We start from the raw sequence: 57,671 nt of genomic DNA on the forward strand, positions 1-57,671 counted from the left end.
ATGAAGGCGCAAAACTGCCTTGCTCAAGATGCTGCATCTGCGACTGTACAGAACGCTCATGCTGAATACGTTGGTAAATCTCTTCGCGGTGTACAGCGATATCTTTAGGTGCATTAACACCAATACGAACTTGATTACCTTTGACGCCTAGTACAGTTACACTGACCTCGTCGCCAATCATTAGCGTTTCGCCCACGCGGCGTGTCAAAATTAACATGCGTCACACTCCTTATGTCGCATCAACAAATTATTACTCATTAGATTGATTCTCAATTGCAGGACATCACCGCAGCACTAAATACGCACTATATTATTCATAACTACAATGCTGAACGTTGTGCCAATGGCGGCGATGATAGGTAGATTCATTTAGCCCAAATGAAAGCCCCATTATAGGTGCCATAACAGATACTGTCACGGATTTTCACAAAACTATTAGGGAAATACTCATCTGAGCAATAATAAGAAATAAAAATAGGATCTAAAAAGACCCTATTTTATCTATGTATTATTGTCGGTAACTAATAGCTTCTTAGTGAAAAACTATATAAGTCAAATCTGTATTTTATGAGATTTGACAAATATGGTAGCTCGGCTACTAAAAATAGCGCCATAGAATCAGTATTCGCTTTCTTAACGGATACTATAGGCCAGCGATTTTACTTTCGCCGTCTTCACGATCAAGGCCAAAGGCAGTATGTAGTGATTTGACGGCTTTTTCCAAATGCTGATCTTGAATCAGTACAGACACTTTGATTTCGCTGGTAGATATCATTTGGATATTGATATTGTTTTCAGCCAAAGTCTGGAACATTAGGCTAGCTACCCCTGCGTGTGAACGCATACCAACACCAACTAAAGAGACCTTAACGACTTCGCTATTACCCAAGACCTCTTTGGCACCAATCTCGTCTTTGACTTCATCATTGAGCACCTTCATGGTTTTGTCTAAGTCAGAACGATTGACGGTAAAGGTAAAGTCTGTTGTGCCATTGACCGATAAATTTTGTACGATCATATCGATTTCAATATTGGCGCGGCCAATAGGGCTTAAGATAGCAGAGGCAATACCAGGATGATCAGGTACACCGCGCACTACAATTTTTGCTTCGTCTCGGTTAAATGCGATACCTGAGATGATTGCCTGTTCCATATTGTCTCCTTCGTCTATCGTAATTAGTGTGCCAACATTGTCTTGAAACTCTTGGTCAAAGCTACCGTCGGTATTTTCATCAAAGCTAGAGAGTACACGCAGAGGCACACCATATTTACCAGCGAACTCGACTGAGCGAATCTGAAGAATCTTAGAGCCAAGACTTGCCATTTCGAGCATTTCTTCAAAGGTAATCTTTTCAAGCTTTTTGGCCTTTGAGGTAACACGAGGGTCAGTGGTGTAGACGCCATCGACATCTGTATAAATTTGACACTCATCAGCACCTAAAGCCGCCGCAATAGCAACACCTGTCGTGTCAGAGCCACCGCGACCTAATGTGGTTGCATTGCCTTCTTCATCAATACCTTGAAAGCCCGCCACGATAACGATATTACCTGCGTCCAGCTGTTCACGAATATTTTCATCATCGATGCTTTCGATACGCGCTTTATTATGGGCGTTATCAGTTTTGATGGCGACCTGACGACCAGTAAATGAGCGAGCACCAATACCAAGCTCTTTGATTGCCATGGCAAGTAGTGAGATAGACACTTGCTCACCAGTTGAGACCATTTGGTCATACTCACGAGGGTCAGGCTGATTGCTAATTTGGCGTGCCAGATCGATTAAACGGTTGGTTTCGCCACTCATGGCAGATACCACAACGACCACTTTATGACCATTGTCATGCCAGCGTTTGACTCGTTTGGCGACGTTTTTAATGCGGTCGATACTGCCCATCGAGGTGCCGCCGTATTTTTGTACTATTAACGCCATAAAAACCTACCTATTATTCATTAATGGCCTTTTTATCATCAATGAAAGTCAATATGACCGTCAATCGATGCGTGCATAGATAAAGCCGTATTATAAGAGTTGCGCCCTATGCTTTTTATTTATTCAATAATGTGTGCTTTAGACTCAATGCGTGAACAATGTGTTCAAACGTTGACCTTTATATCATATCTGCGCCATCACGTTAAGTGCCCGTGTGACTTAGATATATGGCGATTGGTTATAATGGTTATAACCAATCACATATCCTGCAAATAATGCAGCAGCCTTATATTCTATTGACATTTAGCCAAGCTGGGTTTCAATCCAAGTAGGTAGGGCATTAATCACCGCAGTACTATTGCCAGACTTCGGTGCACCGCCTTGGGCATAATCAGGTTTACCGCCGCCTTTACCACCAAGCTCACCTGCTAAATGGCGGATGATATCACCTGCTTTTACCTTAGCAGTGACAGATTTTGCGACGCTCGCTGCGAGAGCTAATTGGTCATCTTTATCGCCAATTAATACAATCACACTATCAGGCAGTTTTGATTTGATGTCATCCATCAGCGTACGGATAGATTTGCCATCGATACCGCTTAAGGTGCTGATAAGCACGGGCGTGCCCGCAATCGTTCGTACTTCATCAAGTAGATTGACTGCTTGGGCACTGGCAATTTTTTGTTGCAGACGCTCTAGTTGTTTTTCAAGCTCGCGTTGCTTATCTGCCATTGTACGGACACGTTGGGCAACTTCAGGGCGTTTGACCTTTAGCTGGCTTGCCAACTCACTCAGTTGTTGCTCGCTTTGCTGAATGTTTTTGACCGCATTCATACCCGTGACGGCTTCAATACGGCGAATACCAGCAGCAATACCTGACTCACTGGTGATTTTTAGCATACCGATATCGCCAGTGCGCTCGACATGTAGGCCACCACATAGCTCGATAGAGAAAGGCTTGCGTTGACCATCGACTGTGCTGTCAGTACCCATGGTTAATACACGCACATCACTGCCGTACTTTTCGCCAAATAATGCCATCGCGCCTTGATTCATCGCTTCATCGATAGACATGTGCTCAATGCGGGCAGGGGTGTTGGCTTGGATTTGCTCATTGACCAAGCGTTCGACACGCGTGATTTCAGCAGCACTGACAGGCTTGTCATAAGCAAAGTCAAAACGTAACACATCACTTGAGACCAATGAGCCTTTTTGCGTGACGGCATCACCCAATACTTCTCTTAGCGCTGCATGTAATAGGTGAGTGGCAGAGTGGTTTTTAGCACTGGCTGCACGGATGCTTGAAAGCACGTGGGCATCCGCCGTTTGCTTGGGCTTGATATCACCCATGGTAACCACACCATAATGAATGATGGCTTGACCAGATTTTTTGGTATCTTGTACTTCAAAGACACCTGATTCGGTGCGGATTTCACCAAGCTCACCCACTTGACCACCACCTTCCGCGTAAAATGGCGTACGATCAAGTACCACCACGCCTTCCATACCTTCCGTTAAGCTATCTGCTGGATTGCCGTCTTGATAAAGGGCATCAATCGTCACGCCGTCTTCTTCGAGCTGCTCATAACCGATAAAGGTCGTTGGCGTCTCTACTTGAATGACGCTGCTGTAATCGACATCGAACTTGCCCGCATCACGAGCACGTTCGCGCTGTGCTTGCATATGCTCATCAAACTCCGCTTCATCAATGACAATACCGCGCTCACGCGTGATATCCGCGGTTAAGTCAATAGGGAAGCCATAGGTGTCGTAGAGTTTAAAGGCCGCTTCGCCAGATAGCGTATCGCCATCTTTTAGACCTTCAAGTTCGCTTGCAAGCAAACGTAGACCTTGCGCCAATGTCTTTGCAAACTGCGCTTCTTCTTTTTGAATCGCGTTTTCGATGATGCTTTGTTTTTCTACTAGCTCTGGATAAGCACTGCCCATTTCAGCCACGAGTGGCGCAACCATTTTATAGAAAAACTCACTATCAGCGCCAAGCTTGTTGCCATGACGTACCGCACGGCGAATGATACGGCGCAATACATAGCCACGACCTTCGTTGCTCGGTGTGACGCCATCAGCAATCAAAAAGGCCACAGCACGGATATGGTCAGCGATGACTTTTAGTGAAGACTGTTGCTCATTTTTAATATTTAATATTTCAGCCGCAGCATCCATCAAATGCGTAAACAGATCAATCTCATAGTTACCATGGACGCCTTGCATGATGGCACTAATACGCTCAAGCCCCATGCCGGTATCGACACTTGGCGCAGGTAGCGGCAATAGCGTGCCGTCTTTTTGGCGATTGAACTGCATAAAGACGCAGTTCCAAATCTCGATATAGCGATCGCCATCTTCTTCTGGCGTACCGGGCAAGCCGCCTTTAATCTCAGCGCCATGGTCATAAAACACTTCGGTGCAAGGGCCGCAAGGACCGGTGTCACCCATGGTCCAAAAGTTATCTGAGGCGTATGGTGCCCCTTTGTTATCACCGATACGAATGATGCGCTCACTTGGCAGACCGATGGTTTTGTGCCAAATATCAAAGGCTTCGTCATCAGTCTCATAAATGGTGACATACAGACGATCTTTATCAATCGCGAGCCACTGATCTGAGGTCAAAAACTCCCAGATATACTCGATACCTGCTTGCTTAAAGTAATCGCCAAACGAGAAGTTACCAAGCATCTCAAAAAACGTATGATGACGAGCGGTATAGCCAACATTGTCCAAGTCGTTATGCTTGCCGCCAGCGCGGACACACTTCTGCGAGGTCACAGCACGTGTATAGTCGCGCGGCTCCATGCCCAAAAAGGTTTCTTTAAACTGATTCATGCCGGCATTGGTGAATAACAATGTCGGATCATTATGCGGAATCAAGCTAGACGATGAAACTTGGGTGTGCTGCTTGCTTATAAAAAAATCGATAAAGGCTTGGCGAATATCGGCTGAGCGAAATGGCTGGCTCACAGCGGCTCCTTACTGACGGATAGAATTGAGTAAATGACATAAAATAATTTTGCAAGCGATTTTAGCACAAACGCCTAAGCTCTTGGTACAAGAGTTACAACTGCTAGGTGATTGTGCCTCCGTAGTTTGCAGATTCATATAAGAAAGTTAGGGCGAGTTGGTCAAAATCGCGGCATCGGTCTCATCAAGCTTGTCTTTTATCAATGGATCAGACTCAATGACCTGCACTGGCAAATAGCGCAATTGCAATTTGATAGGCAAGTATTTGGGGAAGTTTTTTGCCATGTCCTGAGTAATCTTGGTTTCGATTTGGCGTACATCATAAGCGCTAGGCGTGGTTTCACCGCGAATAATCGCACGTACGACTTGTCGATTATCTGTGACGTCAAATTGAGTATTGGTCAATACATTGCCTTTATCCGTAAAATACGCAGTAATGGTTTCTTTGACAGTATTTTCAAACGCTTGCTGTTTGGCGTTAGTCTGCAAATTGATGGTCAAATACGTGCCCAATCCACCCAGTAGTAATAAAGTGACAGCATTGCGTTGCAAAAACGTGAAATAGGTATTTGATTGATAGTCGTCATCGACCAGACGACGAAACCCCAAGATCCATAGCACAAGTGCATTGGTAAATTGGATGGCAATGATGTTTGTGGCGGCTAATAGAAGTGCACCCAAGCCCATTTGAGGCTCTCCATGAGCAAATAAAATCCCACTAGCAGCAAGAGGCGGTACCAAGGCGGTAGCGACAGCAACTCCAACCACAGCAACTGAGAGGTGAGGTGAGACCATGGCATAGGCGCCAGCAGTCCCGCCTGCTAGAGCAATCATCAAGTCCATAGAAGTGGGCTGGGTACGCGATAGGATTTCTGCTGTCAGGGATTGATCTTTGTGCAACCATCCTACGATAAAACCGACTAATATCACTAACGTCACACCACTGAGCACAGTCAGAATTGATTTGCGTAGCAATGGCATACGGTGATCAATGATTGCTAGTGCAACCCCTGTAATCGGACCTAGCATCATGGCAACCAACATTGCGCCAATGACTACCGCTGCCGAATTGGTCACGAGTCCATAACTTGCGATGATGGCAGACAGTATGTTCATAATGAAATACATTCTGCTGGGTAGCGCATTTGCCTCAATCGTGACTCTGACTTCTGGATAATCTACTTTTTTATTGCTAAATTGTTCTGCTACAAATTGCTTATAAGACTCAAGCTTTTCTTCCTTTTCTTCTTTGACTTCTTCCTCTTGATCTTCTTCGGTGTTGATTTCGTCTTGCGGATTTGTATTGTCTGCTGACGATTGATGGGTTGTCGACTCATCGTTTTCTTGTTCTGGTAAATCCACCTCTTGAGGCGTTTCTAGCTTGTGTTCTTTTTGTATGGGTCGCTCTTCTGAATGTACTGCTTGCGACTCATTTTTAGCCGTAGATTCTTCTGGGTCAGAGGTTTCGAGCGAGGCCACGACCACATCAGGCGCAAGTGATTCTATTTTGACTTTTGCCTCAGGGGGCTGAGCACAAGCGGTATCCGCAACTGTTTCATCTAAATCATCGCTTTCTGTCTCTTCGATCATAGAAGAGTCAGTATCGTCTTGTGTCAAAGAATCAGCCTGAGCTGTCGTATTCTTAATGTCCGTTAACTCTGTCGACTCTTGAGAGGCTGTCAACTTGTCGGAAGAGGTGTCTTTGGATTCGGTCATAGAAAATAACTTGATTAAAAGATGAAAGAGAGTCGTTATTGTAATGATAAATACATCAAGGCATAGAGGTTTTTTGTGGATGATCATCTATAGGTTAATAGAGAGAAGTCAAAAATCATTGAGTATAAAAATAAAAACCTTAATATTAACATGGTATTTATGAATAATCATTTGTTTTGATTGACCTGAGAAGTGACAATAAAGCCTTAATTATTTTGTGGGTATGGTGTATAACGGTATTATATCCACAATAAAAATGAGGAATAGCGTATGAACTGGTCATTGTTCTGTGTTGTTTATTTGATCGCCGTAACGGTTACGATGGGCATTTTTATAGTTGCTGCTCTAATTACAGGGTTTAATGGTATTGCGCATATCCTGATAGTAGCAATATTGGGGGTGCTGGTTGCTATCCCTGAGGCATTGTTTTTTTCCAAAAAAGTAGGAAATATTACGGGAGATAATGTTTAGACCATAATGATTTGATTATAAGATGTTGCGATAACTGTGTATTTGGCTATAAAAAAAGACCTTAACATTAAGGTCTTTTTTTATCTATTCATAACAATTGATTTGATGCTGGTAGCTATTTCAGCTCAACAGTCGCACCATTTTCAATATTGGCATAAACCTCTAGTACGTCCCAGTTGGTCAAACGAATACAACCATGTGATGCTTGGCGACTGATGCCTTCAGGCTTTGGTGAACCATGTAGGCCATAAGAAGGTTTAGATAAACCCATCCATACAACACCGACAGGATTGTTTGGTCCTGGTGGTAACATATGAACTTTTTTCTGAGCACCTTCACCAACGGTGGCTTTATACCAAGGCATTTTTACTTTATTGATAATTTTAAAGGTACCATGCGGTGAAGGAGTGTCATCACTACCAATGGTGGTTGGGTAGGTGGCAACCAGTTTATTGTCATTGTAGGCATAAAGAGTTTTGTCAGCCTTGTTGGCAACCACGCGATTGATGCGCTGATTAAGCGGACCACGGGTATTCAGCACAGTGATGGTCTCACCCGCTTTGTAAGTTTTGTTTTTATTCAACTTGTCTAGATAGCGCACATCCATATGGAAGCGTTCACCAAACATCTCTTTGATATCTTGGTAATAAAGACCTTTCATCTTTGATTTTGCTTCTGCGCCAGCAGGTGTGGATGCAAAATTGGTTTTGATGTCATCTTCAGTAATGGTATATGTAACCAATACAGGCTTATTGGCAGGAATGTTTTTAATCAAAGCATCCCATGTTTTTTGATCCATTTTACCAGTTGTTGGTAATCCTTTCATGGCCTGAAAGTTGATAAGAGCCTTTTTGCTGTTCATACCCCAGCCACCATCGATAGGACCTGGAGATGCATGGTTCCAATCGAGCAATGCCTGCATTTTGATTGTCATCGCTGAGTTGACCTTCATGTTAGGCGACCAGACAGCGTTGTTTACTTGTTGAGCGTAGTTTGACAAGTTTAGTGTGGTATATCTCTTACCATCTTTGTCTTCAATATTTTTGATGGTCGGATCATCACTGAAATCTTGGCGTTTTTCATTTTCAGGTAGCTCAAAGGCGAGTGGGTCAGATGAGTCAATAGATGAGACATCGCTAGGCGCGGCAACGGCTTGGCCTTCGCTGATATCATCAGTGCTATCTGACTGCTCATCTTTGAGTGTCAACTCCGCTGCACTCATATTATCTGCTGCGACTGCTTGCGAGGCTTCAGACTTTTTCTTTGAGTCAATCAACTGCGTCATACGATCAGCGGATTCAGACTGCACACGAGTATCTAACGAGTTACTACGGTTTTCTTGGACATTAAGGCTAACTTTTTGAGCGATACTAGGTAGTGAGTCAGCCGTACGTACTGGCAATGTGCGAGTATTCTCAGTAGGGGCGGCAAGCGCGCTAACACTGGCACCAACGATAGCGATAGATATAGCAGTAATAATGGGCTTTATTTTCATAATGTTGAGTCACTTGTAGTTGCTACTAATGCGGCTATTATGCGCATAATTTGATTGCTTCGCAAACTTTTGACACATCTTTTTTCACTTAAAGCTTGCTAAACGTTAACTGTTGACGTATTCACTACATTTGGGTAATAAGCTAGCGAAGATGTGTATTCGTTACTGTACAATTCTGACGACTTTCTCAAAGTATAAACATTGCTCGTATCAAGGTAAGGATCAGATGTAGATGCAAACATTGGCGCTACTCCTTGTTTATGTCTATAATGTGAGGTTAGATTTTTATTTAATAGATTGGCTTTTCGTAAAAAGCAATTTAACCCATTCGCGTGCGTTTAGTGACCATGCAATCAGTAAGGTGCCATATGTCAGAAGACCAAACAATGAGTGCAGAAGAGTTTCAGAATCAATATCTTAATGATGAGTCTCAGAACTTTGACAGTGAGGTAGAGTATGATTTGGAGACAGGACTTCTTGCTGAGCAGGGTGAATTTGCCAATTTGCACGCCGAGCTAGAAGAAGCACGCGAGCAGCTGGTCAGTATCCGTGATTTTATTCGTTTTTCGGTGACTCAATTACGTAATTATGATGTGGTCGTTGCACAAGGTACTACGGATGAGTTTGCAGAAGCATCAGCCATTGTCTTACATTCTTTGTCTTTGGACTGGTCAGCAAATGAGCAAATTCTCGATTGTCGTCTAACCACATCAGAAAAACAGGTGGTACTAGACTTATTAGAAGAGCGTATCGCTGAGCGTAAACCACTGAGTTATTTGATTAACCTGTCCTACTTCTGTGATTTGCCTTTTTATGTTGATGAACGTGTCTTAATCCCGCGCTCACCCATCGCAGAATTGATTCGTCAACAATTTCATCCTTACTTTGAAGTAAATGAGCTGGCCAAACCGCTTAAAATCGGTATGAATGAGCAGAAGGCGAGTTTTTATGATCACGGTCTAGACGTGAAACAGTTGTCACAACCTGAGCGTATTTTAGACTTGTGTACTGGGTCAGGTTGTATTGCTATTGCGCTTGCAACGCGTTTTGTTGATGCATTAGTCGATGCTGTAGATATTGATAAAGGCGCATTAGAAGTAGCCATGGTCAACGTCGATCATCATGATCTTGGTCATCAAGTCAATGTAATCGAATCTGATTTATTTGCTAAAATTCCAACTGAAAATCAATACGAGCTGATCGTTACCAACCCACCTTATGTTGATGCGGCTATCATGGCAGATCTGCCGCCTGAATTTTTATATGAGCCTGAGCATGCATTAGCTGCGGGTCAAGATGGTCTGGATTTGGTACATCGTATCTTATTTGAAGCGCCAGATTATCTCAGTCCAGAAGGCTTGCTGATTTGTGAAGTGGGCGATAGTGAATGGGCATTGAAACAAGCTTATCCTGAAATTCAGTTTGATTGGCTCAAGTTTGCTCATGGTGGACATGGGGTTTTTGCGATTACTTATGATGAGTTAGTGGCAAATCGTCAGCTGTTTGCAGCTTACGTTCAATTGTTAGATAGTATGCAGTAAGCAACATTATAAAAGATTGGTCAATGAAGCATCAGTCGCATTTACGGGTTTAAGGATAGATATGGCAGGCAATAGTATTGGACAGGTTTTTACTGTGACCACTTGTGGTGAGTCACATGGCGCAGGTCTTATGGCAATCGTCGATGGCGTACCACCAGGTCTAGCACTGTCTGAAGATGATTTACAAGTGGATTTGGATCGCCGCAAACCCGGAACTTCTAAATACTCGACCCAGCGCCGTGAGTCTGATGAAGTCGAGATTATCTCAGGTGTCTTTGAAGGTAAGACAACAGGCACATCCATCGGATTGCTGATTCGTAATACCAATCAAAAGTCAAAAGACTATAGTGAGATCAAAGACACGTTCCGTCCCGGTCATGCCGATTATACGTATAGTATGAAATATGGTTTTCGTGATTACCGTGGCGGTGGTCGCTCGTCAGCACGCGAGACAGCAATGCGAGTAGCGGCTGGTGCTATTGCTAAGAAATATCTGCACGATCGCCTAGGCGTGCAAATTCATGGTCATGTGACTCAGATTGGTAATGAGCACAGTCAAGTGCTAGAGCCGAGCCAGATAGACTGGGAGTTTGTGAACAGCAATCCGTTTTTTTGTGCGGATGCGGATGCCGTATCCCGTTTTGAAATATTAATAGATAGCTTACGCCGTGAAGGCACCAGTTGTGGTGCTCGGCTTGAAGTCATCGCCAGTGGCGTTCCTGTTGGACTTGGTGAGCCTGTGTTCGATCGTTTGGATGCAGACATCGCCCATGCCATGATGAGCATCAATGCGGTCAAAGGGATCGAGATTGGCGATGGTATGGCAGTAGCAGGACAGTTTGGGCATCGCTCCCGTGACGAGATGACGCCAGATGGATTCACAGCCAATCATGCAGGTGGCATCTTGGGTGGTATTTCATCGGGTCAAGATATTCGTGTGAGTATCGCCCTCAAGCCTACGTCTAGTATTACAACGGCGGGCAAAAGCATTAATACGCAAGGCGAGGCAGTTGATATGTTGACCAAAGGTCGTCATGATCCTTGTGTTGGTGTACGTGCAACGCCTATCGCTGAGGCCATGTTAGCGATTGTACTGCTCGATCATTATCTACGTCACCGCGGTCAAAATATGGATGTGAAGCCGCCAGTGCAGGCGATTATTTAGACAGTTAAAGATATTTATTAGCCCTTGGTCGTTTCTGATAATAGTTTATTAGAAACGACCAAGGGCTTTTCTATGGCTTTAAAAAAGTTCAGAAATGATTTGGAGGAATGCTAATCAGTTTAATAGTAAAGGCCTTAAGCCGCCAACTGATAATCTTCAATCGTCACGCATTGCTGATGTCGAAACACCAATAGTAGCTGCTGGCTAGGAATGGCAAGCCAATGCCCAAAAGCGATGCTATCAAAGCCTGCTTGTGACAAAGCCAGCAGACAGTAATCACGACTATGTCCTAAGCAGTTTTCTATTATTTGCGGTTGCGGAGTCAAATGTTGCATCAATTTTTACCTCTCATGGTGATAACGAATGTGATTGACGCTATTGTAAAATAAAGAGATAGAAAATCTGTGCAGCAATGATGGAAAGTTAATGGACTGTCATTCATCTATAAGGTTATAGAGATACTAAAGCTGCCTACTGAAATCAGGTATATGGATTTACTGAATATCGTCATTCCTTAGCCAAGGGTAGAGTGATACGGACCACCACGCCAGAAAGCTGACTCATGGCCGTATTATCTTGATCGCTATTTGCCATCATATTGTTAATGGTAACTTGACCACCATGATGTTCGATGACTTGCTTGACTAAGGTTAAACCCAGACCTGTCCCTTTTTTAATGGTGTTATGAGACACATTAGGCGTTTCTTGATGGAGATGTTGAGATGAGTCATTGTTCGTTAGGTTGCTGGCAGAGTAGTTGGTAGAGTGATGCGTAGTCTGACTTTGATGCGATAGGCTAAAGTAACGATCAAATGCTTTATTGACCGCATACTCAGGTAGCAATTTGCCATCATTAAATATATCGATTGTCACCATAGTTGCGGTGTGACGCATATCAATGATGACTGTATTTTGGGCAAAATGAATCGCATTGTCCAATATATTCTGTAGCACTTGTACGAGCCAAAACTGGTCAGCAAGAACGCTGATGTTTGCGGTTAGATTGGACTGTGGGTTGTCTGTTTCGGTAAAACATACGTTATCAATGTAGATTTTGATGGGTGGCAAGTGCTGCTGTTGCAGTTTGGCGGCGTTGTCTTTTGCCAGACTTTGTAATAATGGCAATAAAGGCGTTAATTTACGATTGAGTTTAAAAGTCGGTTGTTCAATTTTAGCAAGTAATAGTAAGCGATCAATTAGATGCTGCATTTTTATACTTTGCTCGCCAATGGTGTGAATAAGCATTTGCCGATCGTCCTCATCAAGCCCGCTGTCCTCTAAAAGCTCACTGCTGGCTCGAATGGCCGTGAGAGGGCTTTTGAGTTCATGGGTAAGAGTATGAACATAATCGGTGACGTAGTCTCGATTTTCTAATTGGTGCTTCATCGACTCAATTGTATCTGTTAGGCTATTGAGCTCACGGCCTAGGTAGAAGTAAGGTTTTTTGGTGTCTTCAGCGAGCGCACTGGTATATTGAGTCACCAAAGTGATGCTTTGCTTGAGCCACCATGCCACCAATCCTGCTAAGATAAGGGCTGCAATGCTCATCAGTAATGCAGTAATAAACATGCGATTGCGAGTGTTATCCAAATAAGGCAGCACGCTAGCGATGGGCTTACCAACACTCACCACACCAATCAGCTCACCTCTAGCATTTTTTATGGGTTGTGCCACGTACATGATCGTACCGTCACGCTGATTATAATTTTGGGTAGTACTTCTTGCTCCATATTGACCATTTAAAGTCAGATACACATCATTCCAGCGGCTATAGTCTTGTCCTTCGTCATTGTCAGGCTCAGGTAGTGAGTCGTAAATGACAACGCCTGTCTTATCTGTTACGTATACCCGAAAGCTGCTATAACCTTCGTGCTTATATTCTGGTGTTATGTCACTATTCATTGTTGGTAAACCAATGAATGCTGTATCTAAATTGGCTTGATAACTAGCCTCATACAGTTGCCCTGAAGATAGCGGTAGCTGCAGATTTGCCGCCAGAAACTTACTGGTATCGAGCAAGGTATCTTCGATGACTTGCTGTGCCGTTGGTTTGACATAGCCAAATAACTGAGTAAAAGCCACCACCCCGCAAATCACCAAAACCAAAGCCACTGCCAACCAAATTCTAAAAAAAATACTCAGATTCAGTGAGCGTTTTGGCTCATCAGTTTGTTGTGCCGTACCAATAGGGTGCAGTTTTGCATACCAATTACTTTGGCTGTTGTGGCTAGTGTCGCCGGCTTTATGAGTCATGATTTGATCAAAGTAATTTGAAGTTGTGAGATGATAGTACTAAGCTTGACATAATCCATACCCCAATCCGCGATGTGTATGAATCACATCGGTGCTTGCATCAACGGTTGCTAGCTGTTTTCGAATGGACTTGATATGACTGTCTATCGTCCGCGCTAGGCGATGATCTGGATAATCACTGACGGCACTTAAAAGTTGCTCGCGACTAAAGACTTGATTGGGTGCTTGCAATAAAGTTAATAAAATTTTGCGCTCTGTATTACTCAGCTCAAGCTTTTGTTCTTGCCATGTCAAAGAGTAATTGAGCGGTTGGTAATGCCAAACGCCAGATTGACAGTTGAAGGTTAAGGCTTGCCCCGACATAGGATTAGTAGCGTTATTAGTGGTCGTATTTTCTGTCGCTGTCTGAGTAGCGGATTGCTGTGATAGTAGTTGCTCGCGTCGCCAAATAGCTTTCAGACGAGCAACCAGTTCTCGCGGACTAAAGGGTTTGGCACAATAATCATCACCGCCCATCTCTAACCCTAAGATACGATCGACTTCCTCACTACGAGCTGTCAAAAACACGATAGGGATATCACTTAACGCATCAATATCAGTGCTATGGCGTATTTGTTGGCATAAGCTTAAACCGTCACCATCTGGCAAACCAACATCTAAAATAATCGCTGATAGATTCCTTGCCTCATCACTACGTAGCATCGGCAGCACGCTACTGGCATTGTCCAGCCATGTCATCTTCCAACCTTCACGTTTGCAAGTGACTTTTAGCGACATTGCGATAGCTGGATCATCTTCTACTAATAAAATGTGGGTCATAAGCGCTGTATCGTTATATAAGAGAAAATGGGTTGAGATAAATGATTTCTTAATACTCATTGAGATAAGGGTGTTGAAAAATGATAGTAGGACGTCATACAGTAGCGAGAGTATCAATCATATACTGATTGAATAATCGTAGCATAAAAGCCGTTTGAGGTTTTACTCCAAGTCCTCAAAAGGTGTGAAAAGTTAATGGAAATTAGACTGCGCCTCATTGGTTTTTTGGCTAAAGATTGTGAAATAATTAGCACCATTACGAGTAAAACTATAATATACGGTAACGGTTTAATTTATTAAAAATACAAATGTGGGTATGTCCCACTTTTAAAGGAATTTAGAAAAAATGAGTCATTATTTAGATACTGTGATTGTTGAGCATAATCCCTCACAAAAAAAGATAGACAGAGCTGTCATTTGGCTTCATGGCTTGGGTGCCAGCGGTCATGACTTTGAGCCAGTCGTACCGCAATTAGGTTTGTCTGATGACATGGCTGTACGTTTTATTTTTCCGCATGCGCCTAAGCGTCCCGTAACTGTTAATGGTGGTATGATAATGCCAGCATGGTACGATATTTTGGAGATGAGCCTTGAGCGTAAAGTGGATGTCGCTCAGATCGAAGAGTCTTCTCAACAAATACAAGATTTGATTAGCCGTGAGATTGAACAAGGTGTCGCGCCTGAGCATATCGTCATTGCAGGATTTTCGCAGGGCGGGGCAGTGGCTTATCATGTAGCCTTAGGTTATCCGGATCGTTTGGCTGGCTTGATGACTTTATCCACTTATCTGGCGACCAATGATAATATCAATTATAGTACTGCTAATAAAGACATGCCGATTCTCATTGAGCATGGCAGTCATGATCCAGTCGTTCCTGTGATTCTAGGCGAGCAGGCAAACCAGCTGCTAACTGACAAAGGCTATAATGTTGAATACAATACTTATCCGATGGCGCATCAGGTCTGTATGCCGCAAATTCAAAATATAGGTAAATGGCTAAATAAAATCTTGGCTTAAACAATTGAGCTGTAACGTAATGTAATGACGCTTTCTTATCGGTTGAAATCCGGCCTATAAGTCATATATAATACTCGACCTTATTGGGGATGTTCTGGCTTCGACGCTGGTGATGAAACTCAATGATGCATGTCGAGAGTGTATGTCCTCTCGTTAATCAAACATATATTGTTATAGTCGCAAACGACGAAACTTACGCTCTAGCAGCTTAAACCCTGCTTACTTAGTTGCTGATCACCTACAGTTGGTTAACTAAGTTGAAGCGTCCGCATGTAGGCTCGCCACAAGGGATTGTCTCAATCGCTTGGGTTCAAAAGTAGAGAATCGTCCAATCCATCCTGACTGTCGGATCGGTGCGGACTAAAACTAAAGACAGAAACTAAACATGTAGATTCATGAGCGTAATGCCGGCGGACGCGGGTTCAACTCCCGCCATCTCCACCAAACACTAATTCAGGCTTACTCGTAGCGATACGGTAAGCCTTTATTTTTGGGATTTTTTTAAGATTTAAGAGTGTATAGTAGTATAGCGTCTTATATAGAATGTTGGTATTATTGTTGGTATTAGAGTTTATACATATGCTCAATACCAACAAAGGATAGTCCTATGCCCTTAACTCATACCGTTATCAATAAGCTACAGCCCAGTAGCACCTCTATTGATACGAAGCGACCTGACAAGCATAGCGATGGTAACGGGCTGCAACTATGGGTTCGTTACACGGGCGTTAAGTCATGGATCAGCGCCTACCGATGGCAAGGCAAACAGCAAACCCTCACTATTGGCACTTATCCAGTAATGAGCCTTCAAAATGCACGCCAGCGCAACATTGAGATTAAACGCTTAATAGCTAATGGTGTGAACCCCAAAGACCACAAGAAAGAGCAACAAGCCAGCCAAGACGGTTTAAATGTTTTCGATAACATAGCCCAGTCATGGTATAGCGAGCGCAAGACCTACCTAGCAGAAAGCACCTTTTCGCGTAACTACTCCGCTTATATGCGTGATATTAAGCCCTCTATTGGTCGAAAGAACATAAACGACATTACCGCGCCTGATGTATTGGCTATCGGCAAGGCAGTAGAAAGCCGTGGAGCTAATGAAATGGCAAGGCGTATCATTAGAGAAGTAGGGCAGATATTCAAACATGCCATACGCAATGGACTAGCTACGCATAACCCAGCCACAGACCTATCCGAAGCCATCAAGCCACACAGAACGACTAACCATCACCGCATTACGAGCCAGCAACTACCAAAACTATTAACAGACATCAATGCTTATCAAGGTGATGTACTAGTGAAGCTAGGTTTATGGTTCTTATGCTATACGTTTGTGCGTACCAATGAATTACGCTTTATGGAGTGGTCAGAGATTGACTATAAGGACGGCTTATGGCGCATACCAGCCGATAAGATGAAAGCCAAGCGTCTGCACCTTGTGCCACTAGCACCGCAAGCAATGGCGATACTAGAGCAGATCAAAGAACTAGGGTTTTCGGATAAGTACGTTTTTTTTAATACCTCAACCCGTAAGCCTTACAGCCAAAGCGCATTTATTAATGCCCTATGGAATATGGGCTATAAAGGCAAAATGACGGGGCACGGTTTCCGTGGGCTTGCTAGTACCACATTGCATGAAAAAGAGTTTATGCACGAAGCGATAGAGCTACAGCTGGCACATGATAGAGAAAATAAGATAAGTGCAGCATACAACGGAGCGCAGCACTTGCCATACAGAATAAACATGATGAATGAATGGGCAAACTTCATTGATGATGCTTACGCTGGCAAGTTGGATAACGTGATCCGTGCAGACTTCAAACAACACAAACAAAAGCTAGGCTAAGGCTTAGCACCAACTATGCAAGGCTAGGACTAATTACCCGAAAGACAGCTATTCACACCCTTAGGTTGTCACTGCCTTGCACCTATTTTTACTTAAGGGTGTAGTAGGGGTGTGAAATGATATTAGATTATTTAGATATAAGCCAAACGCTTGAATATCTTGAGAAAGAAACTGGGCATAAATACAATTTCGATAACTTGAAAGAGTTAAATTTTTCTGGAAAGTTAGACGTTTTTTTTTATAAAACTTGCACTATTTACAATAGAGACCGTTCTGTTTACACTCCACCACCCGTAGAGGTATGCGGAAATTTGGTCAGTCCATTTCCATATTACTTAGCTAATGGCGTCAAAGTAATAAAAGGGTTATTCTTTCTAAAAGATGTTTTAACTGACAATAATGACAATGAGTTTTTACACTTTAAGACCAAAGTAACCGTTGAGGCAGTTTATAAACAAACTAACATGTCGTTTGATGATGATCGTAATTATGACTATGAACGTGGTGATACAGGCTATCTTTCAAGTGCTGAGTTTTTTGATATAGGGTATCTTCCCGATGGTAGTATGAATAGCTCTTTTTTACAAAATAAAGCAATATCTTCTATTAGTTATGACGAATTAAGGTTTAAAAAAGTACAACTGGATGAGCTCATAAATAGCCCAAAAGTTTGCACTATAACAGACGAAGGATTCAAAAATCTCAAAGATGAAAATAAAGAACAAAAACAAAGGATAGAAGAATTAGAGAAAGAAATAGCACAAATAAGGATGTCAACAGATGATCTTAAAGATGTGCCGTATCAATCATTTAAGGCTCTAGATAAGGTCATGTATGCAATGGCCAAACTTACTAAGTTGGATAATTCAAAGCCTTATAGTCAGAACAAACCTTCATTAAATGCCGAAATCACCACAATATTGCAGAACGATGGTCTAGCACTTGAGTATCAAACTGTAGGCAAATGGCTATCAAGGATTAATGATGTGCAAAGTCCAATAAACGAGACTATGGGATCGCATAAAAGTTAAGCCCAGTAATATCTGTATAGAGCTTAGAGTAAACTCTCCATTCTGACCCGCCATTGTGCGGGTTTTTTCTTGTCTAAAAACTTATTCTTGCATAAGAAAAATAAAGGTTATCTACAGTAGATAGGTTGCTGTCTACTATAGAACCTTATGAGGTCTCTATTCTTTAATCTATAAGCTAGCTAAAGCGGCTAAGTCGCTTGCTTAAACGCCAAACACCTAAGAGATGGTTTAGGTTGGCAGCACTTAGAGAGGTAAAATTATGCAACTCGCACAAAGTTATTTACAGGGAATGGGTAGTCCATTTGATGGCGTTCTTGAAGCGTACGGTCAAGGATTGCAAAATAAACGCTATAGCAACCAAACAGACTTAATCAAAGCCCAGCAAGACCGTGAACAGCAGGCCTACTTAGACCTTGATTCAGTCGACTGGGATGATGTGAATGCAGTCGGTCAAGTCATGGCGCGTTATCCTGAACATACAAAAGGCGCAAAGGACTATTACGACGCGCTAGAAGCTAAAGAGCAGCAGTCTTTGCTGTTCGATATGAGCACAAGCATATCAGCATTAGGTAGTGAGAGACCAGACATAGCGGTTCAGAAAATGCGCGATAAAGCAGCCGCTTACAACGACATGGGTATGGCTGAAAAGGCAGAGGAATACTCGCAAATGGCTGAATGGATGGCAACAGACCCACAGGGCGCTAGACGAGCATTGCAGATGAATTATGCGGTCATAGCAGGTGATAAAGCCACGTCAGGCTATAAGTCTTTAGTCGATACTGATATTGCCGAGAATGAATCGCCTTACACTATTGCTGAGAAGGTAGCTAATGCAGACGATACACAAGCAACAGCATTTAAAACGCGTGCCGATGCAACCGACACTGTTAGCGAGAGCCTATCAACAGCAGCGATTGGCGGCAATGCGGGAACATTCTCACTAAAAGCGGGAATGATGCACGCGCAAGGATTAATAACTGACGCTCAAAAAGAATACATTGATGAGCGATTAAACAATGATGATCCTGAAGCAGTGCAGGTATTTCTTGAAGGTTTGGCAGGTCAAAACGTAGAAATAGCCAAGCTAAATAAACCTGAGACAAGCGTAGTAAATGCTGGCGGGCAACTTGTAGCTATAAGAAAAAATGCTGATGGTAGTGTTGAAATAGTAGGTAGTGTTGATAAAACTATTGATCCGACAGCACAGTACACCACTGACGCTGGCATTGAGAACAATATTAGGAACAACAACACGCAGATAAATATTGCCAATCAAAGAGATGCGACCACAAGACAATCTCAGGAATTGCAAAAATATCTAGCAGACCAAAAGGCGGAAGAAAGCCGCGGTACGGTAACACGCCAAGTTATGCCTGACGGTAGAGTGTTGTTATTCGACAAGCAAGGTAATTGGAAGCCGGTTATCGATGCTAATGGCAAGCCGATGATTTCAAAACCAAGTACAGCTGATAAGCCGTTAAACGAATCACAAGGCAATAGTTTGATGTACGGCAAGCGTATGCAGACAGCCCACAAGATACTTGAAGATTTAGAAAATTCGGGCACGATACGTGGTTGGTCTCTAACAGGTGTTAAGAACGAAGATCAGCGTAAGTATGAACAAGCACAGAGAAACTTTATTAACGCTATTTTGCGTAAAGAATCAGGTGCAGTAATTGCGGACAGTGAGTTTGATAATGCTAAGAAACAATACTTCCCTGCTTTTTGGGATAGCGAGGAAGTTATCAAGCAGAAAGCCGCCAACAGAGCCCAAGTCATTAAGAGCATGCTGACTAATGCGGGTCCAAAAGGCGAGGCAGCTATAACGAAGCCCGTCAATACTAGCAAATGGGTTAAATAGGTGACTTATGGCAGCATATCAAGGCACCAAACTGTCAGACGGTACGCCACTCAATGTAGCAGTTTACAAGGCTTATCGAAACGCGGGTTTATCACACAGTCAAGCATTAGGTATTACCGCTGAGGTTGGTCGCGAGAACAGTTTTAGAGCAGATATATTGTTTGGAAATCACACCGATCCAGCCGCTAGCAGTAATGGCAAAAAGATAAGAAACTTGGGTATGTTGTCGTGGAATCAAGGCCGCGACAACATGCTTGAGGGGTTCCTGAAGCAAAAAGGCGTTATGAAAAATGGCGTTATGGAGCAAACCCAAGCAAATCTTAACGCACAAGCGCGGTTCAGCGTTCGTGAAATGAAAAGCAAGCGGTATGCAGGCGGGTTAAAGCACTTCTTTAACAACCCAAACGCAAGCCCTGATACTTACGCTAGAGAGCTTGGTAAGAACTATATTGTTTGGGCTTATGGTCAAGACACCATCAAAGCACAAGGCGGTGGCCGCAAGCCTTTTGACTGGAGAGCCAACGATAATAGGCGTAGAGGTCACTTAAATACCCTTAGCGGGATGCTAGGTGGTAATGCTAACTATCAGTCGCAGCCGCAACAACCATCATGGCAAGCCCCGTCATTTAGACCAGCATCAGAACTCAAACATGCGCCTGGCTTTACCATACCTGAATGGCAATCAGCATCAACTCTCAAAGGTGCACCGATAGAGCAAGAGTTTAAAGCTCCTGAATGGCAATCAGCAGAGTTAAAGTCCGTTAATGAGATGCAACCAGTCAATACATTCAAAGCGCCTGAGTGGAATTCATCAACAGAGCAAGAGGTTGAGTCACAGTCGATGTTTAAGGCACCTGAATGGAATCCTCCTATTGATCAGGAAATAGCTCAACAACCATCATTTAAGCCCCCTCAGTTCATGCCAGCAGAACAGCTACAAGTGTCAGAAAAACTACATATTCCGCAAACGCCCGAGCTTGAGTCTCAAGACTGGCAAACCTCATAGGTGACATCATGGCAGCAACAGATAAAAGATTAATAGCTAAGCTTATTGAAGCTAAGCGCTTAAAAGGAATGAATGATAAGGAAATCTTTGACGAGATTTTAAATCGTAAAGACGAATTTGGTGGCAATATTCGAGGTATGACCAGTGACTTTGAGTCATCTGGCGCCCCTAATTTTAGGGAGCAAGCTGCAAAAGTTATTGGCTTAGATATTAAGCAGATCAAAGGTAACTCACAGGTAGGTTCAGGTAATAAAGATGCAACCGTTGTTGATAAGATTAAGTCTTATGGTGTGAGTGCTGCAACGGGCGTAGGTAATGTCGGCGCAGGTCTATTGCAACCGATTGCTATTGCTGGCGATACAGTCAACAAAAGCATCAACAAAGTATTTGGCACCAACCTAGAGACCGATGCAGAGGCGCAGGTACGAGCCGACAACAAGGCACTTAATGCTACGTCTGATAGGTATCGACTGGCAGCCAATCGTAAAGGGGTTGATATTCCAAAGTTTGGTGGTGAAGTTGCAGCTACAGCACCAGCATTCCTTACGGGGGCAGGTGGCTCAACAATGGGCGCAAGAGCTTTGGATCAAGGATTGAGAGGCGCAGCAGTTGGTGGATTGCAATTAACGCAAGAGGGTGACGACTCAAATCAACGTCTTTACAATATGGCAGGAGGTTTTGCAGGTGGCGCAGTAGGTCAAGCAGGTGGTGAAGTTGTAACGAATGTTATTGGAAAAGGTGTAACAAGAAGCGTAAATGCCATCAAAGGTAACAAAGCACCAAAGGCGCAAGCTATTGATGACCTAGGTAAGCAGTATGGTGTCAGAATGTCAGTCGGTGACATTAAAGGTGGCGGTATTATTAAGAATACAGAAACGCACCTTGAGCGCGTACCCGTAGTTGGACTAAGTAAGTTTAGAACAGGTCAACATGCAGAGGCGCAAACAGCCGCCAAAGGCGTGGTAAGAAAGTTAAAAACAGTTGCTGATGACGTTGATTTTAAGGCTATTCCCCAGATTGAGAAGGCGGCGCAGCAAGGAGATAAAAACGCTTCTCGTATCTTAGGTGTTGTTAATGATGCGGGAGATGACACTGGTAAGCTATTACAAGCCAGCCTAGAGGTGCAAGCATGGCGCAAAAGTGCGATTGCTACGAAGTTGTATGACAAAGTAGAAAAAGAAGTTGTTAAGTCGGGTAATGATATTGTACAACCCACAAAGACACGCGCTGCTATTGTCAGTGAGCTCGATAAGCAAGCCGCCTCTATATCGCCAAACAAAGTAGTGGTTCGTGAATTAACAGAAATGCTTGACAATATCGACGATGCTGCAAAGCCTAAGACGTTTGGCAATATGCGAGGATTACGATCAACGCAAGGTAACTTAGCAGAGGAATACGGCAAAGGCACAGGTAAGGGTGATGCTTACGCGTCTAGCGTGTTTGGACGCTTACGCACAGCAGCAGAAGATGACTTATCATCATTTGCTGCTAACTCGGGCAATACAGGTATTAAAACAGCATATAAAAAAGCAGATAAGTATTATGCTGGCGTGATGCGCGGTAAAGAGAAATCATTTGCTAAAGCCACACAAAGCACCACACCTGATCAGATTTATCGCAATTTCGTGAAAGCAGGTAAAGGTGATGGTGCTAAAAATTTTTACAATGCCCTTGACCCTAAAGGACAGGCTACCTTACGCCTACAGATGGCAGAGGAAGCAATCGGTAAGGCATGGAATGAGACGATTGAGGCGTTTAGTCCTGCTAAATTCGCAGGCGAGTTTGAGCGCATGGCAGAGCCTTATAGCCGAATCTTTAAAGGTGATGACAAAAAACAAATGGACGGGTTCGTTAAACTTATGCGTCATGTTGAGCGTGCAGGTCAATTTAAAGAGAATCCGCCTAATGGTGTTCGATTGACAGATATCGCACTAGTTGGAGGTGCGATTGCAAGTCCGAAAACGGCAGTGGCAGGTGGTGGTGTGGCTTTACTTGCTAGAACACTTCTAACCACAAAAGCAGGTAAGAACTTACTGTTAGCAGCTGATAAGCTGCCAAGCAATAAGCAAGCGGCAATGGACAACCTCCTAAAAATTGCAGCTAAGGCATCGGCAGCAGCAGGGACTAAAACAGGCCAAGAAGTTTCCAACAAGGTGGCTGGAACGAAAGTAAATGAGCAAGATAGCAAGTCACTAACGTCATTCTGATTTCTGAGCCTTAATGTTTTATTTATATTGCTTGAGTGATCGTTATAGTAAGGTTCCTGTAATGGAATAAATGTTGGTAATATGGATAGTGCTAGGAACGACAGCTAGCACTATCCACTTTTAAAGGTTAATACATGGAATATCTACTACTAGCTATCGGAATCCTTGCTGGTATTTTTGCTTTAGCAGTGTTGGGCTATTTGGCAAGAGTGCTTTGGCGATTTGGCAAATATTTGAAAGCTAAGGCGCCTGCGCTTTGGTACATTTATAGTGGTTTTTGGATTTTATCATTATTGATTGTTTTAGTAGTGATTTTTGGGGGTGCTGTTAGCTTTTATAATCAGGAGAAAGCCAGGAAAGCCAAACATACCTTTTTAGAGTCTAATTCAAAACTCATAGATAGTGCTGCAAATGACTTTGTTGAGCTAATGTACTTATCTGAGAGAACGTTTTATATCGGCTCTGATGTTGATGAATTAGCATCGTGCATACCAAGTCTCATCGAGTTGGAAAAAAAATATGATAACAACAATGGCGGGTATTTCGATCTAAGCTACATAATTATAAATCGAGCTGAAGAGCTGGGCGACAAGTCGACACCTTGGAACAACCTGACTCAAAAGGAAAGAGATAGGATATCTTTAAAGATTATTGATTGCGATAAAGCATTAGGGTTGCTGACTGATGATGAATATGAAAGACAGAAAAGACTTGCGTTAGTAAAAATACAGCCCATACCTAAAAATGAAATAGATAGAGAAATTGAACGATTACGAAACACTGGTATGAGTGATGCGGAAATCATGGATGCACTACTGATCCATAAAGATTTTGGAGCAAACTTACAACTTATTGCTGAACGACTTGAAGACACAGGCTCAATAGATCCTTTATATGGTGTTGGTAACCGTATCGGTTTGAATACGCATGATGTAGGACCATTAGCTGGCATGGTCAAATTGCAATCAAGACTTGATGAGTATGATGCGCGTGCAGAAGCTACAAGAGAAGACATAGCCAACTTAAATACTATTCCAACAATTGATTATAACCAACACAAGAGCACTCCTGCTCCTGCAGTGAATATTGAAAGGCCAGAGGTCAGCAAAGAAGATTATGATTTGGCTATTGAGGAGGAAGATGCGACAGTGAGCGAATAATGGACGTGCCAGCATTTGCACAGAGCTTTAAATTAGTAAATAGATAAACAGAAAAGTTAATAAGTAGAAGAACAACCCGCCTTTGAGCGGGTTTTTATTGGTCATAATACTGCCATTGAGCAGTTTTTTTGTGTCTGCTAAATGAAAAAAGTTATCTACTATAGATAACCTGCTATCTACTATAGAACTTTGAACCTCTTATAACCCCTAATCTAACCTTATAAGTCGTAGCGCACCGTTATGACGCACAAGGCAACTATACGGAGTTATAAGCATGTCAAATACAGAAAAACCAGTTATCCATTTTATTGATAACAATTCAGAAAATACCGCACAAGCCAATTCAATAGATAGAGCAAAATATCTACCACCGCAAGGCATGAGCCGTGCAAAGGATATCTTACCGTTCTTGCCATTTAGCAATACAACACTTTTCGAATGGTCCCGTGACGGCCGTTTCCCAGCACCAGTAAAACTCTCATCTAATATGACCGCGTGGCGCAATGCTGATGTGATTGCATGGTTAGAAGGACAAGCCAACTCTATAAATGATGGAGTGTAATAATGACTACTACACGGCAAACAAAGCAGACTTATAGCCAACTTATCCATAACCACATGTTAGAAGGTAAAAGCATTTCAAACATGGAAGCTTACGACCAGTACGGTATGACTTGCTTCTTACAGCGTGTTAGTGACCTACGCGCAGCAGGTGTAGTTATTCAAGATGAAATGGTCACACAGAATGGGAAGCGGTTTAAGCGATATTGGATAGACCAACCAGCACCACAAGCAGCAGAGGGGGTTTAATCATGCTTACTATCTCAAACAGCACCATAGGTATGAAAGATGGGCTTTACTCACTCAATGACTTGCATAGGGCCAGTGGCGGTGAGAAAAAACACAAGCCAGCATTCTTTCTGAGAAATGACAAAACCAAGGAGGTTGTGAGCGAGTTGCGAAATAGTAACTCGCTTGAAAACATAGTAAGGGTAAAGCGCGGGGGTGAAGATCAAGGTACATGGGTATGTAAAGAATTGGTCTATTCTTACGCCATGTGGATAAGCGCAAAGTTTCACATCGCAGTCGTACAGACTTTTGACGCAGTAGCGAGCGAGTATCAGAGACTTGATAAGCGGCTTGATAGACTGTGTAGAGACTTAGATGCTGTAACTATAAATCTTAGTAATGCTGGACGCTTTCTTAATATCGGTGGCAAACAGCTTAAACCTCAATTGCAGCGCAGTATTAATGACACGCTTAAACAAATGCAGCCTAGTCTTGAGCTCGTAGAGGGAGGTAATAAGTCATGAGTGATAATCGTACCAAACCCAATGTAAAGGGCCATCACGGAGCAAATTCGAGTCTAAATGACATGTATTCGAGCGTAAAAGCACAGAATTCGAGCCTACATAGTATGAATTCGAGTTTTGATAGCAGCATTTTAAATATGTCTGCTAAATCAAAGGAATCCACTAAAAATCGACTAGATCCAAGACGTAAAAAAACTGATGTAACAGGGGTTATTACCCATTTTTTGACTTTTAATAATAGTGAAAGGCAGTGCTTTACAATCAGTGCTAACAGCAGTTACTATAGAGGTCTCTCAAAACTTAACAGCGACTTGCCAAGTCGTAAACCTTTGGCTTTTTTTGTGCCTGATAATAGTGCGGACTCTCAAGCTGTCTCTATACAATCAAGCACTGCCCTAAGAGCGCATTTAAGCGTATCAAGGGGGCAAACCATCATATCTATAGCAAATCACTTGCTAACCGACTATGACGGGTTGACGCTGCAAAATAAAATAGCCGTAAGGCGAATATGCGGGGCGGTCACTGTTAAGACCGAGAGTAAGACCCGTCACCCTATACATTTGTATAGCGTGGCACATACTCAAAAATTAACAGGAGGCTATCATGCCTAATTCTACCCGTACGACCTCAAGCACCCAAGCGACTGCCAACACTACACTAGCCACATTCAAGGCAGGTGATAGCGTTCTGTGCCCATCATTAAGCATTAATCCTTTTGTTCTGAGCAACAACACGCGCAGTAAGCGTAACTTGCTGTCACTGACTCATGATGGCAGTTACTTTTACTATGATGAAAAAGGTTATTTTGTCCCAGCATGTGACAAAGAAACAGGCGATTATCAGCCCTCACTATTCCACGACACGCCAGCTAATAGAGCAGCCATAACCACCTTGTATGCCGTTCCCGGTAAAACCGCAATAAAGCTTATAGACCTAACCGATCATGACGATGATGAAGTTATTCTAATGTCGTCCTGCATGTTGTCCGATACTGCTTGTGAAGTCTTGGGCGCTGCTGAAGTCATGCACGATATTGGTCAGCTACTCTACCTAATCTATAACGAAGAGATATCTCCTAATCAAGCCAAGTCAATGGCGCGCCTTGCGCACGATACTACTGACAGATGGGATAGCATTCTTTCACACCTACTCGATACGCTAAATAAGCCACTAGAACAGACTGCGTTTGGCAAGGTAGAAGGTTAAGAACATGAAAACTATCCAGCAATTAAGACAAGATCATATCGATAGCAAAATGGGCGAACAAATCCACCTAGATTGGTTCGATGCTTTATTCACTACTATCAAAGATGATCTTAGAAGTGGTGATATTCACAAAGCACAAAAACTTGCAGACATTGGGCAATATTTAGCACAAGACTTTCAGCATTACTCTGAAGATGAGCTGGCTGGCCTAATTGCTGAAAAGGGGGAGTTATGAAGACTTACCCAACGAAGCAAAGTCGTAAACACGCTAAGCGCAAAAGCTATTACAAGAAGTATAGAGAGCAGCGCAAGCCTAAACAGTCGCAAGCAAGGGGGACTAGATGACCACCTCAACACAACCAAGCACCCATGAAAAAGCCCGCGCATTTAGCGCAGGCTTTGAAATGATAAGTAGGTTTAACGCAGCCCCACGGCAAGGGCTGTCAAATGACAATACGCTACTAAAATTATATAACCTATGTGAGCAGTTAGGCATACAAGATAAGCTATTGCACATTGATAGCAATATTACCATAACCACGGGCTTTGATACAGGCACAATAGCGCCCACGGCTGGCACGATAGGGCTGGTTTTGAGTAACAACCAAGATGAACCAGTGAGCCTTGCTAGCGTCAAACCTAGCAGCAATCAAAAATCTTTAATCATTGATCGTGTGCAACCGTCAGCGTTAATCATTGGCCCATTAGACGGCACCCGTGCGCTGATAGCCGTTGATAACTTAGATGACGCAGTAATGCTCGCTCAATGCTTAATAAAGGACAATGCTACGATACTAGCATGCCTTGACAGCCTGTTATTTAATGGCATGGTGAAGCATTTTGCTGAAGTCGCACCCGTTACTATTTTTACTACAATAGATAAGAAAGAAAATGTGTGTGAACCGCTGGCAGGTGCAAACGTCAAAGCGGTTATCACTGTTTTTGATGTGCTGCTACAGTTAGAGAACGGCGCTACCTATGCTGATATCCTAGCCGATAACGATACAACCATACTCGATCTACAAAGCGAGATATGGCCAACACCTGAACCATTAGCTAATGACCCTAGTAAACCGACCCCATACCCCATAGATGCGTTCACAGGCTTACTAAAGCATGTTGTTAAGGCGGTAGCATACTACACACAAGCACCAACAGCCATTGCAGGTCAGTGCGTTTTAGGGGCATTGGCACATATGGGGCAACGCTTTATTGATGCACCCATGGGGCACGGGCACATGCCAGCCAGCTTAATAATGATAACAGAGGGTGAGAGTGGGAGTGGTAAGTCATACGCAATGAGCTTAACTCACTTCAAAATAAAGGAATATGAGAAACAGAAATATGCAGATTATTTAATTAGCCTATCATCATGGGAAGGCAACGTGGCTATGTTAAAAGGTAAAGAGCTTGCCGAATTTTTGGACGACAACCCGAAACCGCAAAGCCCTAAAACCATGTTTAAAGAAGCCACAATAGAGCCGATATTAGACAAATTCGTTGAGGGCAGTATCAGCAATGCATCATGGACAACAGACGAAGCAGGGCAGTTTTTCAATGGTTACACTATGAAAGGTGATACCGCTGGCAATGCTTTGTCAGCATTAACCACCCTTTACAGTGATGGCGAGGTATCAAGGTTACGCTCGCAAAGGTCGGCCCGTTCAACCCCTTACACTGATGCTTATGACGTACGCATGACGCTATTACTCCAAGGGCAGCGTATTATCTTGGAACCAGCACTAGCCGACCCTCTAATGAATGGACAAGGGTTTTTAGCTCGGGCCTTGATTGCCTGTCCTGATGACACACGGGGCAAACGAACCTTGAACAACCTTCAGCGTAACAATGAAAGCCCTTACGATAACCCCCACTTAATAGACTACTGGTCACGTTGTCAAAGCTTACTTGATCCTATGCCAGCCAATCTACCAAATGACAGCACAGGTGCACCTAAGCGCATTAAAATGCAGTGGGCAGATAATCATACGAAACAAATCTTTAGTGACTTTGCCCAGGCGATAGAGAACCGCCAAGCTAAAGGGCAGACGTTAGAGTATTTAAAGGCGTATGCTTCACGGATGGCAGAGAATGCTAGTCGCATAGCGTCATTGATGGCATTTTTTGATGGGCGTAATACGATCACTACAGATGATATAACACGGGCGTTTATGTTAGTTGAGTATTCTACAGCCGAACGCTTACGATATCTTGATGCAACCCCAACAGGTGAGCAGAACGACAGTGAGAAGTTAAGTAGCTGGCTAGTGGATAAAGCGAGGGGTAAAAATCCACCAATGTTAAATCGTGCTGACGCTTACAATGGCGCACCTAAGCCAATGCGGAAAAATAACAAGGTGCTGCAAAATGAGTTAGATAACTTGGAAAGTATGGGACATATCAGACAAAACAAAGAAGGACAAAGAAAGATTATCGAGATAAATCCTAAGCTTTATAAATAATATTCTTACCTAAAAACGTGCCTTTTTTGCCTAAATGCCCCTTAGACCTTATAGCTAGGGGGTTTTATTTAGTAAAGGTATCTGCCTAAGCGTGCCTTTTTTGCCTAAACCATCCTAAAAACATGGTCATTTAGGCACAATAAAGGCAATTTAGGCATGCTTAGGACGGAGGTGTTACTAAATTAATGCTATGAGTAGCAAGGCTTACAATCAATTTAGGCAGTTTAGGCACGTTTTTCAGGTACAAAACTATATTGGCAGACGTTTAGTGCCTGCCTTTCCTCACAGTGTAAAGAAACCCTAAGGTTTCCCTAAGGTTTTAGATAACTACCTGTTAATGATTGTTAATCTTTTGAACTGACCACCATCAATTGTAGAACCCCGCAAAACCCAACATTTAGAATCAGCAGGTACAGCCTCCGACTTGTCAAAACTGTACATTTAACGCGCCAGCAATACTCACATCTATTCATACATACCCTAATTGAATTTCTTGAGTCCATAGCAGGGCCATCAAATAACAAGATAGATAGGCTCAACATTGAGCGTATTAGCACGTTCCCCAATAGGGGTTATGCTCAAGCAGCTAACCTCAGTCTGAGGTCATGATATTATTAAGATTATAATTTGCTTAATGATTTAGATAACCTTGAGAGATAGCCACCATGCCAGCAATAGCTACAGCGTCAAATCTTAGTAATCACCCAAAACTAAAAATCTCGCGCTATCGTGATCAATTGACACGCAAAAGGGTTGAAGGCGTACAAGTAGACTATGAGTACCGCGGTAAGAAGTACAGCTATAGCATCAGACTATCGAGGACAGCATGTAACTATGGTGGAAATCGTAATTGGTGGTTATGCCCATCATGCACGAAACGCACAAGCGTACTGTATTGCGCTGGCTTGTACGTTTGCAGGCATTGCATAGGTGGCAAGTATGGCTCACAGCTTGAGCAACCTATAGACAACTTATTTAGACGTTTAGATCGGATTAGAACGCGTCTAGGCTGGCAAGACGGCATCGCTCATGGCATTGGTGAACGACCTAAAGGGATGCACCGCAGCACGTATGACAGACTAGTAAACGAGCATGAGCAGCTAACAGCTAAGGTATGGCAAGCGTCACTTGATAAACTAGGGTGTACCAGTTGAGATTAAGAAGTATGACTAGACTATATGATCCAATGATTGATAGGAGCACATCGTAAGATACCTAATTTAAATAGGTAATTACTAAAATGAATGCATTTAAGATTTATACAGTTATGTGAATAAGATATGCAAAAAAAACGGTAGTTGCGCACACATTTGAGCGTATTAGGGCGTAAACAACTTAACACCTTAATGGGTATCGTAGAGTTTAGGACACCCCTTGTAGCAAGGGCAAAACCTAACAAAACCTAACATCGAAAACCTGTCAAAACCTGTTATTCAAAATCAATTTGCACCGCCTTACATGTTGTCATTTGTCAACATTAGCAGACCATGCCGACTTGACAAAACTTGACATTGAAAACCTTATAAAACCTTACATTGCTAACTAAAGCTAATATGACAAAACCTTACATTGAAAACCAACTCAGATACCGCTAAACGCTGAAATAGATGCCCCCAAGTTTGGGGTTATCTAGTTTTTGGACTCCGTAAAAAGGAGTGGTTTTCGGAAATTATAAACAGTGTTAACAACGAGTTGTTGGACACGTTAGGGGGAGTTTATGGAACAGTACGCACACGCGCGAAGCAATCACCAATTACAGGGGTTTTCGAAGTCCATAAAAAGAGATAGTTTCGGGACAGGTATCGAGACAGGTTAAGGTTATGGGCACAGTACGCGTACGTGTATAGATTATTCCAATGCTAGCTAGGTTTTCGGACATCTTAGAGAGATAGACGCATCCAGATTTGGATGCATCTATCGTGAGGAGGGTCAGCATACCTTAGACATTATGACACCTAATATGGACGTTCACCCAATGGGTGAGGGATAATGAGACTCAGAACTACTAGCTATCAATTGAGTTTGTATATCACACCGAGATGTTCAACAAGGCATTACAATTAAACTGAAATAGGAATAATCAATATGAAAGGTATTTACTACACTACTCAAGATATTAAAGATATATTCCAATGGAAGTCGAGCGATACGATAAAGCAGCGTCAAAAGTCTGGATTTTTACCTAAGCCGGACATTAAGGGTCGACCTAATAAATGGCTTAAAGTTAAAATTGACGCTATTGTTGGAATCGATACTGATCCAGAAATACAAGACAAGCTGACAAAGTAGCTATGAGTCATTCGGTACCACTCTCCAATTATGGATAGTGAATCTTGCTTAGACTCCAAACCTGACCAAGATTCACCGCAACTCAGTTGGCAGGCATGTATTACGGGGTTTACGGACTTAGTAGGAATACCCTCTTGCCAGCAGCTGCAACCCGATGCAATTAGCTTCAACTTGATGCAGTACATCCACAAGAGGGTCGCATTTCAAATGTCACCCTTCCCCAAAAATGAAGAGGGGTTGATAGGGTTCGTCATCATAACGAACGGTAAATGAACTTCCTCGAATTGAGGATGTCAGAAGTAACTAAAGCATGCTCAAACTTGAGCAGGGCTGGCGAGTTGATAGCACTGTCCAGTTTTAGATGGTGGTACCAGAGTTAATATAAGGATATTCGTGAGGACTAGATCTCTAATAACTGGCGTATGTCACGCATACGCCAATAAGCTCTGCCATTGATGCGCTTTGGTTGTATAGGCCCATTGCTTTGACTTGACCAGTTACGCAACGTGGCAACGCTATAGCCAAGCATGCTTGCAGCATGAATGTGATTGACGTGTGGTGTGCCTGCGTGAATTGCAGTGTGTACTAACTTTTCACCATCATAGCGCAACACCTCATAAGCCCATCTGACAAGCTCATGACCACGCCTACCACTAGCTTTCAGTGCTTCAATGTCTATATCAGTTTCAATCGTTGCCATAAGTTATTACCTTTCGAGCCAGTCTTAATCGTATTAGTTAATACGGAGAGAATCAATATGATATCGATACTGCTCACGATTATAAATATTAATTGGCCAATAAAAATCCGCTCAAGGCGGGTTGGGTGATGGGGTAGGCAATAAAAAACCCGCTTCTATAATAGTTTTTTAAAATAAGCAGAAATAACGCTCTACTAGCATGAAACCCTTCAAAAATACAGGGTTGACACGAACAAATATAAGTGCTTTGTGAATTGAATAAAGTGTTGTTAGGTGCTACTATTCGCTGATTAAAGCTGATTAAAGCTGATTAAAGCTAGACAACTGCCCTTATGGGCGTTTCTTCGTATCTGGACTATCTATGAAGAAGTATGGATGCAATAGGGGTTAATCATGGCACCACGTCAACCTAAAACTAAAGAGGAAGCTCTTCGGTCTTTATTAAATGACCTTATCGAAGAGTACCTGTTAAATCAAGAAGGTATCGTAACAGCAAATGATTTTGCGCTTCAGGGGGTTTTGAAAAAAGCGGAGAAGAATAAAGAAGGCGGACTAGATTCTTACTACCTTGTTAAGGCGCTGGTTAATGTTATACAAGGGCGCTTAAATACTGCGGAAGGAGAGTTTAAGAAAGCTCTTCGTATATCACCCAACGACCCTGTTATTCTTACTAACTATTCAGTAGCATTAAGGCTTTTAAACAAAAACAATGAGTCTAATAGAATCTTAATCAAAGTAATTAAGGAATTTAAATTTTTTGAAAGTAGCATGCTGAATAACATTTTATTCAACTCGATTCCTGAGCTAGAAACAAAATACCTTCAAGAGGTGACTCAGTATCTGGAAACGGACAAGATGAATGGCACTATAGACAGCTTAATTTCACTGAAAGGAGATTTACAAGAAATTGATATTTCTTTTTCAGAGTTTAAAGAGGTTATTGAGTTGTTGCGATTTATGGTCAGCAAGCGAACTAGGCAGCAATTTATACCTCGGTTTAGTATAGATAATGGCCTAGATAGACATTTAAAAATAGAAGTTTTCTTGAATGTTACTACACAGGAAGCTGCCGAGTTAAACTCAGAATTTACCACTTATTTCGTGGATTATATTTTTGATAACGAACGTCACGATCTGTCAGGTAAATTTCTAGTTTTTTTCAAACAACAGAAGAGCCGTTATGATGGTACTGAGAATCCAGACGCCTTATATTTAGGTATAAATGAAGAGCTGGTGGCATAGATGGCTGTAAATGTTGAAGATATTTATAAGCAAAAATATGCAATAGATGGCATCAGTCTTGAACCTACAGAGTCTTACGAAAGACTAAAAATTACTCGGGGTTATTATGCAGCATTTTTATATGCCAGAGAGCTAATCGATACTGATGACTCTTTAGAGTGGCACTTCCACCATCCAAATTCTAAAGATCCTAAAAAAGATCGTTATGGATCTCATCAAAAAGTATCGATGAGTTTGATTCATTCGAAAATCAGGATTTTACATGAGGTTGGTCAGACACTGCTGCTTTACCATGAATTAAGAAAAAAATCAGACTACCGTCTAAATCTTAATATCACTCCTGATGACATAACAAATGCAGAAATCTATTTTAAGTCATGTAAGGAGCGCATTGAGTTTTATATTAAGAATGGCGACCAGCACTTCACCCAGGCTAAAAAAGTTATTGAGGTTACAGTGAGTTCTACTGGTAGAAACCAGATTAGCAAGTTAAAGGTTTTAAAATAAAATACCTCTACATCAATTGTACAACAAGGCATTCGTGATCCATTTACGTAATGCCTTTTTTATTGTCACCAATCCTTCTTAACAACCAAATCTGTCTCATCCGCTCATCACACACTTTCAACCCAACCTCTCTAGCTTCACTCAAGTCAGCACCCTTCTTAACGCTATAAGGCACGTTTGGAGTCATAACCGCTTGCTTTAGAGACTCAACAGCTGCTTTATTCAGCGGAGTGCCGATAGAAGAATCATCAGCAAAACCTGCTGGCTCAAAATATACAGCAGGACCAAACTCTGGATGAATACCACATGATATCTCACCATCCACAGTAAAGGGGTAGGGTGTATCATGATCAGCACCCCAAAACGTTTGATTTACTGCAACGAAGCCCGCGCCATGATTCTCATCTTGAACAGGAGTGCATGCAACTACCAATAAAGCAGTTAATGTGATTAACCACCAGGGCATATCGATTCGCATGGTACTCCGTCTTTGTCTCTATCTAGTCTAGTGTTACCACACTTCAGTGCCTGCTTAGCTTGCTCACAGTTAACCATCTGACCACAGACACTTGGTAGGCCTTTGCACTGCGAACCACCAGCACCTTTGGCAAACAGTGGATGATCGACTTCGACAGACTCTTTCAAGACTGTATTACCTTGAAAAGGATTGTCTACCGTTGTGATTCCAGCATTGGACGACATGGCGAACACAGATAGTGCCGCGGCTAGTATTAAGTTTTTCATCATTGACAACCTTCAATTAATTTATATTCAAATATGAGTGGATCAATAATGCTTGCCAGCAGTAGCTGACTAATATAATACATTCTGAATTAGATGCCACCTCAATGCACGCAAATTCGCTCACATCTATTTTTATGAAATTTTTCGCAAGACTACAAAGCGTTATCTGAATCATCATCTTTCTTGAAAAACCAATGGTAAAAGTAATATATAGCTACAATTACGAAAAGCAGCCCGAAATACTCACCGAGTATCAAACTAATAAGTTGGTAGATAGCAAATACAAATAAAAAGTACCAAAAACCATAACCCAAAATTAACATTGCTCTCATCATTAAACCCTCATTCTTAATTTTGATAGTCATACCATTGAGAAAGCTCTAAGTCGTGCAATAGTGCTAATAGAACACTGTGAGTTAACATTAATGTTGAATCATAAATTATAGTACCAAATGCTAGCCACGAAATCGCCACCATAGCTGCAAACGTATTAGCCATGTGTGGAATGCTAGTAAATGGGCTTAGAGCCTGTATAAGCGTAATCAATGAGCTGAAAGCTAAGCGAACAAGGTAAAGTTGTCACAATCAATTACAAAATATTATTGAACCGATGCAGTAGGATTAGAGGTGATTTTTAACGAAAATCGATTGTTGGTATTATGGTTGGTATCGTCTATTATTAAATTATTAATAATGTTTATTATCAAATACTTATATATATAGTTTAGTTTCCGCCATCTCCACCAAATATTAAAAATCCGATCACTTAGGTGGTCGGATTTTTTTTGATTGAATTTTAAATATAGATAATTAATAGACAGTTAAGATAGAAATTAAAAAGGGCACTCTACAGGCTCTTCATTATCGAAAAAGGTTATTTGATAATTATAAGAGTTATTGACGCATATTTCTGTTGAATCAACTGTATTAAACTGTTCTGCGGTCATTCTTATAGATTGGTTAAAGTCTATTATCTGTTGGGACGACCGCAAATCTGTGGTTAAATCATTAGCGGTAAAGTTAATCTTAGCTATATTATCTTCAATCTTGACCGTAAAACTATTATTACCAAAGTTATTTGACTCAAAACCCAAGTTTTTCTCTTCTACCGCTAAACCATTTAGATATTCCTGAATAGCATTTTTGAGCGGTGCAGCTTTATCTACAAATCGGATAATATATGAAGTATCATCCAAGTACTGATTATTAAAATATACCTTAACTGCTATCTTGTTTCTTACTACCTGACTGTTTTTATCTCGGAGGTATTTTTTATAGTTGTAGTTATATATATAAGATAACTTGGGATTAGCTTTAATAGTTGATTTTGTAGCAAACCCCCATAGGAATGGCTTAGAGCAACTGTCTTTATTACAAATTAGGTTTAAAATTTTATTTCCATCTGATAACTCTACTCTAGAATTTGGAAAAACTTTAGCCTTGTGTTTCTGATTCTTATAATATATTTCGGTAGTTGCAAAGAAATTATACTCAACTGGTGAAAGTTCTTGGGCCTCTATAAGCGAAGAGTAGGTCTCATAATCTTGAATTTCTATCGCTTCCTTAAATTTTTTGGAATCTTTCCAGTAAGTAAATACCATATTATCTTCGACATCTAGATTAAACTGTGCGCAGTTTAATCTAGATTGAGATATTTTAATGATTGTGGTTGAGATGAAGTAACATCTTTATCAGTAGTCTGAAGTATAATTGGATATTTTTTATCTTCTGGATTACTGCAACTTGCGACTGTAAAAGATACTACTATTAATAAAATTTTATCAAAATTTCTTTTCATCTCTTATTCCTCTGGAAATCTTGTATCAAACGTAAATTAGCTATTAGGGCAAGAGTGGATGAGGAATGGACAAGCCCAGCTTTTTAGTTATTGCCCAACTAGCATTCTAGAAAAAAAGACAATTAAAAATGATAAAGTCTGTCTCGTGGAAACAGCGCTATTACAATAGCTATCTTAATTTGTTCACATCTTGAAAATATATAACGTTTCCACTAGAACATTCATAGTAAAAGTGAAAGCCTACAGCTATATTTTTTTCAAAAAATTCGTCAGCTATCTCTTCATATTTTTTTATATAATTTTCGCAGTCGACCTTATAACCATCATTTGTTTGTATAAATTTGATAGTTTCATGAGTAGGTATTTTGTTACCTGCTAATAGGCTACCTATTTCTAGTAAACCGGACTTATTAGCTAAAGTGTTAAGTTTATTGTTTATATTAGCATTGTCGTAACTTCCCATGTAGTCTGAACCCATGACCTGTTCAATAGATTCGGTTTCAAAAGACAAATCTGATTCTTCAATTTCTTTCAATTTTGACCAAGATCCAACTGCTCTGTAGTCTTCATCTAGAAACTGTAAACTATAAAGGTAGTAAGTATTATCCTTAGCTAATAAGTAGTACGTAGATTCGTTTGAATCCTGATTTTTAGATAGAAAATATTTCCCATCAATTTTTTTAGGATTAAAATTTTTGCAAGTTTTGTCTGAACCACATTTCTTATTAGAAAAATAAATACCTGTTGGAATACCTGTACTTATATCTGCGTCTATGCCCGTGTCGATATCTGAGGATGATTGAACAGTATTTGTTTCTAACTTCGAGTTTATGCGACTGCCTTTATGGACGTCATCTTTAGGAAGCTGAACAGTGGTGTCGCTACAAGCTTGTAAAGCTAAAATGACCAATAAGAGTAGAGTTTTTTTCATAAGATATAGCTTCTTATCTATTGAGGTATTTCGAGGTGAAAAGCTGGTTCAGCTTTGTCTCTTAGAGGAGATATAAAACTTGAAAGCTTACCCTGTTTAAGAGCTGCATCACAAATTTCTTGGAATCTTTTCTTTTGCGCATTAGTAGTAAACCCATTACTATTGACACCTAAATCAATAATATTTTTTTTAGCATAAGTATCAAAACTAACACAATGCTTCGATACCCTCTGACCTTTTTTATCGTATTCTAAAATCTTAGATACCATATTTTTAAGGATTTGATTTTTGCCTAATCCTTTTTTTATACCGCTTTGGCAGATACGAGTTACTTCTGCTCCTGGTGGAGCATATCCAATCACTTTACCAGCAGCAATATTATTGTACATTGCACTAGCTTGTTCTTCAGGGGTCCTTAATGTGCTTGTTATATATATTGTTTTCATTCCATATTGAGAAGCAAGTTCACGCAGAATATTTTTAGATTTTTCAGTAACAACATTAGTTCTCTGTGTCTTAAATTTAATCTCAATATTTGGTATTTTAGGCTTCTTAGCCTTATAAACATAAGCAACGCTATTTTTATCACTATTAGCGACAATAGTCCCTTTTTTCACTTCCTTACCATTCTCGTTGACTAGAACTACAATACTAATACCTACATCTGAATCGTGTGTACGGCCTCTTGTACCATCACTACCTGTAGTAGCTGAGTTTTTGCCATACTTAGTAGATTGCGTCCAATAAGTTAATCCTGACAAAGGCTTATCCGTTGCTTCATCTAAAAACTTAATAGTAATCTTTGCTTGATCTGTTTTAACTTCATGTGTTGGCCCTTTTTGAGTTATCTTATCATTGCGTATGACATTACCTTTATCAACGGGGCTTGAAGTATTAGGTTTTGTGCCATTAGGTTTTTGAGCTGAAGAAGGGTTATTGGATGATAAATTACTAGCAGAGCTTGCTGAACTGCTAGAACCTTTAATCAGTTTACCTGTATCGAATGTCCATTCAGTCGCACCTTCAGTGACAATGTTTCTCGTAAATTTATTTGCTGCTATATGAATAACTTTTAGTTGCTGTCCTGCTAGTGCTGTTACAGTGGCTATGCCTCTAGCATTAGCTTTTCTAATCTCAGAAGTGCGACCGCGATAGACGGTTTTAAACGCATAATTAGGTATAGGTTTTTTAGTCTTATCAATGAATTTGAGCTGCAGCGTTACCACTGGGACTTTAAGTACTTTAGTCTGTCCATTTAAATCTCCTGTGACAGGAAAAGCCATACTGTAAATAGACTGTTTCTTGCCACCGTCATCGTCAAGATAGACGCTGATAGATTGGCTGACATCTGCTTTGATGCCTGATTCAACACCTGAGCTGTCGGTTTTATGGGGTTTGATGTTGTTCTTGTAGTCAAGGTGATAGGCTGTGTTTGGTAGTGGTTTGCCAGTATCGCCTTCTACTAGTTTTATGTTGAAGACGACTTCATTCTTTATATATTTTTCATTCGTATTAGCTTGCTTAATATCATCAATTTCAGTTTTTGGACTGCCATTTTTCTTTACGTTTTTATTACTTATATGTTTAACTGTTTTCGTCACGAACTTGTCATTAGTAATATTGACTTCAATCGCTAATTTTCTCTTATTAGCAACCGAATACGAAAACTCTTTATTATTAAGATTAAGATTTATTGAACCATTGATATTAGATGTTATTCCCTCTATGATCCCTTTGCTATTAGTTTTTTTGTCAATATAATTATTGCCATCAGTTTTTATGAGAACCTTAGTGTTTGCTAATAGATCACCGCTTGCACCTTTTTTAAATATAGCTGCAGTGATTGTACAGTTTGCTTTTTCTTCCGCACGTGCTATAGCTTTTCTCATAGTTGGACCAAAAACTCCTAAAAGTAATTCAGCATAGATTAACTCACCAGTCTTTTCGTCTGCGTGTGTTGCATATCCAGCATCTTCAAGAGCTTGTGCTTCTTTTTCAAAATTTCCTATAATGCCTTGGCTAAATACTTTAGAGTATCTAGGATTTCTTTTCAAAAAGTCAACTCTGTCGTAGATGGCTTCTTCTAGCGAGTCAAAAACAGGAAACTTAGAGTTCTCGTACCTACCACTACTTTTTTTTCCCTCCCACACTTTGAAAGTTTTAGTTTTCCCTTTCCACTTACTATCGAGTTTGATATTAAAAATATTATTAGTACCGGATAAGACTTTTTCACCCCATCCTGTCTCTTGAGCTGCCTGTGCTAACATAGTTTTCCAAGACATTCCTGTCTCGAATGAAACTTTTCTAATAGGACAGTAAATGTCAACGATAAAATTTAATTTATCTTCGTAAGTATAACTCATAGTATGTTTACACTAAATTTTTGATCGAAAGATGAAGTTATATTTTCATTATCTTCTTTTTTTTCTTTACACTTAATATTTATAGTTAAGTTAGATGTATTTAAAAAATCACCTCTTGAATGGTCAGGCATACAGCTCCAAGCTTGATTCAAGTATTTCTTTGGAATGAGATTGTTATCTTCATATAAATAAGTCGCTAAAGTCATTTGTGCAACTGACTCTGCAGGATGGTTTCGGTCTAGTCCTATGATAATTAAACCTTTATCAGTATTTAAGCACCCTACAACAATAGATTGCCAAAAATGATCAGGATCAGGTTCAAACTTCACCGTTTTTCCCATATAATCAAAATAGCTTATCCGCCCTGGTATGGTATCGTCAAAAACAGATTTAAACTGACATTCTGAATTTATTTCCATGGATTTTTTATTTTTTATTTCTAGATTGGGGATAGGCTTTTGAGCATTACATCCAGACAGAACGAGGGAAGTAATTAATATTGAGCAACTAAGCAAATTCAATTTAAAGTTAGCAACCATAGTCTTCATCTTCGTATTCATCTCCAAAATTTTCGTCAAGATCTAAATCTTTAATATCTATCTCTCTAATATTAACCGCGTCAAGCTCTAACTCAACTTTCTCAGCCTTATCACCAAATACTCTTAATGTCTGACCCTCTTCATCAAGTTGCCCTTCGATCTCTGTACCTCTTGTATGATTAATAAGTTTATAGCTAATACCTTGGTCTATTAAGTCTTGAGGAATAAGTTTTTTGAGATCAAACGCCTTACTAAATAACCCAGAAGTTGGTAAAGCAACCATCGGCGCGTTTACCTTAGCACCACCCACCAACTCTTTCTTCACCGCCTTAATCTTAATCGCTCCTGGGCATACAAGCTTAATCCCGCTGTCATCAAGCGTAATCGAAGCCCCCGCTGACGTTTGCAGCTTAATACGCTTAGGACTTGACACATTTACTTGCCCCGACTCACTGCCAATCGTCATCCCTTGTTGAGAGTGCAATTGCAGCTCGCCGCCTTGCGCTTGTATCGCCACAGGTTTGGTGTTGGCACTAATATGTATGCCTGACCGATTTGCTTGACCACCAATACCCGAGAGCGACTCAATCGTATCTGCCGTCAATGTATAATTGCCTGCCACCACCTCTGACTGCGTGCTGCCGGATTGTCTAACAATCGTCTTTGCTGTCCATAGCGTATTGCTACTCGATGTAAGAGTACTGTCTTTGCTGACTAGCATCACATCGGGCGCGCCCAAGACTTCCGTATTGAGTGTCTCATCGATCACTTGTGCCGTGGTTTTAAAAGCAGCTATTGATTGCCCCGCACGACTGAGCGCCTCGGTCGATTGCAGATGGGCTTGTTTGGCCTCTGCTAGCGTCTCACCCAGCTCAGCGCCTATTTTAAGCTGGCGTTGTCCGGCATCATTGACCCACGCCGACTCATGCTCTGATTGCGTATGTCTGAGTCCAAAGGTTGTGAGTAGCACGCCTGTATCGCCACTGATCTGTAGTCCGTGATCGGTTGCGACATTGACCCCTTGGCCACGGTCACTCGATTGATGATTGCTATAACGATGACGCAGTACGCCAAGCTCTACACCGTGTTCATCGGGGGCAAAGGTCGCCATCTTCGTGGCGGTTGGATTTTCGCTGTTTGCACTTGACCCAGTATTGACCGTCCACTGTAGTCCTACTTTGTTTGGCGTATCATCAAAGCTGAACGTCACCTCAGACTCAGCGCTTAGTCCATACTGAGCAATCCCCGATATCCAGCCGCTGTGAGTATCGTCCTCACTGATTTGCGAGTGTCCCAAACCATTGCCATGCCATCTAGGAGAGGTGCCGCCTTGTACGTTATGCCTATTAGATAAGCCCGCATCACGGGTCGTGATGTCCTGCTCATCCGTATCGCCCATACCGATACCGTCAAACAGTGACCGACTAATCACCGGACTGTCGATATCGCCGTACCAGTGACTAAGCAGGACGGGTTGTCCTATACGCGGGGCAAACTGCCAGCCATGCGTCGCGCCTGATGACAATTGTAATGAGCGTAGAGGCGGGGTGGTGCCATCATCATGCGGACTGATACCTGAGTAGACAGGGGTGGTGATGGTTTGGTGTAGGGTATCGTCAGTGATTTGTGAGCCGTAGCCTGGCGTGCCATCATCACCCGTACGGGCTTGAGTCAGACCGTGATAGGTGCTACTGACCAGCGATAGATGACTGGGATAAGGACAGTAAGGGATGGTGGCGTCAAGTAGGGTTGCTGTTACCCAAATACCCGTATCATGGGCAATGTCGTAGGCATGTTGGGGAAGAATTATGTCAGTAGTATTCACGATATCGTTTTGCATGCATTGTATAGTCTGCTCTAACCACTCTTTGATAAACGCCTTATGATGATAGGAGGTACTGTCGTTATCGGGCTCGATGCCGATTGTGATGGTATTTATACAGCGAGTCGTTAAGCGGCCAATCGATGGTATATCACAGATATCAACTGGGCTACCGACAAAAAGACCACGCATAGCGCCACTGGCTTGATAGCTTTCTCGCAGGCAACGATTAGCAGCTACCCATTGTTTAGCAAGTTTTATGGCAGACTCATCATTGGTCACTCGAGACGGTGCGCCAAGTAATACCGTGGTGTTATCTAGTGCTAAAGAGGAGTCATCAATCGCTTGCCCTTCATAAATAGTGTCATTAGCCAAACCATCTGCTCGGACCACCACCGTCTGACTACCGAGCTGCTGATTACTCATTTGTAGCGTATTCACACTGTCTTGACCAGATTGCACTGAGGATTGAGCATGGCTGTAGCTCAGTGGTAACAGCTCACTTTCATCTAATCCACCGACTAACCACCATGTTCCAATATCATCAGCTGAATCACCCGATACCCAAAAGGTAGACACACCAACATCAGCAAGCAGTCCAGTGACAAAGTCATAGTCACTGATATTTGACTGAGTGCGTATCGATAGCCTTTTAGACAAGCGTTCTGATGACAGTAGCACCTCAGAGACTTTCCAGGTCATATCATAGTCGCCAAGGATAGTCGTCACAATATCAAGAGTAGATTGGTTGATGAAGCTACGTGTATGGATGGACTGTGTTAGTTGCCAATCGGGACTGACAATTTCTAAAGTGTAGAAATGTATGGCACCGTCTGAATACTGATAGTTGACACCTTTTATCAGTCCCGTACGACAAGTGGCCGTGCGATTGGCTGAGAGCGTGCTCAGGCATACAGGTATATTGATTAAAGATAAACAATCGTTCGAATCTAAAAATATTTTAATAAACACTAGTATAAAAATATTATCGTTTTGATTGATACTGCTCGTTTCAGAAAATGCAAGTGGATAAAATATATCTTGTTCGAATAAGCTAGAATTAACGACAATACTGTGTAATCTAGCGGTTTTATAAGACATATTAAGCGTACCATCGTTACTATTTGGTATTAAGAAAATGAAACTATTTCAGAGATAACCCAATTATTTAATGAGAAAAGTATAGAGTTTATTGAAATTTTGTCAAGTATATGTATAATCGACCCCACGGAATTTTTGTTTATAGCAAACTTTAGTTCTATATAAATCCAATCTGACTGCCTTTTTTACATTTTTAGTGATGATATTGTTTTTATGAATTCTACTTACCGTAATAATTTTAAGGCAGCAAATCTGCTACTGCTCATACTTAGCCCAGCTTTACTAGCGATTGGTTGTAGTACAACAACGACGGAAAACAAACCACGTCAACTCAGCCAGCCCGTGATTGAACAGTTGAGTGAGCCGTCACTGATATATATGTTTGATACCAATGAGACGGATAGCACTAGTCCACGTAATATTGAGACGTGGGTAGCGATTGCCAAAAAAAACTACGAAGCAAAACACTATGCACGTGCATTGAGAGCAGCTGAGGAGGCTCTTAATATAAATAACCAAATGGTTGAAGCACGTCAGATTGCTATGTTATCAGCAGTCAAAATGATGGAAAGTAGTGTTGATGCTTATCACAATGATGATGTGATGGAAGATAGGGATAAATCGACATTTAAAAAAACGTTGACCAATATCACTACTCTGGTAAACGCATCTAATTGAATCCATTTTGAGTAGACAACGACATCCTTTTACTAATTATAACGAGCACCAACTTACGATGATCAGTATCAAAAGCAATATTAAAGTCAATTTTAAACTGACAAAAACCATGACAGCTGGCGTTTTAATAATGTGGTTGGCCATGAATACGTCGCATAGTGAGCTGGTAATACAAGAAAAGGATCCAAGTGCTAGCATCATTAATCAATTTGAGATGCTCAAAAACTCTGATGCAAAATCACCCCAATTACATCAATTCATCACAGAGTTAAATCAAAGAGTGACTCGCAACCCTAGTGACTCGTTGGCGTGGGAAATTCTGGCGCAGATTTATTATGACCATGACTATCATGCTTATGCCCTCTATGCCGCTAGTGAGGCAATAGATTTGGGTCAAAACACCGCTAAGCTCAAAAAAATATTGTTAAACAGTAGTGCTGTTGTCTCTCAAAACCAACTACAGTCAGACTACCTGACGGATGAAGTTGATGAGATGTTTTTAACCGAGTATCAGTATGCTTTGAGTAAAATCTATGGTGATGTCTATGGTTTTAACTATGATGAATCCTTACCAAAATCTCCAGCACCTTTTATAAAACCTAAAAAAGCTAAAGTGAAAAACAAGTCAAGAAGTCGGCCGCGTACAGTAGCAAAAAGACAAACAAAACCTGTTAAGCAAAAAGCAGCGATAAAGCGACCGTCACGCCAAGTACCAAAGGCAAAACCAGTCAATAAAGTGGTTAATCCGTCATCTCCTAAAAATAGCAATGCCAAATCCACTGATCCATTCAGTATATTACGTTGAAATTAGAAACTGCTGAGGCAACTTATTATGGCAAATCAAGACAGTGTGCAGAAAAAACTTGCAAAGGTACGTGCTCCTCGGGTGCATCTCACTTACGACGTCGAAGTTGGTGATTCACTTGAAACGAAAGAAATCCCCTTCGTAGTTGGAGTATTAGGAGAGTTTTCAGGAGATTCCAAGCTTGAGCAACCTCGTTTTAAAGACAAAAAATTTGTCGAAGTGGATTTGGACACCTTTGATGAGGTGATGTCAGGCTTAGCCCCTCGAGCCGCTTTCCGTGTTAGTAATGATTTGAGCGATAAAGGAGGCGAGTTTTCAGTTGATTTGGCTTTCAATAGTATTGATGACTTTCGCCCAGAAGCCGTTGCCGAGCAAATTGAACCGTTAAAACAACTGGTAGAGGCGCGCGATCGCCTAGCGGACTTACGCAATAAAATATCGGCTAATGAAAAGCTTGAAGACTTATTAGATGATGTGCTCAAAAACACAGAGCAAGTCAAAAAAATGGCAGAACAAAACCCAACTGAGGGTGAGGATTAAACCATGAGTGCTCAGGCCCAGCAGAATATAGTAACCGATCCGTTAGATAACGAAAGCTATGACTTACTCGAAGAAATCGTTAGTAAAAGTAACATTGCCAAGTCTGATGAAGAAAAGAATCGTGCAAAGTCACAAATCGCAGAGCTGGCTAATGAAGTTATGCAAGGCACAGTGACTTTATCTGATAATTTATCAGCATCGATTGACGCCCGTATTGCACAGATTGATGCGCTAATATCTAAACAGCTGACGACAGTGATGCACGCACCTGAATTTCAAAAATTGGAATCCAGTTGGCGCGGTCTGCATTATCTGTGTAGTCAAACCCCATCAGAATCGATGCTAAAAATACGCATGATGAATACCACGAAACGTGAGCTTACCAAAGACTTTCAGTCTTCAATAGATTTTGATCAAAGCACCTTGTTCAAGAAAATATACGAAGAAGAGTTTGGTAGTTTTGGTGGTGAGCCATACGCGGCCATCGTTGGTGATTTTGAGTTTACCCGTCAAAATGCTGATATGTATCTACTTGAGCAATTGTCTCATGTTGCTGCTGCTTCTCATGCACCCTTTGTATCAGCGGCCTCTGCTGAAATGTTTGGGCTGGACTCCTTTACAGATATTGGTCGCCCTAGAGATTTATCAAAAATATTTGAAACCGCTGAGTACATCCGCTGGCGCGCATTTAGACAATCAGAAGACGCCCGTTACGTTGCTCTTACCGTTCCTAGTTTTTTAGGTCGTTTGCCCTATAACCCTAAAGACGGCACCGTGGTTGAAGGCTTTAACTTTACAGAAGAGGTTTCTGGCAACGATCATAGCGATTATCTATGGGTTAACGCGGCTTATGCCTTTGCGTCGCGTTTGACCTCAGCCTTTTCTGATTATCGCTGGTGTGCTGCGATTCGCGGGGTAGAAGGTGGTGGTTTGGTAGAAAACCTACCTGTGCATACCTTTAAGACGGATGAAGGAGATCTGGCGCTTAAATGTCCGACTGAGATCTCTATTACCGACCGCCGTGAAAAAGAGTTAAGTGACTTAGGCTTCATTCCATTAGTCCATTGCAAGAACACCAATTATGCAGCGTTCTTTGGCGCACAGTCCGTTCAAAAAGCCAAAACGTATCAGAACGACGATGCCAATGCCAATGCTGTGCTATCAACTCAGCTTCAATACATCATGGCCGTATCACGCATTGCTCATTACTTAAAAGCAATGATGCGCGACAAGGTTGGTAGCTTTTTGGCACCTGGCAATGTTGAATCTTTCTTGAATGACTGGATTTCTCGCTACGTCTTACTAGACGATGGAGCCTCACAAGAAGCAAAAGCCCAGTATCCTCTGCGCGAAGCTTCTGTACAAGTTGTAGAAGTGCCAGGTAAGCCTGGTGTCTACAAGTCAGTGGTTTTTTTAAGACCACACTTTCAACTTGACGAGTTGTCTGTTTCTTTGCGTCTGGTCACTCAACTGCCGCAGGCTAGCAACAGCTAATCATTTATTTAAACTTAATGTTAAATCTAAACCTCCTAAAACAAGGTATGTGATATGAAAGATATTTATATTCAGTTTCGTGGTAAATACAAGATCGATGGCGAGTCGCGTGATAGCGAGCATAAAGGTTGGCTTGAAGTAAATACGTGGGATCACTTAATCCGTCAGCCAAAATCAGCAACAGCAAGTAGTGTTGGTGGTCATACTTCTGAGCGTTGTGAGCACGCTGATATGACTTTCATAAAAGATTTGGATTCTACAAGCTCTAAATTATGGGAAGCTTGTTCTGCTGGTTATACCTTTGATGAGATCCAAATCGATTTTTATCGTGCCAATGGTGACAAGCGTGTTAAATATCTTGAGATAAAGCTTAAGCATGCGCTTATCGCTAGTGTTGAGCCTACAGTACGTTCAGAAGGTGTCCCAACTGAAAAAGTTGGTATCAAGTATGCTGCGGTTGAGTGGACTTACACGCAACAAGATATCGACGGTACTGCTAAAGGTGCGGTTACTAAGAAGTGGTCATTAGCCAATAACACTGCCACTTATACTGCCTAAGCACGGTAGTATCAGAGGTTCTTTATCTATCGTGCCAAAAAAGAAAGGTTTATAGCTAGACCTTTCTTTTTCATTTTTACAAAGGGGAGTGATCGTATCAATGCATTACGCTACCAAAGACATTGGATTTCGCCCAAACTTATTTGAACAGCTGTTTGATGATCAGCCTCGTGAACTGGGGCATGAACTTGTGGTTCGCCGTCTTAATATCGATGAATTAAAATCGTCAGTCGCGCAAGATTTAGAGTCTTTATTAAATACGCGCTGTGTGATATCGCACAAGCTACAAACATACCAACAAGTGCGTTCATCCATATTGAATTTTGGCATATTGGACTTTGTGGGACTCAGTAGCGCCAATCCTGCTGACTGTGACTATATCTGTCGACAAATCGCTCAAACCGTTGAGCAGCAAGACACGCGATTAAAAAATGTTCGAGTATCTTTAGATATTGGGGCCGTCGATGTCAACCAGCTGTGTTTTTCTATTGAAGCTTTGTTGAAAGTTTACCCAGCACAAGAGTTAGTCAGTTTTGACGCGTTCTTTGAACCAAGCTCACAGCGTTACGTCATAAAATAACCGATAGTGCTACTCAACTTTTACAGTGGGTAGCGATAAACATATTGAGGCGTCATGGACAGTCTACTTCCTTATTTTGAGCATGAACTTAGTTTGTTTAGTAAACAGTCAAAAGCGTTTGCCAAAAAATATCCAAAAATAGCCAATCGGCTATTGATGGGACACGACACGGTAGATGATCCGCATATTGAGCGATTGATACAAGCTTTTTCACTGATTAGTGCCCGTATTAATAAAAAACTAGACGACTCGTACGCTGATTTTACCGAGTCTTTGTTAGAGGTCGTTTATCCCGATTATCTCAAGCCTTTTCCTTCTGTTTCTATCGCACAATTCAATTTAGGCGTGCAGGGCGGTGCGATGAGTGAAGGTGTCGTGGTGCCTAAAAAAAGTATGTTTGCCACCCAAAAAATAAATGGGACGCCTTGTCAGTTTCAGTCAACCCAAGATGTGACTTTGCTGCCGCTACAAATAGACAGCGTCGACTTTGATACACGTCAAGAAGTATACGACAATCAGTATGGGCTGCTTAACGGTTGCATTAGTATTAAATTTAAAGCGCTTAATCCAAGCTTCGATTATCAAGCGTTATTGAACCATCCGCTAGATTTATATATTGACGAAGATGCCAGTCAAGGCACCAGCTTATGGGATTTATTGGGCTGCGATATTAGACAAACGCATTTTCATGGTAGGCAAGTTGATAAGACAGTCGGCAGTCCGTTTGAGATTATTGGCTTTGATCCTGAGCAGCAAATTCTCCCTACCCACCGTGTCAGTAATGCCGCTTCTACTTTATTGAAAGAGTACTTTTATTTTCCTGAAAAATTCAATTTTTTACGCCTGAATCTGGGTCAGGTTTGTCCTGACATGAAGATTGATAGTAACGGCTTTGAGGTTCGTTGCTATTTTAATTTTGATAAAAAAAACACCATCCGTCTAAAAAATCTACAGCAGTTGAGCGTTTCTAGTATCAAGCTGTTTTGCACACCTGTCGTAAACTTATTTAAAGCGGCAGCCAAGCCTATTCAAGTGACGCATCGTTCTATCTATTACGATCTAGTACCTGATACACGCGCACTGTTTCAGCATGAAATCTACGAGGTTCAAAAAGTTATAGAGTCTAAACAAAATGATAATCGCTTGATACAACGTGAGTATCATCCGTTTTACGCGCTCAATCACTATGAGCAGCAAGACGAAGGCCGTTATTACCACGTTAAACGTGACAAGGATATGGCAGAGTTTAAGCAGGGTTTTGAATATCAGATTATGTTTGTAGAAAAAAGCCGTGAAGACCTTTCAGGCGCGGTGAGTATGAGTACTTCTTTGCTGTGTACCAATCGAGATCTGCCAGCTCAAGTGGTATTCGGTCAAAGTCGCGGTGATCTGTTTAGTGAAGGGATGACGGGTTTTAGTAGTTTGTCGCTATTGAAGCAGCCAACCAGAACAGCACGGTTTGAATATACAGGGGAAGAACGCTGGCGCTTGATTTCCTTGATCAGCTTAAACTTTTTGTCGCTGGCTTCTCAAGATGCAGAACTCATGAAAGAGTACTTGTCCCTATATGACATTACGCAATCTGCTTCTAACAAACTATTGGTTGAGGGAATTGTCTCTGTCGCCACCCGTATTGAAGCTCGGCGTATCCAGCGTTTACCGCAACCTGGGTTTGTGCGTGGTACTGTGATTGATATTCACATTAACCAAAAGAATTTCGCTGGTGTCAGTATTCGCCAGTTTGCCCATTTATTGGCTCATGTTTTTGGCTATCACGCCAGCCTCAATAGTTTTGTTCAGGTTGCCATTAGTGATGCTGTGACCAAGGAGGAGATATACAGATGTCAGCCACGCAGTGGTCTCAGTCCTCTTATTTAACTGATCTCATTGCTCAGCCACAATCCTATGAGCTATTGCAAGCATTACGCTTGGTTCAGTCTGAGATCAATATGGGACTTGCGCCTATTGAGATACGTTACCGTGCTTCCTTATCACTGGCTTTCCCGCAAGCTGAAATTGAGTCGCTAGCGCTCATCGCTCAAGAAAGTATGGATGCCAAAGCAGGTCAGGTAAGCGTGAGGCAAGTAGAAGTCTATCCAGCTGTCATTGGGCTGACAGGGCCATTATCTGCTTTGCCAGCGATGTATACCGATCATTTGGCATCACGTGTGCAACATGTGAAGGACAAGGCAGCGCCCGCTTTTTTGGATTTATTCAATCACCGTTTGACGGATTTATATGTTCAAGCCAGCTGGTTTTATAACTTGCCGTTACAGTATGAATTAAATCGCAAAAAAGACAGCTATTTGCTCAGCTTACGAGCACTGGCACGCCAGCCTAAAAAGATTACGGCAATCGATAGCTTAATTGCTTATGCAGGGATGATAGCCCCAGGACGTCTCACTGCCGATCAATTGGCGCATGTATTGTCTCATTTTTTAGACAGTGCTGTGAGTGTGCAGCAGTTTGTACCTGAATGGTTTGATCTGCCAGTAACGGAACAAACGGCGCTTGGCGGGCAGCATGCAACGCTTGGGCTATCGGCATTTTGTGGCGCGCGCGCTGTACAGTTTGATAGCAAGATTAGAATCGTATTCCATCAGCTAGATGACAAACGTTATCTTAGGTTGTTACCTGCAGGTGATATGTATCAAGTCATCATCGACTTTATTCGTAAGTGGTGCGGGGTGTGTTTGGCGGTTGAAATGCAGCTGGAATTGGATAAGCAATATATTACGCCGTTGTCTTTATCTGAAAGTCATTTTGGCAGCTTGGGGCGAGGTGGTTTTTTGGTATCGAAGCCTGCTAATGCGCATCACGATGACACCCGCTATGCGTTACCAATTCAGTAAATGATCATGACGACTTAGAAGCAGTTTATCAGAACACACTATACATAAACCCTATGACTATAATTTCAAAATCAATAAGAATGCTAAAGGAAGAGAGTTATGAGTCAGTTAAAAGCTGTGATTACCCGTTTGAGTCCGAGCTGCCGACAGTGTTTGCAGCAGGCAGCGCGACTTTGCATTGATAAAGGACATCGTGAAGTAGATACCATTCATTTGCTGCACGAACTCATTGCCACTGCGCACAATGATGTGGCGCAAATATTGAAAGCGAATAAGATCAATCAGCCGTTACTGCTAGCAGAGATCACAGACTTATTGGGCGCGTTTGGTCAGGCAACAGGCTCAACACCGGTCTTTAGTGAGCGTTTGATGGCATTGCTCGAAGACGCATGGGAGCTGGCAAGTAGCCAATATAGTCAAAGTGAGGATAACAATAGCCCACTAGAAATCCGCTCTGGACACATATTGCTGGTGCTTTTGACGCACGAGCGTTATCAATCATTACTTCATGCCCTACCTGAGCAGCTTCAGTATATCGATCGCTTTACGCTAAAAGACGACTATGAGCGTCAATGCATTGGTAGCACTGAGGGCAGTAGTTCCGCCAAACTCGATAAAAATGGTAATAAAGACAATAAAAATAAAACAGATAATGACAGCGATAATACGAATGTAGACATCGCGCAAACTGCTCAGCCCACACCAGCGCTAGACAAATATACGTACGACTTAACCGCCAAAGCGACTGCTGAGCAAATAGATCCAGTCATTGGTCGTGAGTTTGAAATTCATCAACTGATCGATATTTTAATTCGTCGTCGTCAAAACAACCCAATTTTGACAGGTGAAGCAGGCGTGGGCAAGACTGCCGTAGTAGAAGGCTTGGCACAAAAAATAGTGGCAGGTCAGGTTCCAGACCAACTCAAAGACGTGACGATACGTAGTCTCGATATGGGACTGCTACAAGCAGGGGCGAGCGTTAAGGGTGAGTTCGAAAACCGTTTAAAGCAAGTCATTGAAGAAGTACAAGCATCTGTACAGCCAATCATTTTATTCATTGACGAAGCGCACACCCTGATTGGGGCGGGCGGGCAAGCGGGGCAAAACGATGCAGCCAACTTGCTCAAACCCGCACTGGCTCGCGGTGAGCTACGAACGATTGCTGCCACGACTTGGTCGGAGTATAAAAAGTACTTCGAAAAAGATGCAGCATTATCGCGTCGCTTTCAAGTGGTCAAAGTCGAGGAGCCTGATATTGATACGGCAGTGGCGATGATTCGTGGCTTAAGCGCCAAAATGCAAGCGCATTTCGGTATCTTGATAGATGATGATGCGCTACAAGCCGCCGTTGAGCTGTCAGCCCGTTATATTAGTGACAGACAGCTGCCTGATAAAGCAGTGAGTGTATTGGATACAGCCGCCGCCCGTGTGAGTTTATCAAAGACCGCTATGCCCAATCAGCTCGACAAATTAAAAGCAAAAGGCACGCAGTTAGAGCAGCATATCAATAATCTCAGTCAGCAGCTTGAGCGTATTGGCGGTGTTGATGAAAAAGAAAAGGTTAGCCAGCAGATATCGGTGCTTGATGAGCAGCGCCAAGCCAATCAACAAAGTATTATTGATATGACGGCTCGTTGGCAAGAGCAGCGCACGCTCAATGATCAGCTTGATGCGCTCAATCAACAGTTGAATGGCAAAATCAAAGGCTCTGATACCCTTAGTGCAAAGGAGCGCTTAGACAAACAAGCCGAGTATCAAGCGATTGAGCAAGCGCTAAAACAGGTACAAGAAGCACATCGACTTATTCATGCCGTATTGAATCGGCAGGTCATCAAACAGATTATTTCAGATTGGACCGGTATTCCACTTAACGATATGGCAGGTAATGAAAAAAACCACATATTAACCTTGGCGGATACCTTGCAAGCACGCGTCATTGGACAAGACCATTCTGTTGCCACCATCGTTAAACGTATTCATACGGCCAAAGCACGTCTAGATGATCCCAATCGTCCGCAAGGGGTGTTTATGCTTGTGGGTCCAAGCGGTGTAGGCAAGACAGAGACCGCATTGGCACTATCCGAAGTACTCTACGGCGGTGAGCGTAACCTTATTACGATTAACCTCTCAGAATATCAAGAAGCGCATAGCGTTGCCTCGTTGAAAGGCTCGCCACCAGGCTATGTTGGTTATGGCGACGGTGGCGTGTTGACGGAAGCGATTCGTCGTCGTCCTTATAGCGTACTGTTACTTGATGAAGTAGAAAAAGCGCATCCCGATGTATTGGATTTGTTTTATCAAGTCTTTGATAAAGGCGTCATGGAAGACAGCGAAGGTCGCTTAATCGATTTTAAAAACACCCTTATTTTATTGACCAGCAATATTGGTTCATCGCAGATTATGCAGCAGTGTATCAATACAGACCCTACTAATACTGACTTTAGCCTGCCAGACAGTGACCGCTTAAAACAGGTAATTAATCCGCATTTATACAAAGCCTTTAAACCTGCATTTTTGGGTCGTCTAACGGTGATTCCATATTATCCGTTGACCGATGACGCGCTGGCAGAAATTATTCGCCTCAAGCTTCATAAAATTACCGATCGCATTCGTAACAATTACGACGTGCCTTGTGTCATTGACCCTGAGGTGATTGAGCTGATTTTATCTCGTTGTCATGAAGTTGACTCGGGTGCACGTAACGCTGATGCCATCATTAGTCATACGCTATTGCCACAGCTGGCAAGTCAGCTACTGGCTCATGATGACAGTCAAAGCGTGCTCAGGAAGATTACGGTATTCGTCGATGCCGATGATAACTTTGCTTATCGTCTCGACTGCGATTCTGTTGTGGCGCTCAACCAAATGGCACAATACAGTGAAACTAAAACTAAAACTAAAACTAAAACTGAGACAGAGAGTGGCTCTAATACCGAGACCATTTTAGCCACTAAACCGATTAGCAAAAAAACCACTAAAGAGACATCAGTCAAAAAAACAACCCGTAAAAAACCAATTAAGGAAGAATCCCTATAATGAAAACTGATAATTCCTTAATGACCACGATTGACACGCTGATTGCTCCTATTGAAGGCAGTCATCATGGCGTGGGAGAAGATTTAATATTTGACCCACGTGTGGATGCCATTGTTGCTGCTCGTCAAGAGGATGATCCATTACTAGCGCAAGGCAACTGGGTCACTGAGTTAAAAATTGCCGATTGGGATTTTGTCAAAGAGCAATGTGCAGATTTATTGAGCCGTACCAGTAAAGATATGAAGCTGGCGCTTTGGTATGTCGATGCGCTCAGTCATACCGACCACTTAGCTGGCATCAGTCATGGCATTAGCTTGTTACAGGCGCTCAATGAAAAGTATTGGCTCACCATGTATCCGCCACTTGATGGTGAAGAAGATAGCATGGATATCAGGGCAGGACTGCTGTCATGGTTTGTCAAAACGCTAACCGATGACCTTAAACAGTTATCACTCTCCGATACCAAGGCTGGCAATTATAATTATAACTATTATCTAACCGCTCGCGATCATGATAAGCAGCGTCAGCAAAATCCAGATGGTGAAACACCCAATCAATTAATACTGAGTGACTATAACCATGCCATAAAAAACAGTAGCGATTTATGGCAACAGACACTAATGACCAATCTCATGACCGTCATTGAGCAATGGCGGACGCTCACCGATCAGCTGAACGACCTCATGGGTATGGATGCGCCCGTGTTTGCGCCAGTGACGGATTTATTGGCAGCCCTTAGGCAGCATCTGCGCTCATTGCTTCCAGAGGCTGCCATCAATGCAGACGGTGCTGGTGCAGAAAATAACAATACAGCCGATGTTATAGAAAATGGAGAGTCTATTTTGGATAACGGCGGACAAGCAAGCAATTCTACAAACGCTAAGCCAACCAGTTTTAACCCGAGCAATCGCGATCATCAAAGTAACCGTCAGCAAGCGCTTAAGTTATTGGGTCAAATTCAAGATTACTTTGCGACCAATGAGCCGCACAGTCCAGTGACTTTTCTTTTAGGCCGAGCGATTGATTGGGCAGACATGCCACTAGATCAGTGGTTGACCCACATCATCAAAAATGAAGATCAATTAGCGATGCTCTCTGACATGATCGGTATTCAGCCAAAACGGGAATCCTCTGACGATGGGTATTGATATCTAAGCATTTAGTGCCTTATTTATATTATAGGTAAGGGGCTAGAGCACGTTTTCACGTTTAACTTGTTGGCTTTTTGATTTTGATATTTAAACCGTTGGACTGAGATAGAAGGGCTTATCATGGTATGGACTCAAACAAAGCGGCACTTGCAAATCAGCAGTGCCCATCCTGATATCGCAACCAGTCTTGTACAGCAGGCGGATATCATTGAGAGTTTACTGGGCATGCCACTCCCGAACAGTGTTTGGGCGACGCCTACGCTCATGCCAGTGCCGAGTGACTATCCAAGTCCTTATCATCATGACCAACGTGCTCAAAGTTATAAAGAGCGTCAGCTTGCGCTGTATTGTGGCTACCGCATGAGTATTACCTTATTGCATCCACAAGCGGGACTCAATATCACAGGCTGGCTAGGGCAGATGCTTTCGGTTCAGTGGTTTACTGGTGATATGGCACTACCGCATCAAACTCGTCACGGTATAATCACAGAAGTGGTTGCCCTTGGTAGTAATAGCGGCATGGCAGCTTATCGTATTGTCTGCGAGCCTGCATTAAACCAGTTACGTCTCTCTAGCCACAATCGTCGTCATCATCACCTTAGCCTCAGCGAGCTCATCACTGATATATTAAGCCCCTATGGGATGGACATCGAGATCGATGAGCGTTTGAGCGATTATCATATTCAGCACAGCGTGCAATACAACCAAACAGATTTGGCTTATTTGACTCAGTATCTTGCTTTATACGGCGTTACAGGTTACTACCGTCATGAAGCTGATAAGCACACTCTAGTCTTATTGCCGAACGACGCCGAAGCATTGCGTCCAGATACCACTGAAGTTCATAGTATATTGAGCCAAAACCCAGCCAATCTTGCCGACAGACAAGACCGAATCACGGCCATTCATCCGCGTGTTGCTCAGCATACTCAACAAACCGATATTTATCGTTATGACAATCGATTAATGAGCACATATACTGGTAGCAGCACTAGTGAACAACCGATCGATTCGAGTAGTCCAAATAATCATACCCGCTTCCTACATAGTCATACTCGCTTCGATGATAACAGTCTGGGTGATCTTGCTACTCGTTATCAAAAAAACGCTGAGCAGCTTGCTAATGTAAGTAGCCTTGCTGGTAATATCCGTCATCTGAATCTACCAAGTGCACACTATATCGATGGTAATCCTTATGTGACAGAGCCGATTAGCCTGACGTCTATTCATCATCGCATTAATAATCATATTCCGGCAGATTGGCTGGGCAGCGCACCCTTTGATCCAATGACGTTGCAGCCTCATTTAATTGATAATGACAATAATAGTGAGGACGATAGTAATAATAATGTCCACCATATCACTGCTTGCTACCTACCATTTCCGCATCATAACCATATTCCTTTTGGCGAACAGCTAGCTAAGATCGGGCAGCCGCACCCCAGTCTCACTGGACTGATGAGCGCCAGCATTATTGATACCAATAGTAGTGCCATTACCACTGACCGAAATCACCGTGCTCATATTCGCTATCATTGGCAAAATGATGAAGGCGGACAGGATAATAATAGTGACACGTCTCACTGGGTACCTATTGCTAGCCATCTGGTTGCCGATCACATGGGACAAACCCATCCACTGCGCCATGGCCAACACGTCTTGATCGACTTTATCGGGGGTGATATTACCCATCCCATCATCATCGGTAGCATTCATAACGGTCAAGGCAACAGTGACGCCCAGCACAATAGTATTGCCAGTGACACAGACTTCATCGACGCCACCAGTCCGACATGGTTTATCAATCAAAGCCATCCCCATCCTATAGACGGCATCAAAACCCAAAGTATCGACTCAAGCCGTACGGGGGATGCGACCAAAGACAGCCTCGCTAACGGCTACAACCAGCTCATGTTTGATGCTCATCCTGAGAGTCCGCAAATCAATGTCTATAGCACAAGCTACCAAAGCAGCCTGACGATTGGTCATCTATACCAGCATACCGACCACACGCGAGGCCTTGCACGTGGACGCGGCATCAGCATAGAGACTGGGGCCGCCGCTAATGTACAAGGTAGCAGAGGACTGCATATCAGTAGTCAGCAAGCAGATCCCTCATCAAACCCTCATATGAGTCATGACAGTCATAGCAAACTACAAACCGCCGATCAGCATCAACAAGCGTATGAGCAACTCGCCAATACCCATCAGCCTGTCGGATTGGCTAGCGGTGCCAATAACAAACCAAGTGGTAGCCAAAACCAAGAAGACGCTCAAACGCCATTTGCCCAGTTTAGTAAAGACACCAATGACACAGCATTAAGCGAATCTGGACAATGGCAACAGTCGCATCTGCTTATCGACTCCCAGCGTCATCTCGCCATACTCAGTGGACAGCATAGCCAATTTACTAGTATCCAAAGCACGCATAGTCATGCGACAGAAAGCACCCATCATCACAG

At 42.2% G+C, this 57,671-nt stretch carries 47 protein-coding genes, 1 other RNA gene and 1 pseudogene (1 of these 49 only partly in view); 33 read left to right on the plus strand and 16 right to left on the minus strand.

Going from position 1 to position 57,671, the window contains the following annotated elements; genetic code table 11:
* Window positions 1-49 precede the first annotated feature (49 nt).
* The 4 genes and pseudogenes from csrA to CZ794_RS08505 form a co-directional block, all read right to left on the minus strand.
* Window positions 50-217 (minus strand): annotated as a pseudogene (gene csrA, locus CZ794_RS08490) (carbon storage regulator CsrA); the annotation flags it as partial.
* Between the two features lie 426 nt (window positions 218-643).
* Entirely contained in the window at window positions 644-1,930 is a 1,287-nt protein-coding gene (locus CZ794_RS08495; RefSeq protein WP_087041172.1) for an aspartate kinase, read from the minus strand.
* Window positions 1,931-2,233: 303 nt separating this feature from the next.
* Window positions 2,234-4,906 carry an alanine--tRNA ligase gene (alaS, locus tag CZ794_RS08500; RefSeq protein WP_087041173.1) on the minus strand — a complete coding sequence of 891 codons (2,673 nt, stop codon included), beginning with the start codon at window positions 4,904-4,906 and terminating at the stop codon, window positions 2,234-2,236.
* Window positions 4,907-5,053: 147 nt separating this feature from the next.
* Window positions 5,054-6,622 (minus strand): DUF389 domain-containing protein, encoded by a 1,569-nt coding sequence (locus tag CZ794_RS08505; protein ID WP_087041174.1) that lies wholly within the window; start codon window positions 6,620-6,622, stop codon window positions 5,054-5,056.
* A gap of 270 nt (window positions 6,623-6,892) precedes the next feature.
* Between CZ794_RS08505 and CZ794_RS08510 the strand changes: the two genes are divergently transcribed.
* Complete coding sequence (locus tag CZ794_RS08510) at window positions 6,893-7,093, plus strand: hypothetical protein (RefSeq protein ID WP_087041175.1); 201 nt, start codon at window positions 6,893-6,895, stop codon at window positions 7,091-7,093.
* Window positions 7,094-7,208: 115 nt separating this feature from the next.
* Here the strand turns inward: CZ794_RS08510 and CZ794_RS08515 are convergent, their stop codons facing one another.
* Entirely contained in the window at window positions 7,209-8,591 is a 1,383-nt protein-coding gene (locus CZ794_RS08515; protein ID WP_179207290.1) for a L,D-transpeptidase family protein, read from the minus strand.
* A gap of 365 nt (window positions 8,592-8,956) precedes the next feature.
* Here CZ794_RS08515 and prmB point away from each other — a divergent pair, with 365 nt between their 5' ends.
* Both prmB and aroC read left to right on the plus strand, forming a co-directional pair.
* Window positions 8,957-10,129: a 50S ribosomal protein L3 N(5)-glutamine methyltransferase gene (gene prmB / locus CZ794_RS08520; protein WP_087041176.1), complete on the plus strand. Its 1,173-nt coding sequence runs from the start codon at window positions 8,957-8,959 to the stop codon at window positions 10,127-10,129.
* Between the two features lie 61 nt (window positions 10,130-10,190).
* Window positions 10,191-11,294 (plus strand): chorismate synthase, encoded by a 1,104-nt coding sequence (gene aroC / locus CZ794_RS08525; protein ID WP_087041177.1) that lies wholly within the window; start codon window positions 10,191-10,193, stop codon window positions 11,292-11,294.
* Window positions 11,295-11,428: 134 nt separating this feature from the next.
* Here aroC and CZ794_RS08530 read toward each other — a convergent pair whose 3' ends face one another.
* The 3 genes from CZ794_RS08530 to CZ794_RS08540 all read right to left on the minus strand — a co-directional run bounded on the left by CZ794_RS08530 (window position 11,429) and on the right by CZ794_RS08540 (window position 14,366).
* On the minus strand, window positions 11,429-11,629 hold the full coding sequence (locus CZ794_RS08530; protein ID WP_087041178.1) for a hypothetical protein: 201 nt from the start codon (window positions 11,627-11,629) through the stop codon (window positions 11,429-11,431).
* Window positions 11,630-11,801: 172 nt separating this feature from the next.
* Window positions 11,802-13,547 (minus strand): two-component system sensor histidine kinase CreC, encoded by a 1,746-nt coding sequence (creC, locus tag CZ794_RS08535; protein WP_087041179.1) that lies wholly within the window; start codon window positions 13,545-13,547, stop codon window positions 11,802-11,804.
* Window positions 13,548-13,586: 39 nt separating this feature from the next.
* The gene (locus CZ794_RS08540) at window positions 13,587-14,366 is read right to left on the minus strand and encodes a response regulator (RefSeq protein ID WP_087041180.1); all 780 of its coding nucleotides are present in this window, start codon (window positions 14,364-14,366) and stop codon (window positions 13,587-13,589) included.
* Between the two features lie 346 nt (window positions 14,367-14,712).
* Here CZ794_RS08540 and CZ794_RS08545 point away from each other — a divergent pair, with 346 nt between their 5' ends.
* The 17 genes from CZ794_RS08545 to CZ794_RS08625 all read left to right on the plus strand — a co-directional run bounded on the left by CZ794_RS08545 (window position 14,713) and on the right by CZ794_RS08625 (window position 31,768).
* Window positions 14,713-15,384 (plus strand): alpha/beta hydrolase, encoded by a 672-nt coding sequence (locus CZ794_RS08545; protein WP_087041181.1) that lies wholly within the window; start codon window positions 14,713-14,715, stop codon window positions 15,382-15,384.
* 85 nt (window positions 15,385-15,469) lie between these two features.
* Window positions 15,470-15,828, plus strand: a transfer-messenger RNA (tmRNA) gene (ssrA, locus tag CZ794_RS08550).
* A 163-nt stretch (window positions 15,829-15,991) separates the two neighbouring features.
* The gene (locus CZ794_RS08555) at window positions 15,992-17,233 is read left to right on the plus strand and encodes an integrase arm-type DNA-binding domain-containing protein (protein ID WP_087041182.1); all 1,242 of its coding nucleotides are present in this window, start codon (window positions 15,992-15,994) and stop codon (window positions 17,231-17,233) included.
* Between the two features lie 116 nt (window positions 17,234-17,349).
* Window positions 17,350-18,264 carry a hypothetical protein gene (locus CZ794_RS08560; protein ID WP_087041183.1) on the plus strand — a complete coding sequence of 305 codons (915 nt, stop codon included), beginning with the start codon at window positions 17,350-17,352 and terminating at the stop codon, window positions 18,262-18,264.
* A 259-nt stretch (window positions 18,265-18,523) separates the two neighbouring features.
* Window positions 18,524-20,125 (plus strand): hypothetical protein, encoded by a 1,602-nt coding sequence (locus tag CZ794_RS08565; RefSeq protein ID WP_087041184.1) that lies wholly within the window; start codon window positions 18,524-18,526, stop codon window positions 20,123-20,125.
* A 7-nt stretch (window positions 20,126-20,132) separates the two neighbouring features.
* Entirely contained in the window at window positions 20,133-21,131 is a 999-nt protein-coding gene (locus tag CZ794_RS08570) for a hypothetical protein (RefSeq protein WP_087041185.1), read from the plus strand.
* Between the two features lie 8 nt (window positions 21,132-21,139).
* Entirely contained in the window at window positions 21,140-23,338 is a 2,199-nt protein-coding gene (locus CZ794_RS08575) for a hypothetical protein (RefSeq protein WP_087041186.1), read from the plus strand.
* A 134-nt stretch (window positions 23,339-23,472) separates the two neighbouring features.
* A complete protein-coding gene (locus CZ794_RS08580; protein WP_087041187.1) occupies window positions 23,473-24,498 on the plus strand; it encodes a hypothetical protein in 1,026 nt (341 codons plus the stop codon).
* Between the two features lie 274 nt (window positions 24,499-24,772).
* Window positions 24,773-25,060 carry an AlpA family transcriptional regulator gene (locus tag CZ794_RS08585; protein WP_087041188.1) on the plus strand — a complete coding sequence of 96 codons (288 nt, stop codon included), beginning with the start codon at window positions 24,773-24,775 and terminating at the stop codon, window positions 25,058-25,060.
* A 2-nt stretch (window positions 25,061-25,062) separates the two neighbouring features.
* Window positions 25,063-25,308, plus strand: a complete 246-nt coding sequence (locus CZ794_RS08590; protein ID WP_087041189.1) for a helix-turn-helix domain-containing protein — start codon at window positions 25,063-25,065, stop codon at window positions 25,306-25,308.
* Window positions 25,309-25,310: 2 nt separating this feature from the next.
* Entirely contained in the window at window positions 25,311-25,811 is a 501-nt protein-coding gene (locus CZ794_RS08595) for a KilA-N domain-containing protein (protein WP_087041190.1), read from the plus strand.
* On the plus strand, window positions 25,808-26,422 hold the full coding sequence (locus CZ794_RS08600; protein ID WP_087041191.1) for a hypothetical protein: 615 nt from the start codon (window positions 25,808-25,810) through the stop codon (window positions 26,420-26,422). The genes CZ794_RS08595 and CZ794_RS08600 overlap by 4 nt, the downstream gene beginning before the upstream one ends.
* Window positions 26,415-27,017 (plus strand): hypothetical protein, encoded by a 603-nt coding sequence (locus CZ794_RS08605; protein ID WP_087041192.1) that lies wholly within the window; start codon window positions 26,415-26,417, stop codon window positions 27,015-27,017. Before CZ794_RS08600 ends, CZ794_RS08605 begins: the two co-directional genes overlap by 8 nt.
* Before the next feature lie 4 nt (window positions 27,018-27,021).
* A complete protein-coding gene (locus CZ794_RS08610; RefSeq protein ID WP_087041193.1) occupies window positions 27,022-27,252 on the plus strand; it encodes a hypothetical protein in 231 nt (76 codons plus the stop codon).
* 106 nt (window positions 27,253-27,358) lie between these two features.
* The gene (locus CZ794_RS08615; RefSeq protein WP_087041194.1) at window positions 27,359-29,479 is read left to right on the plus strand and encodes a DUF3987 domain-containing protein; all 2,121 of its coding nucleotides are present in this window, start codon (window positions 27,359-27,361) and stop codon (window positions 29,477-29,479) included.
* Window positions 29,480-30,144: 665 nt separating this feature from the next.
* Window positions 30,145-30,633: a hypothetical protein gene (locus CZ794_RS13985; protein WP_143515711.1), complete on the plus strand. Its 489-nt coding sequence runs from the start codon at window positions 30,145-30,147 to the stop codon at window positions 30,631-30,633.
* Between the two features lie 931 nt (window positions 30,634-31,564).
* Window positions 31,565-31,768 (plus strand): hypothetical protein, encoded by a 204-nt coding sequence (locus CZ794_RS08625; protein WP_087041195.1) that lies wholly within the window; start codon window positions 31,565-31,567, stop codon window positions 31,766-31,768.
* Window positions 31,769-32,168: 400 nt separating this feature from the next.
* Here CZ794_RS08625 and CZ794_RS08635 read toward each other — a convergent pair whose 3' ends face one another.
* Window positions 32,169-32,468 (minus strand): hypothetical protein, encoded by a 300-nt coding sequence (locus tag CZ794_RS08635; protein WP_087041197.1) that lies wholly within the window; start codon window positions 32,466-32,468, stop codon window positions 32,169-32,171.
* Window positions 32,469-32,861: 393 nt separating this feature from the next.
* Between CZ794_RS08635 and CZ794_RS08640 the strand changes: the two genes are divergently transcribed.
* Together CZ794_RS08640 and CZ794_RS08645 are read left to right on the plus strand one after the other, a co-directional pair.
* Window positions 32,862-33,710, plus strand: coding sequence for a hypothetical protein (locus CZ794_RS08640; RefSeq protein ID WP_087041198.1), 849 nt, complete (start codon window positions 32,862-32,864; stop codon window positions 33,708-33,710).
* A complete protein-coding gene (locus tag CZ794_RS08645) occupies window positions 33,711-34,217 on the plus strand; it encodes a hypothetical protein (protein WP_087041199.1) in 507 nt (168 codons plus the stop codon). It begins immediately after the preceding gene.
* A gap of 43 nt (window positions 34,218-34,260) precedes the next feature.
* Here CZ794_RS08645 and CZ794_RS08650 read toward each other — a convergent pair whose 3' ends face one another.
* From CZ794_RS08650 to CZ794_RS08685, 7 genes are all read right to left on the minus strand, one after another.
* On the minus strand, window positions 34,261-34,683 hold the full coding sequence (locus tag CZ794_RS08650; RefSeq protein ID WP_087041200.1) for a hypothetical protein: 423 nt from the start codon (window positions 34,681-34,683) through the stop codon (window positions 34,261-34,263).
* Window positions 34,668-34,964 carry an excalibur calcium-binding domain-containing protein gene (locus tag CZ794_RS08655; protein ID WP_087041201.1) on the minus strand — a complete coding sequence of 99 codons (297 nt, stop codon included), beginning with the start codon at window positions 34,962-34,964 and terminating at the stop codon, window positions 34,668-34,670. The genes CZ794_RS08650 and CZ794_RS08655 overlap by 16 nt, the downstream gene beginning before the upstream one ends.
* Before the next feature lie 830 nt (window positions 34,965-35,794).
* Window positions 35,795-36,562, minus strand: coding sequence for a GerMN domain-containing protein (locus CZ794_RS08665; protein WP_087041203.1), 768 nt, complete (start codon window positions 36,560-36,562; stop codon window positions 35,795-35,797).
* 366 nt (window positions 36,563-36,928) lie between these two features.
* Complete coding sequence (locus CZ794_RS08670; RefSeq protein ID WP_087041204.1) at window positions 36,929-37,690, minus strand: hypothetical protein; 762 nt, start codon at window positions 37,688-37,690, stop codon at window positions 36,929-36,931.
* A 17-nt stretch (window positions 37,691-37,707) separates the two neighbouring features.
* Window positions 37,708-40,053: a glycoside hydrolase family 73 protein gene (locus CZ794_RS08675; protein ID WP_087041205.1), complete on the minus strand. Its 2,346-nt coding sequence runs from the start codon at window positions 40,051-40,053 to the stop codon at window positions 37,708-37,710.
* The gene (locus tag CZ794_RS08680; protein WP_087041206.1) at window positions 40,050-40,601 is read right to left on the minus strand and encodes a hypothetical protein; all 552 of its coding nucleotides are present in this window, start codon (window positions 40,599-40,601) and stop codon (window positions 40,050-40,052) included. The genes CZ794_RS08675 and CZ794_RS08680 overlap by 4 nt, the downstream gene beginning before the upstream one ends.
* A complete protein-coding gene (locus CZ794_RS08685) occupies window positions 40,582-43,515 on the minus strand; it encodes a DUF2345 domain-containing protein (protein WP_087041207.1) in 2,934 nt (977 codons plus the stop codon). The genes CZ794_RS08680 and CZ794_RS08685 overlap by 20 nt, the downstream gene beginning before the upstream one ends.
* Window positions 43,516-43,728: 213 nt before the next feature.
* Here CZ794_RS08685 and CZ794_RS08690 point away from each other — a divergent pair, with 213 nt between their 5' ends.
* The 11 genes from CZ794_RS08690 to CZ794_RS08740 form a co-directional block, all read left to right on the plus strand.
* Window positions 43,729-44,193, plus strand: a complete 465-nt coding sequence (locus CZ794_RS08690; RefSeq protein WP_087041208.1) for a hypothetical protein — start codon at window positions 43,729-43,731, stop codon at window positions 44,191-44,193.
* A 142-nt stretch (window positions 44,194-44,335) separates the two neighbouring features.
* Complete coding sequence (locus CZ794_RS08695; protein ID WP_143515712.1) at window positions 44,336-44,998, plus strand: hypothetical protein; 663 nt, start codon at window positions 44,336-44,338, stop codon at window positions 44,996-44,998.
* A gap of 27 nt (window positions 44,999-45,025) precedes the next feature.
* Window positions 45,026-45,538: a type VI secretion system contractile sheath small subunit gene (tssB, locus tag CZ794_RS08700; RefSeq protein WP_087041210.1), complete on the plus strand. Its 513-nt coding sequence runs from the start codon at window positions 45,026-45,028 to the stop codon at window positions 45,536-45,538.
* Between the two features lie 3 nt (window positions 45,539-45,541).
* Window positions 45,542-47,032 (plus strand): type VI secretion system contractile sheath large subunit, encoded by a 1,491-nt coding sequence (tssC, locus tag CZ794_RS08705; protein ID WP_087041211.1) that lies wholly within the window; start codon window positions 45,542-45,544, stop codon window positions 47,030-47,032.
* A 54-nt stretch (window positions 47,033-47,086) separates the two neighbouring features.
* Entirely contained in the window at window positions 47,087-47,590 is a 504-nt protein-coding gene (locus tag CZ794_RS08710; RefSeq protein ID WP_087041212.1) for a type VI secretion system tube protein Hcp, read from the plus strand.
* 100 nt (window positions 47,591-47,690) lie between these two features.
* A complete protein-coding gene (gene tssE, locus CZ794_RS08715; protein ID WP_087041213.1) occupies window positions 47,691-48,170 on the plus strand; it encodes a type VI secretion system baseplate subunit TssE in 480 nt (159 codons plus the stop codon).
* A gap of 54 nt (window positions 48,171-48,224) precedes the next feature.
* Window positions 48,225-50,048 (plus strand): type VI secretion system baseplate subunit TssF, encoded by a 1,824-nt coding sequence (tssF, locus tag CZ794_RS08720; protein ID WP_087041214.1) that lies wholly within the window; start codon window positions 48,225-48,227, stop codon window positions 50,046-50,048.
* Entirely contained in the window at window positions 50,012-51,022 is a 1,011-nt protein-coding gene (gene tssG / locus CZ794_RS08725; protein ID WP_087041215.1) for a type VI secretion system baseplate subunit TssG, read from the plus strand. The genes tssF and tssG overlap by 37 nt, the downstream gene beginning before the upstream one ends.
* Before the next feature lie 99 nt (window positions 51,023-51,121).
* Window positions 51,122-54,058 (plus strand): type VI secretion system ATPase TssH, encoded by a 2,937-nt coding sequence (gene tssH / locus CZ794_RS08730; RefSeq protein ID WP_087041216.1) that lies wholly within the window; start codon window positions 51,122-51,124, stop codon window positions 54,056-54,058.
* Complete coding sequence (gene tssA, locus CZ794_RS08735) at window positions 54,058-55,206, plus strand: type VI secretion system protein TssA (RefSeq protein WP_087041217.1); 1,149 nt, start codon at window positions 54,058-54,060, stop codon at window positions 55,204-55,206. The genes tssH and tssA overlap by 1 nt, the downstream gene beginning before the upstream one ends.
* 123 nt (window positions 55,207-55,329) lie before the next feature.
* Window positions 55,330-57,671 carry the 5' portion of a contractile injection system protein, VgrG/Pvc8 family gene (locus tag CZ794_RS08740; RefSeq protein ID WP_087041218.1) on the plus strand. 400 nt of this gene lie beyond the right edge of the window, so the window shows 2,342 of its 2,742 coding nt (coding positions 1-2,342); the start codon lies at window positions 55,330-55,332; the stop codon falls past the right edge of the window.

Source organism: Psychrobacter sp. JB385 (assembly GCF_900163785.1).
Lineage (GTDB): Bacteria > Pseudomonadota > Gammaproteobacteria > Pseudomonadales > Moraxellaceae > Psychrobacter.

Coding starts and splice junctions, on each gene's coding strand:
- CZ794_RS08625 (WP_087041195.1), top strand. CDS start 31,565: ATGAAAGGTATTTACTACACTACTCAAGATATTAAAGATATATTCCAA.
- CZ794_RS08590 (WP_087041189.1), top strand. CDS start 25,063: ATGACTACTACACGGCAAACAAAGCAGACTTATAGCCAACTTATCCAT.
- CZ794_RS08530 (WP_087041178.1), bottom strand. CDS start 11,629: ATGCAACATTTGACTCCGCAACCGCAAATAATAGAAAACTGCTTAGGA.
- CZ794_RS08580 (WP_087041187.1), top strand. CDS start 23,473: ATGGAATATCTACTACTAGCTATCGGAATCCTTGCTGGTATTTTTGCT.
- CZ794_RS08510 (WP_087041175.1), top strand. CDS start 6,893: ATGAACTGGTCATTGTTCTGTGTTGTTTATTTGATCGCCGTAACGGTT.
- tssG (WP_087041215.1), top strand. CDS start 50,012: ATGTCAGCCACGCAGTGGTCTCAGTCCTCTTATTTAACTGATCTCATT.
- CZ794_RS08645 (WP_087041199.1), top strand. CDS start 33,711: ATGGCTGTAAATGTTGAAGATATTTATAAGCAAAAATATGCAATAGAT.
- CZ794_RS08505 (WP_087041174.1), bottom strand. CDS start 6,622: ATGACCGAATCCAAAGACACCTCTTCCGACAAGTTGACAGCCTCTCAA.
- CZ794_RS08695 (WP_143515712.1), top strand. CDS start 44,336: ATGAATACGTCGCATAGTGAGCTGGTAATACAAGAAAAGGATCCAAGT.
- CZ794_RS08565 (WP_087041184.1), top strand. CDS start 18,524: ATGCAACTCGCACAAAGTTATTTACAGGGAATGGGTAGTCCATTTGAT.
- prmB (WP_087041176.1), top strand. CDS start 8,957: ATGTCAGAAGACCAAACAATGAGTGCAGAAGAGTTTCAGAATCAATAT.
- CZ794_RS08615 (WP_087041194.1), top strand. CDS start 27,359: ATGACCACCTCAACACAACCAAGCACCCATGAAAAAGCCCGCGCATTT.
- CZ794_RS08610 (WP_087041193.1), top strand. CDS start 27,022: ATGAAAACTATCCAGCAATTAAGACAAGATCATATCGATAGCAAAATG.
- aroC (WP_087041177.1), top strand. CDS start 10,191: ATGGCAGGCAATAGTATTGGACAGGTTTTTACTGTGACCACTTGTGGT.
- CZ794_RS08710 (WP_087041212.1), top strand. CDS start 47,087: ATGAAAGATATTTATATTCAGTTTCGTGGTAAATACAAGATCGATGGC.
- CZ794_RS08635 (WP_087041197.1), bottom strand. CDS start 32,468: ATGGCAACGATTGAAACTGATATAGACATTGAAGCACTGAAAGCTAGT.
- CZ794_RS08680 (WP_087041206.1), bottom strand. CDS start 40,601: ATGAAGACTATGGTTGCTAACTTTAAATTGAATTTGCTTAGTTGCTCA.
- CZ794_RS08595 (WP_087041190.1), top strand. CDS start 25,311: ATGCTTACTATCTCAAACAGCACCATAGGTATGAAAGATGGGCTTTAC.
- CZ794_RS08605 (WP_087041192.1), top strand. CDS start 26,415: ATGCCTAATTCTACCCGTACGACCTCAAGCACCCAAGCGACTGCCAAC.
- CZ794_RS08600 (WP_087041191.1), top strand. CDS start 25,808: ATGAGTGATAATCGTACCAAACCCAATGTAAAGGGCCATCACGGAGCA.
- tssF (WP_087041214.1), top strand. CDS start 48,225: ATGGACAGTCTACTTCCTTATTTTGAGCATGAACTTAGTTTGTTTAGT.
- CZ794_RS08665 (WP_087041203.1), bottom strand. CDS start 36,562: ATGGTATTTACTTACTGGAAAGATTCCAAAAAATTTAAGGAAGCGATA.
- tssC (WP_087041211.1), top strand. CDS start 45,542: ATGAGTGCTCAGGCCCAGCAGAATATAGTAACCGATCCGTTAGATAAC.
- creC (WP_087041179.1), bottom strand. CDS start 13,547: ATGACTCATAAAGCCGGCGACACTAGCCACAACAGCCAAAGTAATTGG.
- CZ794_RS08495 (WP_087041172.1), bottom strand. CDS start 1,930: ATGGCGTTAATAGTACAAAAATACGGCGGCACCTCGATGGGCAGTATC.
- tssH (WP_087041216.1), top strand. CDS start 51,122: ATGAGTCAGTTAAAAGCTGTGATTACCCGTTTGAGTCCGAGCTGCCGA.
- CZ794_RS08675 (WP_087041205.1), bottom strand. CDS start 40,053: ATGAGTTATACTTACGAAGATAAATTAAATTTTATCGTTGACATTTAC.
- CZ794_RS08655 (WP_087041201.1), bottom strand. CDS start 34,964: ATGATGAAAAACTTAATACTAGCCGCGGCACTATCTGTGTTCGCCATG.
- CZ794_RS08690 (WP_087041208.1), top strand. CDS start 43,729: ATGAATTCTACTTACCGTAATAATTTTAAGGCAGCAAATCTGCTACTG.
- CZ794_RS08640 (WP_087041198.1), top strand. CDS start 32,862: ATGGCACCACGTCAACCTAAAACTAAAGAGGAAGCTCTTCGGTCTTTA.
- CZ794_RS08540 (WP_087041180.1), bottom strand. CDS start 14,366: ATGACCCACATTTTATTAGTAGAAGATGATCCAGCTATCGCAATGTCG.
- CZ794_RS08555 (WP_087041182.1), top strand. CDS start 15,992: ATGCCCTTAACTCATACCGTTATCAATAAGCTACAGCCCAGTAGCACC.
- CZ794_RS13985 (WP_143515711.1), top strand. CDS start 30,145: ATGCCAGCAATAGCTACAGCGTCAAATCTTAGTAATCACCCAAAACTA.
- CZ794_RS08560 (WP_087041183.1), top strand. CDS start 17,350: ATGATATTAGATTATTTAGATATAAGCCAAACGCTTGAATATCTTGAG.
- tssB (WP_087041210.1), top strand. CDS start 45,026: ATGGCAAATCAAGACAGTGTGCAGAAAAAACTTGCAAAGGTACGTGCT.
- tssA (WP_087041217.1), top strand. CDS start 54,058: ATGAAAACTGATAATTCCTTAATGACCACGATTGACACGCTGATTGCT.
- CZ794_RS08570 (WP_087041185.1), top strand. CDS start 20,133: ATGGCAGCATATCAAGGCACCAAACTGTCAGACGGTACGCCACTCAAT.
- CZ794_RS08585 (WP_087041188.1), top strand. CDS start 24,773: ATGTCAAATACAGAAAAACCAGTTATCCATTTTATTGATAACAATTCA.
- CZ794_RS08670 (WP_087041204.1), bottom strand. CDS start 37,690: ATGAAAAAAACTCTACTCTTATTGGTCATTTTAGCTTTACAAGCTTGT.
- CZ794_RS08545 (WP_087041181.1), top strand. CDS start 14,713: ATGAGTCATTATTTAGATACTGTGATTGTTGAGCATAATCCCTCACAA.
- tssE (WP_087041213.1), top strand. CDS start 47,691: ATGCATTACGCTACCAAAGACATTGGATTTCGCCCAAACTTATTTGAA.
- CZ794_RS08685 (WP_087041207.1), bottom strand. CDS start 43,515: ATGTCTTATAAAACCGCTAGATTACACAGTATTGTCGTTAATTCTAGC.
- CZ794_RS08650 (WP_087041200.1), bottom strand. CDS start 34,683: ATGCCCTGGTGGTTAATCACATTAACTGCTTTATTGGTAGTTGCATGC.
- CZ794_RS08575 (WP_087041186.1), top strand. CDS start 21,140: ATGGCAGCAACAGATAAAAGATTAATAGCTAAGCTTATTGAAGCTAAG.